We start from the raw sequence: 57,671 nt of genomic DNA, 5'->3' as shown, positions 1-57,671 counted from the left end.
ATGAAGAACATGGTGATGTGGTGCTGCAAACCCTGGATCTGGCGGATGGGCGTATTCCCGTGATTGCCGGCACCGGCGCCAATGCGACAGCGGAAGGCATCTCGCTGACCAAACGATTTGAAAATTCAGGCGTTGTTGGCTGCCTGACGGTCACACCTTACTATAATCGTCCTACCCAGGAAGGCTTATACCAGCACTTTAAAGCGATTGCCGAGAGCACCAGCCTGCCGCAGATGCTGTATAACGTCCCTTCCCGTACCGGTTGTGATATGTTGCCGGAAACCGTTGCCCGCCTCGCTGAAATCAAAAATATTATCGGAATCAAAGAGGCAACCGGGAACTTATCGCGTGTCAGCCAGATCCAAGAGCTGGTTGATGATGCGTTCATCCTGGTGAGTGGCGACGACGCCAGCGCACTGGACTTTATGCAACTGGGCGGTAACGGCGTCATTTCGGTGACGGCAAACGTAGCAGCACGCGAAATGGCCGAACTGTGCAAACTGGCACAGCAGGGCAATTTCGTTGAAGCTCGCCGTCTGAATCAGCGTCTGATGCACCTGCATCAGACGCTTTTCTGTGAACCTAATCCAATCCCGGTTAAATGGGCGGCAAAACAGCTAGGATTAATCGCTAATGACACGCTGCGCCTGCCAATGACGCCACTGACGGCGGTTGCACAGCCAAAAGTGGAGCAGGCGCTGGTGAAAGCGGGTTTGCGATAATTTAGGGAGTGTGAATGAATTACTCAGTAAAGCGGTCAACGATTGCAACGGTGGTGGGGCTTTCCACCCTGATGCTGTTGTCGGCCTGTTCGAACGATCAGCGTTATAAGCGCCAGGTCAGCGGTGATGAATCTTACCTGCAGGCCAGCGGGCTGCGTGAGTTAAAAGCGCCGCCGGGCATGATTCTGCCTGTTCAGAACGGCGAATACGATATCCCACCGTCAACCAGTCAGGCACCGGTTGGCAAGCAGCTGGATATCCGTCCACCGGCGCAGCCGCTGGCCTTGATGAACGGCTCACGCGCGCAGTTCAGCAATAACACCGGCGCACTGATTTTCGACAACAACCGTGGATCAATTTGGTCGCAGGTTGTGGGCGTTGTGCAGGCGAAAAACTTCCCGATTGCGTCGCGCAATGACGCCGGACAGCAGCTGACCACCGACTGGGTGCAGTGGAACCGCGCAGATGAAGACAAGCAATATCGCGGGCGTTACCAGATCAGTGTGAAATCACAGAGCTATCAGCAGGTGCTGACCGTGCGTCTGCTGGAACTGCAGCAGGAAGGCACTAACATCACCTCGCCAGAGCAGATCCAACGCTATACCGCGCAGATGCTGAATGAGATTGCGGCGGGCATGGACAAGGTTGCCACGGCGAATGAAAACGCCGCAGCGGGCCGCGTGAACGGTGCGATTGATGTGCAGAGTGCAGCGGATGATACCGGCCTGCCTATGCTGGTGTTACGTACGCCGTTCAACGTCGCCTGGCAGCGCCTGCCTGCGGCAATGAAACGCGTCGGCATGGACGTCACGGACACGACCCGTTCAACCGGCAGCATGAAAGTGGCCTACAAAGCGCCGGGCAGCAGCACCTGGGACAGCCTTGGCGCCAAAGATCCTGAACTGCCAAACGGCGATTACAAGGTTCAGGTTGGCGATCTCGATAACCGAACCAGTCTGCAATTCATTGATCCTAAAGGCCATGTGCTGACGCAGGCGCAAAATGATGCGCTGGTGTCGGTGTTCCAGGCCGCAATGAACAAATAAAATTACCCCAGGCCGGAGATTCTCCGGCCTTTTTATTTTGTTTTTTGGCATAATAGCGCACGTCGAGGTAATCGATTGCGTCACGGCAATCGACCTGAATATGTTGCCTCAGAACCGGATCTTTCATGTTTGGAGTTAATAAGATGCAAAAGCGAGCTGAGTTGTATCGCGGTAAAGCGAAAACCGTATACAGCACCGATAACCCGGATCTGCTGATACTTGAGTTCCGCAACGATACATCAGCAGGCGATGGTGCCCGCATCGAGCAGTTTGATCGCAAAGGCATGGTCAATAATAAGTTCAACCATTTCATCATGACGAAGCTGCAGGAAGCGGGCATTCCGACGCAGATGGAAGCCCTGCTGTCGGATAACGAAGCGCTGGTGAAAAAGCTTGAGATGGTACCGGTAGAATGCGTTGTTCGTAACCGCGCAGCGGGTTCGCTGGTTAAGCGCCTGGGCGTTGAAGAGGGCATGGTCCTGAATCCCCCGCTGTTCGACCTGTTCCTGAAGGATGACGAGAAGCATGACCCGATGGTCAACGAATCCTACTGCGAAACCTTTGGCTGGGTCAGTAAAGAAAACCTGGCGCGGATGCGAGAGCTGACGTACAAGGCGAACGACGTACTGAGCAAACTGTTTGATGATGCCGGGCTGATCCTGGTGGACTTCAAGCTGGAGTTTGGCCTGTTTAAAGGCGAGGTCGTGCTGGGTGATGAATTCTCCCCGGACGGTGCGCGCCTGTGGGACAAAGAAACGCTGGATAAAATGGACAAAGACCGCTTCCGTCAGAGCCTGGGTGGCCTGATTGAAGCTTACGAAGCGGTGGCCCGTCGCCTGGGCGTGAAGCTGGACTAAGTCTGCCCTTCGTCTGTCGGCAAAAGGAGAGCGCGGGCTCTCCTTTTTCATTTTGGTGGAAAGCTGGTGATTGCGGCCCCACACAACTAAAATCATGCCATCTGCATAACAGGCCACAGGGAGCAAAACATGCGCTGGCAAGGACGTCGCGAAAGCGACAATGTTGAAGACCGCCGTAATCAGTCATCAGGCATGGGAGGAGGACGCATTCCTCTGCCACGCGGTAAAGCGGGCATTATCATGCTGATTCTGGTCGCCGTCGCGGGGTATTACGGTTATGACCTGACGCCGTTGCTGACGGGCGGCGAGGTGACGCCGGGTAGCCAACAGCAACAGCGCAGCGCCGATCCCCATCAGGATGAAGCGGCCAAATTTACCTCGGTCATTCTGGCGACGACCGAAGATACCTGGGACAAGCTGTTCAGACAAATGCATAAGCAGTACACGCCACCCAAACTGGTAATGTATCGCGGTGCCACGCGCACCGGCTGCGGGACCGGGCAGTCGGTTATGGGACCGTTTTATTGCCCGGCAGACCAGACCGTCTACATCGATCTTTCGTTCTATGACGAAATGAAACACAAACTGGGCGCAGGCGGTGATTTTGCGCAGGGTTATGTGATTGCACACGAAGTCGGCCACCATGTGCAGAAGCTGCTGGGCATTGAGCCCCGTGTACGCCAGATGCAGCAGGGCGCCAGTCAAAGCCAGATCAATCAGCTGTCCGTTAAAATGGAACTTCAGGCCGACTGCTTTGCCGGCGTCTGGGGCCACTATATGGAACAGGAGAAGATCCTTGAGGTGGGCGATTTGCAGGAAGCCCTTAATGCCGCCGAAGCTATTGGCGACGATCGCCTGCAGCAGAAAAGTCAGGGGCGCGTGGTGCCCGACAGCTTTACCCATGGTACATCGCAACAGCGTTATACCTGGTTTAAGCGTGGCTTTGACACCGGCAATCCTGGCCAGTGCGATACCTTCGCCGGTAAAGGATGACGCTGGCGGCCGCCAGCCGCGCGATGGCGTCGGCGGGCATACGGCGCGTAGCCGTTATCAGTGGTGATGCTGACTACAGCCTGACGATGGCTGCGCGCTGGTTCGACGCACTGGCGGGCGACTGGCTGTGTCTGAGTGACGCCCCTCTCGGCCCCGGCCCGCATTGTGTGCCAGCGGCGTTCCGTACCTTACTGGGGCGTGAGTTTCATCATGCCGTTTTCGATGCCCGATCGGGCTTTCATGCCGAGGCATTCGCCGCGCTGGCGGGCACGCTGACGGCTGGCAGCTGGCTGCTGCTGTTAGTGCCGCCGTGGCGACAGTGGCCACAGCAACCCGACGCGGACAGCCTGCGTTGGGCCGACGTCAGCGAACCCATTGCCACACCTCACTTTATCCGCCATCTGCAACACCTGATCGAACAGGATGCGCAGGGACTCTTACTGCGGCAGCCGTCGCCACTTAACGTGCCCGACTGGCCAGCCTTACCGGAATGGCACAGCCAGGCAACCGTCCAGCAGCAGACAATCTTATGTCAGCTGAACGGCCTTTCTGCAGGCGTGGCGGTCCTGACCGCTGCACGCGGCAGAGGCAAATCGGCTCTGGCCGGGATGCTCGCCCGCCAGAACACACGTTGCCTTATTACCGCCCCGGCAAAAGTGGCTACGGGCGTCCTGTCTGCCTTCGCGGGTGAGCACTACCGCTTTATGGCGCCCGATGCCATTCTGGCTCTGGAAACCGTGCCAGACGTTGACTGGCTTATTGTCGATGAGGCGGCGGCGATTCCCGCACCGCTGCTGCATGCGCTGGTAGCGCGTTTTCGTCGCGTGTTGCTGGTAACGACCATTCAGGGTTATGAAGGCAGCGGACGTGGTTTTATGCTGAAGTTTTGTGCGGAGCTGGAGCAGGTGCGCCATTTTACGCTGGATGAACCGCTGCGCTGGGCGCGCAACGATCCGCTGGAAAACTGGCTGAATCAGGCGCTACTGTTTGAAGAAACGCCCGATATGCCCCCTGCGAGAGTGGGTGGTCCGCGTCGGGCGGAACGCACGGATATGCCCGCCTTACGGGCGGCTTATCAGCTGCTTACCAGCGCTCATTATCGCACCTCGCCGCTGGATTTACGCCGCCTGCTGGATGCACCAGGTATGCACCTGTGGCTGGCGGGCACTGTCCCGGCATTGCAGGGCGCGCTCTGGCTGGTGGAAGAGGGCGGACTGAGCGAGGCGTTAGCTCAGGCAGTATGGGCGGGCCACAGACGGCCGCGCGGCAATCTGGTGGCGCAGTCACTGGCGGCCCATGCCGGTTTCACCGACGCCGCCACGCTGCGGGCTTTACGTATCAGCCGGATTGCCGTGGCACCCCGCGGACGCCGTCAGGGAACCGGCAGGCAACTGGTCGCGGCGGCCTGCGCGGCGGCGACCGGATACGACTATATCTCGGTGAGTTTCGGCTACACTGAAGCGTTATGGGCGTTTTGGCGCGCCTGTGGCTTTACGTTAGCGCGCATTGGCAGCCAGCGCGAAGCCAGCAGTGGTTGCTATGCCGCGATGGCGCTGCTGGGACTGACGTCGTCCGGCAGGCAGTTGCAGCAGAAAGCGGCGCAGCAGCTGGCGCGGGACTGGTCATTTCTCAGCGCACATATACCACTGGCATTGCCCTTGTCCGCAGCCGATGACTGCGCGTTTACCCCGTTTGATGCCCGGCTCGCAGCCGGGTTCGCCTGGGCACAACGCCCGTTTGAAGCAAGCCTGGCGGTGCTCCAGCGTCTGGTCATTGTCAGCCAGGCTCCGTTACGCCTTCTCAGGCAGGCCGTCAGGGCCGACACCAATCTGTCCCGGCTGGCGCAGACCGCGCAGCTAAACGGACGCAAGGCGTTAATCACCGCACTGCGCGCGGAAGCCGCAGAAGCACTTCTGGCGTTGCAAAACATTGATGGCGAAGGGTTTCGTCAGCAATTGCAATAAATCCACCAACTCGTTCAAATATTCCCAATATGATCCTGCGCCAGGGCGCGTAGAGTAGTAGCAGGAGGTCGAGATGACACTGAGATATGTAATTGTTCAGCAACCCCCGAAAGTTGCCCAGCTGTTTTTGCTTTACCATGCCGTGGGTGATAACCCTGACGCCATGGGGGAAATTGGCAGCTGGTTTGCGAAAACCTTCCCTGCGGCGCTGGTCGTGTCGGTGGGATCGCCAGGGCCTGGCGGTCAATGGTTTAGTGAGGCCGGACTTCATGATAAAAGCGAGCAGCAGTGCGTTAACGCCAGTATGCCGCAGTTTGTTGAGTCCGTTCGTCACTGGCAGCAGCAGAGCGGCATAAGTCCGGAAGCCACGGCGCTGGTCGGGTTTTCACAGGGCGGAAGCATGGTGCTGGAGGGCATCAAAGCGCACAACGATCTGGCGGGACGCGCAGTGGTGTTCAGCGGACGTTTTATTACCCTGCCGGAGAGCGCCAGCACCCGCACGACGGTGCATCTGATTCATGGCGATTATGATGACCGCGTGCCACTGGCACATGCTCATCAGGCCGAACAGCGTTTAACCGCACTCGGCGGTGACGTCACGCTGAATGTTGTGGACGATCTGGCCCACGCCATCGACCACCGCAGCATGAATTTTGCCCTGCATCATCTGCAGTACACGGTGCCGAAACGCTACTTTGACGAGGCGTTGGGCGGGGCTAAACCCGGCGATGATGATGTGATTATGACAATGTAACCGGGCACGCCCTCGCGACCGCGAGGGCGCAAACGCGTTATTTCTTCTTCGGCCAGTCTTCGTCGTCATCCCATTTGTCGTTGAAATCACGATGAGGCGGGAGATCGGGCTTGTTATCCATAAACTTTTTGTGATCGATGCGTTTCAAATCCTTATACACATTCATCAGCACACCGACCATCAGCAGGACCACCAGGATCCACCAGTAATCTTTAATAAACTCCACAGGCCCGCTCCTTTCCTCGCTGTCAGGCGATCAATTGTTCCATGATGCGTTGATACATCCGGCTCAGCATCTGCAAATCGGATGCTTTCACGCACTCGTTGATTTTGTGAATCGTGGCATTCACAGGCCCCAGTTCGACCACCTGCGACCCCAGGCGGGCAATAAAACGCCCATCAGAGGTGCCACCAGACGTCTGCAACTGCGGCTTGATTTCATTATAGTGCGTAACGGCGTTGACTACGGCATCCACCAGTTTACCGCGTGACGTCAGGAAGGGCTGACCGGAGAGCTTCCATTCAATGGTGTAGCGCAACTGATGGCGATCCAGCAGTTCTGCCACACGTTGCTGGATCAGGCTGTCGGTGAGTTCGGTACTGAAGCGGAAATTAAACTGCACGAACAGTTCACCGGGGATCACGTTATTGCTGCCGGTGCCTGCCTGGATATTGGCGATCTGCATACTGGTGGCCGGGAAGAACGCGTTGCCCTGATCCCATTCGGTCGCCACCAGTTCATTCAGCGCGGGCATCGCGCGGTGTACCGGATTATCGGCAAGCTGTGGGTAGGCCACATGGCCCTGTACCCCATGTACCGTCAGGTTAGCCGTAATCGAGCCACGGCGGCCGTTTTTCACGACGTCGCCCACGATTTCGCTGCTGGAGGGTTCGCCGACCAGGCAATAATCCAGACGTTCGTTACGCGCCATCAGCCGCTCGACCACTTTGACCGTGCCGTTGGTGCCGCTGGCTTCTTCGTCAGAAGTAATCAGAAACGCCAGCCGCCCTTTATGGTGAGGATTGACTGCGACAAAACGTTCTGCGGCAACCACCATGGCGGCCAGCGAGCCTTTCATGTCGGCAGCACCACGACCAAACAACATGCCGTCGCGAATGGTCGGCTCAAATGGCGGATTGATCCAGCGGCTGGCGTCACCCGGTGGCACCACATCGGTATGACCAGCAAAGGCCAGGGTTTCTCCTTCACCGCGCGTAGCCCAGAAGTTCAGCGTGTCGTCGATGTTCATGGTTTCGATGTGGAAGCCGATTGCCTGCAGGCGGGCAATCAGCAGCGCCTGGCATCCGGCGTCATCGGGGCTGAGAGAGGGACGACGAATAAGCTGCTGCGTCAGCTCGATGACCGGACAAAACATATTATGACTTCTCCTGAAGAAGATTCTGGTAAAGGGTTTCACTGAAACCCAGCAGCAAGGTGCCATCGGCGGTGCGCAGCACAGGGCGCTTAATGATCGCGGGCTGCGCCAGCATCAACGCTTTGGCGCTGGCGGCATCCGTAATGCTGTCACGCTCGGATTCGGGCAGCTTGCGCCAGGTGGTACCGCGCGTATTCAGCAGGTCCTGATAACCGAGGGCATCGATAAACTGCTGGAGCTGTTCGTCGGTCAGGCCGTCAGCCCGGTAATCATGAAAGCGATAATCCACCCCGGCCGCCTCTAAAAAACGCCGTGCTTTTTTGATTGTGTCGCAATTTTTAATGCCAAACATGACCCATTGCCCGCTCATCGCCTACTCCTGTCCCGTAAAAATGCGCTGAGCAGTTTACCATAGTGTGATCTTATGCAGCATCCGCCAGCGGCGCTCCGCATCGAATAAAATACGTAAACAGACAGCCCTGAGGTGTACGTAAACGGTTTCAGTTTGAGCGCTAATGATTTCCTGGTTTATCACTTCTCCTTTAAGAATTTCCTTAAATGCCATTTTTAGGCTACGTCCTGGTTAAGCACCCCGCGAAACCTGTCAGGCTAAGGCTTTGCTGAAATGTGCGTCAGCCAGCAAATCAGAAAAGACTCAGCTTTTTTGCGTCTTTGCCGATAGTACTAACAGGTGTAAACGTATTCACCAGGCGAAAAAAAAGGCGTAATATTGCCACTACAATAAGAGAGGGTTCTATGATTGACACCGAAATGGGGAACTGGAAAGAATTTATCGAAGCGATGTTACGTAACAAGTAACACGTGACGAGAAAAGCAGGGCACTTTCCCCTCTGCTGTAGTTCTTACCACACACAGAAATAAAACGGCCGCTGTTTCCAGAGGCCGTTTTTTTTGCCTGTCTGGTTCGCCAGACAGGCGGGCAGGTTAGTCGGGATGTTTCTCTTTCAGCGGGAAACGACGACGCACCAGCACAAAGAACAGCGGTACAAACAGGATGGCTAACAGCGTGGCGGAAATCATTCCCCCCATCACGCCGGTGCCCACAGAGTGCTGACTGCCTGATCCTGCGCCGCTACTGATCGCCATTGGCAGGACGCCGAAGATAAAGGCCAGTGAAGTCATCAGGATCGGGCGCAGACGCTGGCGTGAAGCCGCAAGCGTGGATTCAATCAGCTCGCCGCCCTTGCTGTTAAGCTCGTTGGCGAACTCGACAATCAGGATGGCGTTCTTCGCCGAAAGCCCGACAACGGTCAGCAGGCCGACCTGGAAATAGACGTCGTTTTCCAGCCCGCGCGTCCAGGTGGCGATCAGGGCGCCGACCACACCGAGCGGCACAACCAGCATCACAGAGAATGGAATCGACCAGCTCTCATACAGGGCCGCCAGACAGAGGAACACGACCAGCAGCGAAACGGCGTACAGCGCCGGAGCCTGAGAGCCGGACAACCGCTCCTGATACGACGCACCCGTCCACTGGAAGCCCACACCGAGCGGCAGGGATTCAACCAGCTTCTCCATTTCGTTCATCGCGGTACCGCTACTCACGCCCTCTGCGGCTTCTCCCACGATCTCCAGTGAGGAGTAGCCGTTATAGCGTTCCAGACGCGGCGAGCCCGTTTCCCAGCGGCTGGTGGCAAAGGCGGAGAAGGGCACCATGGTGCCACTGCTGTTACGCACGTACCATTTGTCGATATCATCGGGCAGCATGCGATAGGGCGCATCAGCCTGCACATACACTTTTTTTACCCGCCCCCGATCCAGAAAGTCGTTCACGTAGCTTGAGCCCCAGGCGGTGGCGAGCGTGTCGTTAATGGTATCCAGCGACACGCCCAGCGCCTGCGCTTTACGCTCATCAATATCAATTTGCAACTGTGGGCTGTCATCAAGGCCGTTATGACGGACACGGGACAGAAGCGTATCTTTGCTGGCTTTGTCCAGTAGCATGTCGCGCATGGCCATGAGCTTGTCATGCCCGATGCCGCCATGATCCTGTATCTCCAGGTCGAAGCCCGATGAACTACCCAACCCGGTAATGGCCGGCGGGCTGCTCGCAATGACCATGGCCTCATTGATGTGTTTAAAGGCTTTACCCGCGCGCTTAATGATGGCGAACGAGGTACGATCGGCACCCGGTCTGTCACCCCAGTCTTTCAAACGGATAAACAGACGCGCGACGTTTTGTCCATTCCCGCCGGGACCTGAACCGATCGTTGAGAAGACCGACAGCACGTTATCTTTCTCTTTCGTCAGGTAGTATTTTTCCACTTTGGCCACCACCGCCGAGGTCTGATCCATGCTGGAACCGGCGGGCAACTGGACCTGCGTCAAAATCATGCCGCGATCTTCCTGTGGCAAAAACGACGAAGGCAGGTGAAGAAACAGAAACGCCATGACGCCAATTATCCCCACATAAAGCAGCAGCCAGCGGCCGCCTGTGTGCAGGATGCGGGCAACGCCACGCTCATAGCGATCGGCATTGCGGTTGAAATGATAGTTAAACCAGCGGAAGAAGCCGCGCTCGCCGTGGTGTTCACCTTTGGCGATGGGTTTGAGCAGCGTGGCACACAGGGCTGGCGTCAGGATCATTGCGACCAGCACGGACAGGATCATGGCGGAGACAATCGTCACCGAAAACTGGCGGTAGATGGCGCCGACGGTGCCGCCAAAAAAGGCCATGGGAATAAAGACGGCGGACAGCACCAGCGCAATCCCCACCAGCGCGCCCTGAATTTGTCCCATTGATTTTCGGGTGGCTGCGCGCGGCGAGATCCCTTCCTCGCTCATGATACGTTCGACGTTTTCGACGACCACAATGGCATCGTCCACCAGCAGGCCTATCGCCAGCACCATGGCGAACATGGTCAGGGTGTTGATGCTGTAGCCGAAGGCAAAGATCACACAGAAAGTGCCAAGCAGCACCACCGGCACGGCGATGGTAGGGATTAACGTGGCCCGGAAGTTCTGCATAAACAGATACATCACGCCAAATACCAGCAGAATGGCTTCCAGCAGGGTTTTGACCACATCGGTGATTGAGGCTTTGACAAACGGCGTGGTTTCATAAGCGATCTTCGCTTCCAGCCCATGCGGAAAATAGTGTGATAACTCATCCAGACGTGCCCGCACCAGCTTATCCGTATTCATCTCGTTGGCACCGGAGGCCAGTTTGATACCCAGTCCGGAGGCGGCCTGGCCATTGTAGCGGCTGAGGGAATCGTATTTTTCAGCGCCGAGTGCCACCGTTGCGACATCGCCCAGCGTGACGACGGAGCCATCGGGATTATTCTTCAGGGTAATCGCTTTAAACTGGTCGGGCGTTTGCAGCATCGACTGCGCGTTCACCGTAGCGTTCAGCGCCTGATTATTGACTGCCGGCAAACCGCCCACCTGGCCGACGGCCACCTGAGTGTTCTGGGATTTGATGGCATTCACCACATCATCGGTGGTCAGGGCATACGCGGTCAGCTTGTAGGGATCGAGCCAGATGCGCATGGCATATTGGGTGCCGTAGGCATCCACTTCACCGACACCATCAATTCGGCTTATGGGATCCTGAATATTACTGGCGACATAATCAGCAATATCTTGTTTGTTCATGCTGCCGTCAGTGGAGACAAATGCCACCATCAAAATATTGCTGTCACCGGTTTTATTGACGGTCACACCTTGTGACTGCACCGGTTGAGGTAACTGACGCAGGGCTGCCTGTAACTGATTCTGGACCTGCTGACGGGCTTCGTCGGGATTGGTGCCGGCAGTAAAGGTGAGGGTGATTTGCGCCTGGCCGGTATTGCTGCTGTTCGAGGACATATACATCAGATTATCGATACCGGTCATATTCTGTTCGATAACCTGGGTAACGGTATTTTCCAGCGTTTGCGCCGAGGCACCAGGATAGGTCGCGGTTATACGCACGTTGGGCGGCGCTAAGTCGGGATATTGCTCAACGGGAAGCGAAATAATGGCGAGCGTGCCGCAAAGACACAATAAAATTGCCAAAACCCAGGCAAAAATAGGGCGGTCGATAAAGAAATTCGACATGGAATCGGCACTCCTCACTGCTTTTATTATTAATATGACCGATGCAGCGCGTAACGTACGAAAGTATTCCATGACATCACGCACGACCAGGCGACTACTTTACGTGCGGGCAGGGTTTGAAAAGTGGAGAAATTATAAAGAATGTGTAAATTGGCGCGCTTTTTCTCAACGATGTCGACGTTCAAGCCACAGGATGGTCGCCGCAACGCGTGAGCGAACCTCAAGTTTGCGCAGGATATTACGAAGATGTACCTTCACCGTCTCTTCTGAAATTTGCAAGGTATCAGCAACGGCTTTGTTGGACAGGCCTCGCGCCACCTCCTGAAGCACGTCGCGTTCGCGTTCGGTCAGCAAACGGAACGGATCGTCGCTGTTGTGACGCGTCGCAAGCGAATGCCGGACCGCCTCGCTAAAGACATTTTCGCCCTGTGTGGCCTGTACGATCTGGTTTAGCAGGATTTCCGGTTCACTGTCTTTCAGCAAATACCCATCAGCTCCCGCATCCACCATGGCGAAGATATCACTGCGCGCATCCGACACCGTCAGCACCAGAATCCGCGAGTGGATGCCTTCATGACGAAGCGCTTTCAGCGTGTCCAGGCCCGACATCCCTTTCATATTCAGGTCGAGCAGGATGACGTCCGGTGTCAGGCGACGGGCCTCAGCCAGTGCTTCGGTGCCGTTGCTGGCTTCCGCGACGACCTGAAGCGTCGGGTCAAGCGCCAGTAACTGCCGAATACCGCGACGCATAAGCGGATGGTCGTCCACAATCATGATTGTTAAAGTCGGTTGTTCCATGTTTTCTCCCTGTCACCTGACGCTGCAGGTTGTCGCATGGGCAATGCGGTTCGTCAAGCGGCGGCTGCAGCGACCCTCTGTGGTGCTGTCATTGTAATGATTAACCCGATGGCCTGCCGTTGATCTGCCACATGCCTGTGATGCGAGATGCAATAAAAGTAAAGCCGTGTTACGTGCGGCTAGTCAATCTCTGATGCCGGACGCGGTGGAAAGCGCAACACAATCTGTGTTCCACACGGCTGCGAACGAATGTCTAACTGGCCAGACAAGCATGCTGCGCGCTCGGTCATGGTGATGAAACCATAATGCCCCGGGGGTTCTTCTGTGCTGATCATGCCCGTGCCGTCATCAGTGATTGTCAGTGAATGCTCACCTGTATCCGTGATCTGGTAGTCGACGGTAATCAAACGGGCATTCGCATGGCGAATGGCATTCAGGACGGCTTCCCGGGCAATTTGCAGGACGTGGACCTGTTGCCGGGCATCCAGTTGCTGCAGGCCTGGCTGGCAGGTCAACCGGATATCAGCGACAGTCTGAGACTGAAGCGGCGCAATCATCACGTGCAGAGCAGCCTCCAGATCGGCCTTTTCGATCGTCAGACGAAAGGTCGCCAGCAGTTCGCGTAGCTGGCGGTAAGCCTCTGCCAGTTCGCGATCAAAATCTGCAATGATCGCCTGTGCCGACTGATCGGAGGCGGACAGGCTGCGCCGAAGCTGCATCAGCTGTATCCGCAGGTAAGTCAGTGACTGCGCCAGCGAGTCGTGCAGTTCACGTGCAATCGTGGCGCGCTCCTCAATCAGCAGCATTTGCTGGTACTGCTTCTGGGTTTGCCAGATCCAGATCGACCGTCCCAGCATCGCGGCCAGGCTGCCCATTAACGCGGCGGAAGGGGCCGTGCCGCCGGTTTGCCAGCGCAACGTGCCAACACGTTGATCGTCCTGTTTCAGCGGTAAATGCTGCCAGGCCAGCGCGGGATCGTGCTGGCCCGCCTCACAGGTAAACTGCTCGCCCTGAAGCTGAATGAAGGCAATATTCTCTTTGCCGACGATGCGGTTCAGCACATCATCGAAAAGCGCCGGTTGCAGCGAACGGCTGGTCAGGATTTGTGAGCTTTCATAAAGTAAGGAGAGCGTATGATTCGCCTGGGTTAAGTCCCGGGTTTTGTCGCGGACCCGTTGTTCCAGTTGCTGATAATGGCACTGTAATTGTGCAGCCATGCTGCTGAAAGTCTGTGACAGGACTTTCAGCTCGTTCTGCTGCTGCACATGCAGGGGCGGAAAGGCAAAATTGCCGCTTTCCACATAGCGGCTGGCTCTGACCAGTGCATTGAGGGGTTTAACGACCTGCTGGCGGGTAAAGCGGATCGTCATCAGAGCGAGCGCAACAATGGCGATCACGCCCGTCAGGCTGCTGATGGCCACGACGCGCATTTTCAGTTCGGCGTAGCGCTGTAGCGCCAGTACGAAGCGGTTAATTTCGTCAACGTAGTTGGGCATTTGTTGCCGCCAGGCATCTGACGCGTTCGCCTGCAGATGCTGTGCCAGACCGGGCCAGCCTTCGCGTAAACGCTGATAGTGATTAATAACCTTGCGCGGCACCCAGGGGCGATCGAGTTCCTGTAACACGGCGGCATCGAGCGTTTGTTGATACTGCGCCAGGTGCGCCGTCAGCAGATGCGGATCTGCTCTGGCATCCCAGGCCAGGCGGTAACTTTGCATCCGCAGCGATCCGGCCAGATTAATGGCTTCCGCATCGCGCAGGCTACTGGAAAGCGTCAGCAGCGCCAGGCCGGTCGTCAGTAACGCCAGCAAGACAATCCACGTTAACGACAGCGCGATACTTCTGGTAACAGAGCGTTTAACAATCACGACAATAACACCTTTACTGACAGGGAATCATAAGAGCGGTGCCAGAGACACCCGACGACTTATTACAAAATGCCCGAAAACAGCGGCGCTGTGTACGCAAACTCACCCCCGTTGACGTTTCCCAGGAATGTCCACTTACGAATGAACATTGCTGCCATAGCTTTACACCTTGCCCATGTTGGCTTTCATTGCCTCGCTAATACTCAACACCATGTTTTACTCAGTGACCCACGCAAGTTCAGGAGGAAGTATGAAACGATTACCTGTGTACCTTAGCGCTGCTCTGTTGGCCACTGCTTCATTCTCTACTCTTGCTGCCACGGCAGTGGACCGGCAGGAAGCCCAGGGGCTGCAACGTATCGGCAGCGTCTCGGTGACAAATGTGAACGGCTCTCTGGATGATGTCACCCGCCAGCTTTCGCAGGAGGCCAAATCAGAAGGTGCCCGCCATTTCCGTGTCATCGGGGTTGATAACCCCGGCGACTCCAGCCTGTGGACCGGCACTGCCGAAATTTACCGCTAAACCCCTCTGTTACCTTCCCTGTAGCCCTTACCGGTCGCCTGTCGGCCGGTTTTTTTGTGATCTCAGAAAAGTTTTTTACAAATCGTCCGGCTTATCTCCTCGGTATATTTTGCTTCGATGTTGCATAACGGTTAGGATTCATCGCCGTAAATTCCCGCGCTGCTTTTCGTTAACTCACAGGCAAACGCACAGAGGAAGAAAACCCATTTCGCACTGCTAAACGCAATCGTTTGGATGCGCGATGACTTATGGTCAGGACAAACAGGAAGGCTATGAAATCTACGAAGAAAACCGCAGCAGACATGCGCGCTGCGAAACGACGCTGGCTCAATTCCCACGACTCCGGCTATAAGAAAGCCATGGGTAATCGTCACGTACAGATGATTGCTATCGGTGGCGCAATTGGTACAGGTCTGTTCCTGGGCGCAGGTGCCCGCTTACAGGCTGCGGGTCCCGCTCTGGCGGTAATCTATCTGGTCTGTGGCATTTTCTCCTTCTTCATTCTGCGCGCGCTGGGCGAACTGGTTTTACACCGTCCCAGCAGTGGAAGCTTTGTTTCCTATGCACGCGAGTTTATGGGTGAAAAAGCCTCCTATGTGGCAGGCTGGATGTATTTTGTTAACTGGGCCATGACCGGAATTGTCGATATCACCGCCGTGGCACTGTATATGCACTACTGGGGCGCGTTTGGCGATGTCCCACAATGGGTGTTTGCCCTGGGCGCGCTGGCGATTGTGGGTACCATGAACATGATCGGCGTAAAGTGGTTTGCCGAAATGGAGTTCTGGTTCGCGTTAGTCAAGGTGCTGGCGATAGTGATATTTCTGGTGGTCGGCGTGGTGTTCCTGGGCAGCGGTAAACCGCTGGACGGCAATGCAACAGGTTTCCACCTGGTCACGGATAACGGCGGCCTGTTCCCGCACGGCCTGTTACCGGCGCTGGTGCTGGTGCAGGGGGTGGTCTTTGCCTTCGCTTCGATCGAACTGGTGGGCACGGCCGCAGGTGAGTGTAAAGATCCGGAAACCATGCTGCCGAAAGCGATCAACAGCGTAATCTGGCGTATCGGTTTGTTCTATGTCGGTTCCGTGGTGCTGCTGGTGCTGTTACTGCCGTGGAATGCCTATCAGGCCGGGCAAAGTCCGTTTGTGACCTTCTTCTCTAAACTGGGCGTGCCGTATATCGGCAGCATCATGAATATCGTGGTCCTCAGCGCCGCGCTGTCCAGTCTGAACTCCGGTCTGTACTCGACAGGCCGTATTCTGCGCTCCATGTCGATGGGCGGCTCAGCACCGAAATTCATGTCAAAAATGAGCAGCCAGCAGGTGCCTTATGCCGGGATTCTGGTTACCGTTTGCGTCTATGTTGTCGGCGTAATACTCAACTACTATGTGCCGTCACAGGTATTCGAGATTGTCCTGAACGTCGCGTCACTGGGGATCATTTCGTCCTGGGGCTTTATCGTGCTGTGCCAGCTGCGTCTGCGCAAAGCTATTAAAGAAGGCAAGGCCGACGACGTCAGCTTTAAGCTGCCGGGCGCGCCTTTCACTTCCTGGCTGACGCTGCTGTTCCTGTTCAGCGTGCTGGTCTTAATGGCGTTTGACTATCCAAACGGCACGTACACTATTGCCTCTATTCCGCTGATTGCGGTGATTCTGGTTCTGGGCTGGTTTGGTGTGCGTAAGCGCGTTAACGAAATTGCCGCCACGGAGCACGAGCATCACGAGCACGATGGCAAATCATCCTGACGGTGATCTTGCCTGAGATATCAATGCCAGCCTGCGTGCTGGCATTTTTTTTCGGTGTTTTTGGCGGTCTTGATGATTGCGTGCGCAGACACGTAATTCAGATAGTTTTCTTGCATCCCACGACCTATCATCATTGGCTCCCTTCTCACTTGCGGAGCGCCTATGTCGTCCAGAATCACTATCATCAAAGATAAGCTGCTGTCTGAGAACTGGTTTGTGTTGCGTAACATCACCTATGAGCTAACCGACAGCCATGGCGACGTCGTGCGTCACAAACGCGAGGTGTACGATCGCGGCAACGGTGCGACAATTCTGCTCTATAACCGTGAAAAAAACAGTGTGGTGCTGACGCGCCAGTTTCGCGTGGCGACCTACGTGAACGGTAATGAAGACGGAATGTTAATTGAGGCCTGCGCGGGCTTACTGGATGACGACTCGCCAGAGGATTGCATCCGTAAAGAGGCCATTGAAGAGACCGGCTATGCGGTAGGCGAGGTCGAAAAACTGTATTCGGTCTACATGTCACCGGGCGGCGTCACTGAACTGATTCACTTCTTTGCGGCGGAATATCACGAATCACTGCGCGAGAACGCTGGTGGCGGTGTTGAAGATGAGGCCATTGATGTGCTGGAAATGCCTTTTCCTCAGGCCATGGCGTGGGTGAAAGACGGACGCATTCGTGATGGTAAAACCATCATGTTATTGCAGCACGCCCTGATCGCAGGCTGGCTAACGCTGTAATCCTGCACGAAGCCGATGCGCAAACCATCGCATCGGCTTTCCGCTTTATACGCACGTCATCACGCGGTCGGCGACGCACTCCGGGTGCGCCTGCAGACGCGCCAGTGCCTCGGCATACGAAGGCATCGAATGGGCCGCACCCGGTCGCTCCACACATAATGAGGCAAACGCGGCCGCATACAGCGCCGCCTGATCCAGCGCAACGCCCGCCGCGAGCCTGGCCGCCAGCGCGCCGTTAAACGCATCGCCCGCGCCGGTCGTATCCAGCGGGGTGGCAGGAAACACGGGAATATGCCGTTGCTGCTGGCCGTCAGACAGTAACGCACCCGCCGTCCCCAGTGTAATAATGATCTGGCGCGCCCCTTTGCGATGCAGAATTTCTGCCGCCTGCCGGGCACTGCGGATATCGTTGACGTTGATGTCGGTCAGCAGCCTCGCTTCCGTACTGTTCGGGGTCAGCAGATCGACTTTTGCCAGCAACGTATCGCTGATTTTTTGAAACGGCGCGGGATTAAGAATCACAAAGGTATTGGCGGCCCGCGCATTATCAATCATGCGCTGTATCGCGCTCAGGTTGTTCTCGAGCTGGACCAGCAGAATGTCCGCCGCCGCGACGGTGGGTTTGCAGCGCGTGACTTCCGCCGCCGTCACGGTAAGGTTGGCGCCCGGATAGACGGAAATCATGTTTTCGGCGTCGTTTCCGGCAACGTAGATCAACGCATTGCCGGTGGGTTTCTCCTTACAGGTGAACAGTGTAATCGCATCAAACCCGGTTTTTTCCAGATGGCGGCGGGCAAACACACCAAAGTCGTCCTTGCCCACTTTGCCAATATAGTGCACCCGGGCGCCCGCGCGCAGTGCGGCGGTGGCCTGATTCGCACCTTTACCGCCCGGTCCCATCATGCTGTGCTGAGCAATCAGCGATTCGCCCGGCAGGGGAAAGCGGCGCATACCGGCGACAATATCCAGATTGAATGAACCAAACACACAGACTTTGCCTTTCATTTTCGCTCCCCAAAGTGGCGTTCGGCAGCCAGGCAGGCACCACGGCAGCCCGTGTAATCGGTGGCATGACTGAACACGATACGTAAACCGTGGCGCGTGACGGGCGGCCGCAAACTGCGCTGAATGTGGTGTTGTAACTGCGCCAGCGGAAAACCGGCCATCGCCAGCACGCCACCGCCCAGAATCAGGTATTCCGGATCGAGGATGTTCATTTCACTGGCGATCAGGTGCGCCAGCCGCTGGACGAAGGCCTGCAGATCGGGATGATCCCCGTGTCGCGTAAATAGTTGTGACAGGGCGGTGTCCGGCTGATGCATCGCCGCCCACTGGCTCAGCCAGTGACCGGAGATCAGCGTTTCCGCACAGCCGCGATTGCCGCACGGGCAGGGCAGGTCATTGCCGGGCAGGGGAATATGCCCCAGTTCACCCGCGCCGCCATGATGACCATGATAAAAGCGGCCTTCCAGCCACAGGCTGTTGCCTAAACCGGTGCCGGGATACAATCCCACCGCGTTGTCGGGCAGGGCATCAAGCTGTAGCAGATCCCATAACATCAGGTGGTTGACGTCTTTATCCATGGCGACCGGCACGCCCAGTCGCTTGCTCAACTGGGCTGCCACAGGTTGCCCATCCAGCGCCTGAATAAAGGGTAACGAGATAACCTGCTGACGATCGCGGCTGAGTATACCGGGGAGCCCGAGCATTACGCCGCTAATCGCTTGTGATGCCAGCGTGTCAATAATCACATCGCCCAGGGCGTGGAGCGCATCCGTTTGCTGTGCCCAACTGGCGGTCGCTATTTTACGGAATCCGCACCAGTGCTGGCCGTCTTCCATCAGTTGCAGTCGGGTGCTGGTGCCACCGATATCCATTCCAAGCCAGCGTTGTTTCATGCAGACTCCTGTGCCAGTCCCTGTGCGGCATCAATGCTGCTGCGCATCATGTCCCAGGCAGTGCTGAGATCGTCATGCACGTTGAACAGGCCTGAGGTGCCGACAATCAGCACGTCTGCGCCGGCCTCCAGTAGCGTGCGGTAGGTTCGTTGATTACAGGAGCCGTCAATTTCGATGAGGAAGTCATAGCCCTGTGCCTGTTTCAGGGCCTTAAGCTGCTGGATCTTCTGCACCATCTCGGGAATAAATGGCTGCCCGGCATAACCCGGATCGACCGTCATTACGGTGATCTTCTCCAGCAGATGAATATAGTGATGAATAAACGACACGGGCGTAGCGGGATTTAAAACCACGCCCGGCTTTTTCCCCAGACTGCGGATCAGGTTGATCACCCGGAAGGCATCGCGGTTGATGGTCTCCGCATGCGGACAGATATAGTCTGCTCCCGCTTTCGCGACGGCCTCAATAAAATCGGTCGGCTGTTCCACCATCAGGTGAACGTCTATCGCTACGGGCGTATGCGGACGAATTTGCTCAATAAAGAACGGCGACAGCGTGATGTTTTTGACGTAATGCCCGTCCATGATATCAACGTGCAGGAAATCAGCGCGGGTGTTCAGGACCGCCAGCTGCTGTTTAATCTCCATCAGATTCATGCACATTAATGACGGCGAGATTTGAATACGCATTATACTTCCTTTTTCTTAGTCAAGGGATTCAGGGCCGCGCTTAAACGTTTGCTGCGCGTTACGGCCCGGCTTTCATTCAGTCGGGCTTTGCCCTGTTTAACGGCCAGCACCACAATCAATACCGCGCCCCACATTGCCAGGCTGACGTGCGGACTGATGTTCATCAGATTGAACCCGGTGGAAAGAATTTGTAGCGCGATCAGCGCCAGCACGACGCCGGTGACCCGGCCAAAGCCGCCATTGGGATCGGTGCCGCCAAGGATGATGGCCAGCACGGTGAGTAAGAGATAGGCATCGCCATAACCCATGCGGGCGGAGTTAAAGCGCGCCATCATCACCAGCCCCGCCAGTACGCACAACAGGCTGGAAAGGATATATACCAGCATCACCATGCGGTGCGTGTTGATGCCGCTAAACCAGGTCGCGTTGATGTTGCTGCCGCCCATATAGATGCACTTACCGGCGCGGGTTTTGCCCAGAAACAGGGCCAGCAGGGCGGCCGCCAGCAGAAAGAGCCACAGGGGCAACGGCACGCCCAGTAAGGTATCGGCACCCAGAGCCCTTACAACGGGAGGCATACCGCTTACCGCCGCGCCTTTGGTCAGCCAGATACCGATGCCGTTAATCGTGATCATGGTTGCCAGCGTCACCAGGATGGGATGTGCGCCAATGCGCGTTACCATGACGCCGGTAATCAGGCCAATGAGTGCAGCAATCAGCATCGCACCCAGTACTGCCAGCAGTAACCACATGAGTTGCTGAGCGGTTCCGGCCCCGTCCGGCACCCTGTTTAGTAAGACCCAGGCGATAAACAGGCTGGTCAGATTGGCTGTGGTGATAATCGCCAGATTGAGTCCGCCACTCAGGATGGCAATAAACATTGCCAGGGTGAGTAAGCCCAGTTCCGGCAGTTGGAACGCCATGCTGAGGAAAGTGGCGTCGGTAAAAAAGCGGCCGGGTAACAGAATGCCGAACAGCGCCAGCGAGAAGGCAATCAGAAGCAGCAGGCCAACATTGGTGCCATCCGGTTTTAACGCAGCGAATCTTTTCATCTCTGTTTCTCTCCTCAGACAAAGCTGACGTCAGTTTCTTTGCGCTTCTTAAAGTGGGTGACAGCAATGGCGGCCATGATGACGGTACCGACCACGATGTTCATGAAGTAGTTGGATACGCCGATCAGGTTGAGTCCGTTCTTCAGAACCGCGATCAGGAAAACCCCCATCAAGGTGCCACTGACGGTGCCCTTGCCGCCCATCAGACTGGCTCCGCCCAGTACGGTTGCCGCCAGCACATCCAGCTCACCGCCCACCAGGGCGTTGGGGACGACTTCACCCATGCGGTAGACCTGAACCAGTCCGCCAATCGCGGCCATGGCCCCCAGCCAGCCATAGGCAAAGAGGGAGATCAGGCCAACGCGAATCCCGATACGCCGTGCGGATTCCGCATCGCCGCCCACGGCATAGAGTTGACGACCTAAATGTGTTTTGTTGAGGAGCACCGCTGTCAGCGCCGCAATGAGCAACAGGATGAGCAGCGGCAGGCCGAGCTGAAAGACTTGTCCCTGCCATTCGAACGGCAGCACGTTACGCAGCGTGATCCACCAGTCCGGAAGCTGATACAGGCTGCGTCCACCGGTCACCCACATCAGCAGGCCAAACAGCAGCGACTGCATACTAATGGTGATGATGATGGAGACGACCCGGAGCCAGGTGATCAGCCAGGCGTTAATGACACCAAACAGCGTGCCGCAGGCTATCGCCAGTGCAATACTCAGCGGCGCGTTAGCAAACTGGTAATGCACAAACAGCGAGGCGATCAGGTACTGCACCACAGAGGCGACGGCCGCAAAGGAAATATCAATGCCGCCGGTCACCAGCACGACAAACAGTCCGAGGGCGAAAATGCCGGTAACCGCGTAACTCTCGGCCAGATCCAGCAGGTTTTGCACGGTCAGAAACTGGTCGCTGGCGAAGGAGAAAATCACAATGAACAGCAACAATACCCACGTCAGCCAGCCCTGACTGGAATGAGGACGTAAACGGGAAAAATCAGGCATTGATCACCTCCGCCAGTTGCTGTTGCGCTATGCGGTCTGGTTGATATTCGGCCTGGATGGTGCCCTCGCGGAAATGCAAAATGCGGTCGCAGTTGTACCAGACCTCGGGGACTTCATCGGAAATCAAAATGATCGACAGGCCTTCGCGTGCCAGTTCGTGAATAAGTTGATAGATACTCGCTTTTGCCCCCACATCCACGCCGACAGTGGGCGAATCGAGGATGAGCAGGCGCGGCTGCGTCAGGACCCATTTCGCCAGCACAATCTTTTGCTGATTGCCGCCGGACAGCGTTGAGATGGCTAACTGTGGATCGGCAACGCGCACGCCCAGTTGCTGAATCCACTGAAGAATCAGCTTGTTCTTGCGGTATTCATCAATCAGGTGGAAGCGGTTTTGCAGCTGGTTAAGAATGGGCAGCACCATATTGTCGGCCACCGATTGTTGCTGAATCAGCCCCAGCGTCAGGCGATCCTCAGATACATAGCCAATCCCGGCTTTGATGGCATCTTCATGACTGCGAAAGCGCACGGGTTTACTGTCCAGCCAGATCCTGCCGCGGTCAGGCCGGGTCATGCCGAACAGGGAAAGAGCCAGCTCAGTACGTCCCGATCCCAGCAGACCACACAGCCCCAGCACCTCACCTTCGTACAGCCGAAAATTAACATCGTGGTACTGACCTGCACGGTGCAGGTTTTCCACTTCCAGAATGACCCGATCACCGTTGCGCGTAGGGGTTTTTAACTGATAATCAAGTTCTTGCCCGGTCATCAGCTCGGTGAGATGGTGCGGTGTCATAGCCTGCGCCGGCCAGCAGCCAACCTTGCGGCCATCGCGAATGACGGTTACGCGATCTGATATTTCCAGCACCTCGTCCAGGCGATGGCTGACAAAGACCACACAAATCTTTTTCTGTTTGAGATAGCGTACCGTGCGCAGCAGTTGATTGACTTCGGTACGGGTGAGGGAAGCGGTGGGCTCATCCATGATCACCAGCCGCGCATCCGCCACCAGCGCGCGGCAAATGGCGACCTGTTGTCGCTGAGCGATGGAAAGGTGCGCGACACTGTCGTCAAGATTGAGGTCAAACTGCAGTTCCTCAACAATACGCCGGGCACTGTCAACCAGGGTTTTGCGCTGATGCCAGCCAAATAACCCGCGCAGATTGTGTTCAAATGCGATGTTTTCGGCCACGCTCAGGTTCGGGAACAGGGACAGATCCTGATAGATGACCTGAATACCAAAGTCTCTGGCCTGCTGAGTCGAGAGACGGGGCAAGCAGTCTCCGTCACCTAAACGAATTTCGCTGCCACGATCCGGCGCATGTACGCCGGATATCACTTTAATGAGCGTACTTTTGCCACAACCATTGGTACCGGCAAGGCAGTGCACTTCGCCCGCCAGCAAGGTCAGCGAGATATCGCTCAGAGCACGATTCCCCCCAAAGGTTTTCGACAGTTTTTCCAGGGTGATAAGCCTTTGCGGCGCGACCGATTGCATCATTACAGCCCCAGCTTGATCAGGTTAGGCAGGTTAGCTTTATCCAGACTTTCCGTGTTGTTGCCCAGAATGGTGTGCGTTGTCTGATCCACTTTCACCTTGCCCAGGCCGTCAATTGTCATACCGTCCGTAATCGGTTCGTTCTTCTCCACCTTCTCGGCAATACGGATAAACACTTCACCGGCGGTATGTGGATTCCAGATATAGCCGCCCTTGATCGCCCCGCGGTTAACCAGTTGCGCGCCCTGACCCGGACTGAACGCCCCAATGACACAGACCTGATTGGTTTTATTGCGGTTCATAACGGCGCGACCGGCACCAATAGGGCCCTGCGAACCGAAGGCTAAAATGCCTTTCAGATCGGGATACTTAGACATCAGTTCATTGGTGGTACGGATGGACTCGTCCAGGGATTCGCCTACGCCAAATTTGTCCGTAACCAACTGCATGTTGGGATAGTGCTGCTTTTGATAATCCAGCGCGGCATCGGTCCACTGCTGATGAAGCGGCACCGTCAGGCTCCCCACGTATATGGCGTATTTCCCTTCGTCATGCATACATTGCGCCAGCGCTTTCATATGATTGATGCCGTGCGTTGCGGCATCCACTAATTCAAAATCCCAGTTTGCAAACTTCTGGCCTGGCGATTCGTGGGTAATGACTTTGATGCCGGCTTCACGGGCGCGCTGCAAGACGGGCTCAAGCACTTTGGGGTCGTTGGGGACGACGCCGATAATGTCCACTTTCTGGGCAATCAAATCTTCAATGGCACGCACCTGCAGGGCAGGATCGGCTGCGGTCGGCCCCACCATCCAGGCGTCAATGCCGCGTTTGGCCGCTTCGCTTTTAATTCCGGCTTCCATAGCGTTGAACCACGGAATACCACCGATTTTCACCACGATGCCCATGCGTATTTTGTCCGCCGCATGGGACTGAAAAGCCAGTAATGCGAACAACGAACAGGCGATAAGCTGTTTTTTCATAAAGGCTCCATTTAATTATTTATAAGCTGCACAGACTGGGGGCGCTGCGAGCAGTCAATAATATTGACGCCGTTCCAGGCCAGTTCCTGTTCCAGCTCTTTATCTTTCAACTGGTCAGTAATGAGAAAATCCACATCACGGTAATGGCAAATACGCGCGAATGAGGGCCGAAGAAACTTAGAGCTATCCAGTAATAAATGTTTTCGTTCTGCTGCCAGAATCAGCTGTTGTTTTAAATGTGCATGACGTTCATTTCCTTCGCGTAAATAACCGTCATTGCCCAGACTGCTGCATGAAAAAAAGATCTTATTTATTTGAAACTCTTTTAACGGCTGCTCGGTAACAATGCCGTGAAAATCTTCATAACGATCTGAATATTCTCCGCCCAGACAAATGGTGCGAATACTGCCGCGTGCTGCCAGCGTCTGGACAATGCGTAACGAATTGGTTAATACCGTTAATTCAATATCCGGTAATTGCCGTGCCAGATAAAAACACGTGGTACTACTGTCGAGTAATAAGCAGTCGCCCACACTAATAAAATCCAGCGCGCGTTTCGCGATTGTCATTTTGGCATCAACATGTTCGTTTACGCGTTGACGAAAAGACGATTCAGATTCATTAATCTCGCGATTATTAACCTGTAGCGTTGCACTGTGTCGTTTAGCCGGAACCGCACCACCATGGCTTCGCTGTAAAATACCTTTCTTTTCCAGTTGTGCTAAATCGCGGCGAATCGTTTCCTGAGAAACCCGACATAACGCGGTGAGTTCAGCGACAATAACCCGTCCGTTACACATTAATTCATCGATAATTCTCTGCTGGCGTTCAATCGGCAACATAATGGCCTCCGATGGCTATAAAGTACTGGAAGGCACGCGGCAAAAATGTGGCCTGAGCGTGGGTACGCAGGACCTGTTTTTGCAACGCGCATAAAGAGATCAGTGTTGGGTTTTAATGAAACGAAATGAAAGAAATAATATTGTTTAGTGATTTTTCTCACTAAATAAGGGTTATTTAGCGGTCTCAGGATCCGCTGTGAACATTTTATCCTGCATTCTGCAGCGACTCTATCATGCCCGCTTTTGCCCGTTTATGTGTATTTGACCGCTTTGCCTGTCCGGATAGTCCGACGAATCCGATTGAGAGAACGCTGACGAATACGCATGATGACCGCATTGCGCACGACAGGGCGCTACGGCTGTTGCAAAATGGATGTTTTTTAGGCAGTTAGCTGCGCTTGCTGGGCACTTCACAGAATGCGAACGTCGTGACGTGCGCGATTGCGCTATCATCTTCCACTCAGAGAAGTTGGGGCTCGATTTTCTTAATGTGGTACAGGATGAAATCGCTGTTTGCGTTGCCTTTATTCATGGTCGCCGCCGTCCAGGCTGATCCGGTGCAGAAACTGTTTTCTGACTGGCAGTTAACCTGCAATAACGCGGCCTTTTGCGTTGCGCGCAGCACGCAGGGTGACCGTGGTTTGGTGATGACCCTGTCGCGACATGCCGGGGCGGATGACCAGCCCCTGTTACGTATTGATTACGGCAGTGCCTATAGTGGTGCGCTGCCGGGGCCGGCGCTCAAAGATAATCTGCTGGTGGATCAGCGTCGTCTTCGTCCTGATTTCAAGCACTGGGACGTAGAGCCGCATCATCTTGCGACCCGCAACCCGATTGCCATTAACGAATTTCTTGAACTCACCATGGATGCAAAAAATCTGCAGCTGACGTTCAGCGCCAGCCCACAGGTTTCATTGCGTGGCATGAAAGCGGCCCTGTTGTATATGGACGACGTGCAGGGGCGGGTGAATAGCATGAGCGCCTGGGTTCGACGGGGCGAACGCAACGGCGTGCCTGCTGCTCCGGCGATTCCGCAACTGCCACCTCCCATGGCCGCGCCTGTACCGCTGACGCGGGAAGAAACCAGTGGCCTGATCGATTACGGCACCTGGCGGGTTAATTCAGACACCTGTTCGCTCGATCCATTGCGACGCGAAGTCAGCGTCTCGCCGCTGACGGACAAAAAAGCCTTGCTGCTGGTGAGCTGTGAGATGGGGGCGTATAACGTGATCGATCGGGCGTTTGAAGTGACGCGCGCGCCGCCCTATGTGGCACGCGGTGTCAGCCTGACTTTACCCTTTACGCCGCCCGAGGGAGGAGAGCGCCAGCTGGAGCTGATTAATGCGGATTACGATGCGGCAACCGGCCAGCTTTACACCTTTGGTAAAGGGCGGGGACTGGGCGACTGCGGTACAGCGTCCCGCTGGCAGTTTAACGGTGAGCACTTTGTGTTAGCGGAATATGCCGAAGAATCAACCTGCGATGCCTGGCACAGCAGCGATGACTGGCCCACGCTCTGGGTAAGCCAGTCAGCCTCTGCGGATGGCAGCCGTTAAGGAATCGCCTGCACCATCATGGGGGAACCGGTCTGATTGCCCACCAACTCCGCCAGCAGGTTATTTACACCGTCACTCATTGGCGTGAAGCGGGTCAGGGGAGATCGGGTCACCACCACAAAAACGCCCACATTATTCTGCGGCACCATCGCTATATAGGTGATGAAACCCCCGCCACCGCCGGTTTTCTGAATGATGCCCGGACGCCCCTTTGACGGTCCCATATAAACCCAACCCATGCCGAGAGCGTCGGCTTTACCTGGCACGTCCATTCCATCCACTTTGTGAAGCTGATCGCGACGGTAGATTAATGTCTGCAGGCGGTCGATCTGTGGCGTGCGGCGATTCACGGAGGAGTTCAGAAACTGCTGCATCCAGCGTCCCATATCATCCGGCGTTGAATAGACGCCACCGCTGCCGATAGCCGCCAGCGTGTTATTACACGGACTGGCTCCTTTTTCCGCCACCATTAAACGGGCGCACTGTTCGGGTGACGGGGTAAACGTGGTGTCCTTCATGCCCAGCGGGCGGGTGATCAGCTGCTGAAACAGGGCCGGATAGGGTTTACCCGCCGCACGTGACAGCGCATCACCCAACAGATCGTAACCCAGGTTGGAATAGGCCGCATTGGTGCCGGGGGCCGCTTTCAGGCTGGCGGTGTTCAGCCAGTTCCAGCGCTCACTTTGCGTAGGCCAGACAAAAACCGGACGATGCGGCTTACCGCCGGGCTGCTCGCGCGGCAGGCCACTGGTGTGAGTGGCGAGGTTAATCAACCGAATCGGTTGACCGTCGAAACCAGGGACCCGTTTTCCCGGAGGCGCATACTTACTCAGCGGATCGTCCAGACGAATCTCGCCGCGCTCGGCCATTTTTACCATCACCTCACTGGTCATTAATTTACTGAGCGAGGCAATACGAATTAACGAATCCTTTTGCGGACGAATATTGTTGCCGGGCCGGGTATCACCAAAGCTGGTAAAGACGCGCTGATTACCGTCTATTGCCACCAGGGCCATGCCGGTGGCACCACTGGCATAAAAGATATGCTCTGCATAGCGATCGACAATCTGGGAGGCCAGTAAGGGATCGGGCGCAACCTGCGCCGTGCTTTTAAGGGGAAGCAAAGAAACCAGTAAAGCCAGTAAATAAGGAGTGCGCATTTTCAACGGAGAGGGCTTCGCTATAGGAGTCGGGTGAAAACCTATAGTAATCAGTTTAAGGATGACGGGAAGAGCAAAGCACAGTTTTTTTTATTTCAGATTACAGTCAGCTGGTGATGGCGGCCATGGACATCAGCGGGCGGGGGATATGTTTTGCCCCGCAGAGGCCGCCGGACCGAGCCGCTGCACTGGCGGCGTGGCGCGCCGCAGTTCATGGCCGTTTGTACATGCGCCTGGGATGGCCCACTTTGCCATACAGCATTTCTACCGTCAGAAAGCCGGTTTCCACGCAGTGCTCCAGATAGCGACGGGCGGTTGTTTTACTGAGCCCGGTTTCGGTCATCACCTCATCAACCGAAAAAAGCCGCGTGGTGGCTGGCGTAAAAAGTGTCTGGACCCGCGCGAGAGTCGTTTCCTCAATACCTTTGCTGCCGTTATCGTGCGGGTAGTTCTTCGCCTGTAGCTGATAAAGGACATCGACATTTTTCTGATCGACAATCTTCCATGTGCGCTGCTGGTCTGCGAAAGCGATAAAGTTGGCAAGCGAGCGGTTAAGCCGTTTCCAGGACACAGGTTTAAGGACGTAATCGAAGGCGCCGTTGCGGATGGCCTGGCTACAGGTATCCATATCACTGGCCGCCGTAATAAAAATAATGGAACAGTTTGCGTGGGCCAGCAACGGATCGCCAATCAGGGTGATGCCTTTGCCATCGGGCAGATAATTATCCAGCAATAGCAGCTGTGGCGCACTGATGGCAAGCTGCTGTCTGGCTTCTGCCAGTGACCCGGCGATACCGATCAGCCTGAGTTCAGGGTGTTTACCAATCAGTTCGGCATGAAGCTGAGCCAGTTCAGGCTCATCTTCCACAATCAGGACAGTCACAGGCTCATGTTGCATCGCGGACCTTCTCCGTTTCCGTTACGGGACAGCGGTGGGTTTGCGCGCAGGGGATAAACAGCGAGAAAATGGCGCCACGTGGCACATTGTCGCTGACCTCAATGGTGCCCCCTGCGCGGGTAATATAGCTTTCTGTTAAATACAGCCCGATGCCGTGATCGCCCCGGGTTTTCGTGGTGACGCCACGTTCAAACATGTGTTCGCGGATGGCAGGTGCAATGCCCACGCCGTGATCCGCCACTTCGATGATCAGCTCACGGGCGCTGAGCTTAATCAGCACTTCAACAGGTTCATGAGGCATCGGGGCGCGTTGCGTGGCTTCAATCGCGTTGTCCAGCAAATTGCCAATGACCGAGATCAGTTCAGCCTCTGACAGTGGGGGAAAGGGTTTGTCCATCAGACATGCGGGATCAAAGTGGAGGATAACGCCTTTTTCTCTGGCGCGTGCCGCTTTGCCCAGTAACAAGCCGCACAGCAGTGGCGAGCTGAAGCGTGCGGAGACAAAGTCCAGCCACTCCTGCTCGTGTTCTGACTGCGCCTCAATGTAGTCAATCGCGTCTTCAAAACGCCCCATGTGCAACAGCCCGGAAAGCGTGTTCATTCGGTTAAGCTGCTCATGCCGCATAATGCGCAGATTATCGACATAACGTTTCACCTGGCTGAGCTGGGCGCTAAGGGAGTCGATGTCGTTAAAATCGCGGAAGGAGATGACCCAGCCCATCAGCGCGTCCTCCAGCATGATACGTACCCGGCTGGCGATGACGGTGAGCGCGTTAAACTGGCTAATCTCATCGTGGGTATCTTTCTCCAGCATCACGGGCTGCGATAAAAAGGGGACGGGCGAAATGATCTGGCTGACAGACTGCCCTCGCAGCGCCTCGGCGGACTGTGAAAGGCCTAACAGCTTTCGGGCGGCCTGGTTGATCACTTCGATCTGCAGGTGTTCATTGATGACAATCACGCCTTCATAGATCGATTCCATCATGGCGTTTTGCTGACGGACCATCAGGCCGATCTCGCGCGGTTCCAGCGAGAAAATCTGTTTTTTAATATTGCAGGTGAAAAACCAGGAGAAAATAAACAGGGCGATAAGCACCAGGGCCGCCACGATCAGCAGGTTGATCATGTTGCTGAACGTGATGGCATCCAGATAGCGGGCGAGATAACCAACGGACACGATACCGACCACCTGCCCGCGATCGTTCAGGATAGGCGATTTGCTGCGCAGGGAGATTCCCAGTCCGCCTGTCCGGATGGTGGTGATACTTTTCCCTGCCAGCACTGCCGCGTTGTCTCCGCCGACCAGGGGTTTGCCAACCCGGTCCGCCGTCACCGAGTGAAAAAGGTGCAGGCCACGGTTATCGCCAATCACCATAAAACTGGCATCGCTTTTCCGGGCAATAGCCCTCATCAGCATATTAATGGCCGGGATATCCCGATCCGCCACCGCTTTTCTCAGTTCCGGAATCAGCGCGATTTCATCAGCCTGAACTTTGGCGCGCATGCTCATCGCCTGATAAAGCTGCCGGGTGATGCTGACGTAGTAATAGCTTCCCAGTAACACGAACAGGACAGACGAAAAAACAACGAGCGAAAGAAACAGCTTCGTTTGAAATGACAATTTCATGACTGTCACGCGCATTTTGGAATAATAACTTCAATGTATCATCTTTTTAACAATAGACACTACATGCGTTTATCTGTTTGATATTAATGGGATTAAATCGTTTTCAGAGGGCAGGGAAGCGTCAGCAAAGGACAAACAACGGCTGCGGGGAATAAAAACCATAAACACCACGACGATTACCAGGATGCGGATCACGATCTGGAAATAACACCATTAAAACTTTATGCCAGATACCTTCTCCTTCACGTAATTCCGCTTTTTTTCACGGCATTCTGAAAAAAAACGATGATGCAAAGAGGTTAATAATGCGCTCACCTGATAATTCTTTTCTGTCTGATACGCTGGCCCGTTCACCGCGCAGGAAAACCCTGAAGGAGCAGTGGTGGCATATTATGGATAACTGGAAAGTCGGGATTATCCCTCTTCCTCTGTTTGTGCTGGCCGGTGTGCTCATTGCACTGGACTGCCTGAGCGGGAAACTGGCCAGCGATATCGTCGTCATGGTCGCCACGCTGGCCTTTTTTGGTTTTGCCTGCGGTGAATTTGGCAAACGTCTGCCGGTGGTGGGCCGTCTGGGCGCCGCAGCTATCTGCGCAACCTTTATTCCCTCTGCGCTGGTCTATTACGGGTTACTTCCCGATATCGTGGTGACCTCAACAACGCAGTTCTATAAATCGACCAATATTCTCTATCTCTATATTTGCTGCATCATCGTCGGCAGCATCATGAGCATGAACCGTACGGTGCTGATTCAGGGCTTTCTGCGCATCTTTTTTCCCATGCTGTGCGGTGAAATCGTGGGCATGATTGTCGGCATGGGCGTCGGATTAGCGTTGGGGCTGGAGCCGTTCCAGATTTTCTTTTTTATCATTCTGCCCATTATGGCGGGTGGCGTCGGCGAAGGGGCCATTCCGCTCTCCATCGGCTATGCGGCGTTGCTCCATATGGATCAGGGCGTAGCGCTGGGCCGTATCCTGCCGATGGTGATGCTGGGTGGCGTGACCGCCATTATTATTTCCGGCTGCCTGAACCAACTGGGTAAACGTTATCCGCACCTCACCGGGGAAGGCCAGCTGATGCCGAATGTCACGAACGTTGAGCCCGAGCCGCTGCAGTCCGTTTTTTCCGGTAAAGTTGACGTAACGGCCATTGCCTCCGGGGCGCTGCTTGCGGTGCTGCTCTATATGGTGGGGATGCTGGGGCAGAAGCTGACAGGGTTGCCTGCGCCGGTAGGGATGTTGTTCCTGGCCGTGCTGGTGAAACTGGTCAATGGCGTTTCGCCCCGTATTCTGGCCGGTTCGCAGGTGGTCTATCGCTTTTTCCGCACCGCCGTGACCTATCCCGTCCTGTTCGCTGTCGGTGTGGCCATTACGCCGTGGCACGTGCTGGTCACCGCGTTTACGCTCACCAATCTGCTGGTCATTATCAGCACGGTCAGTGCGCTGGTCGCAACGGGCTTCTTCGTCGGGAAAAAGATTGGCATGCATCCCATTGATGTCGCCATTGTTTCCTGCTGCCAGAGTGGGCAGGGCGGGACGGGCGATGTAGCCATTCTCACCGCCGGTAACCGCATGGGCCTGATGCCGTTTGCTCAGATCGCGACGCGTATCGGCGGAGCCATCAACGTTTCGCTCTCTTTGCTGCTGCTGAGCCACTTTTTAAAGTAACGGTTGTTAAGGTCAGCAAGGCGGCAGGATTAACCACAGCATGCAGGGACACGGCGAAAAACGTGGTTACCGAAGAAGGTGGGTTTTCAGAGAGCAGCACGCCAGCGTCAGGCTGGCGTGCTGAGAGCAAAACCGCGATCCGGCTGAGGAAGCCGGATCGCGTGAGTGCGAGGATTATGCCGGTTTCAGCAGGGCTTCGGCATGGCTGACGATGTTTTCGATCGTGAAGCCAAACTCCGCGAACAGCTTTTCTGCTGGCGCAGATTCACCGAACGTAGTCATCCCGACAATGGCACCGTCCAGCCCGACATATTTATACCAGTAATCTGCAATGCCTGCTTCCACGGCCACGCGTGCTTTCACAGCGGAAGGCAGCACGGATTCGCGATAAGCCGCATCCTGCGCGTCGAACAGATCCGTTGAAGGCAGTGAAACGACCCGCACCTTGTGGCCGCCGGTCGTCAGCTTCGTTGCTGCACCCAGCGTGATCTCCACTTCAGAGCCGGTGGCAATCAGAATGACGTCTGGCGTGCCCTCACAGTCTTTCAGGACGTAACCGCCGCGTTTGATATTCGCCACCTGTTCCGCCGTACGCTCTGGCTGTGCCAGATTCTGACGCGACAGGATCAGGGCGGTAGGTCCATGATGACGCTCAATCGCAGCCTGCCAGGCCACAGCGGTTTCCACCTGGTCGCACGGACGCCAGACGCTCATATTCGGCGTAACGCGCAGGCTGGCAATCTGCTCTACCGGCTGGTGGGTTGGACCATCTTCACCCAGACCGATTGAGTCATGGGTATAAACCAGAATCTGGCGGGCCTTCATCAGGGCCGCCATGCGCGCGGCATTACGGGCGTACTCGACGAACATCAGGAAGGTCGCGGTATAGGGCACAAAACCACCGTGGTGGGCAATACCGTTACCAATGGCTGTCATACCAAATTCACGCACACCGTAGTGGATATAGTTCCCGGCCGGATCCTCTTTGATGGATTTCGAACCTGACCAGATGGTGAGGTTACTGGGGGCGAGGTCGGCAGAGCCGCCCAGGAATTCAGGCAGCATTTTGCCGTAGGCTTCCAGTGAATTTTGCGAGGCCTTGCGGCTGGCGATTTTTTGCGGATTCGCCTGCAGATCGGCAATGAATCGGGCAGTTTCCGCTTCCCAGTTTGCGGGCATTTCGCCGTTCATACGCCGCGTATATTCTGCGGCCAGTTTAGGATAAGCCTGCTGATACGCGGCAAACTTATCGTTCCAGGCTTTTTCGCGCGCCGCGCCAGCTTCTTTGGCATCCCACTGCTGGTAAATCTCTTGAGGAATCTCAAACGCCGGATAATTCCAGCCCAGTTGCTTGCGCGTCAGGGCGACTTCTTCTTCACCCAGCGCGGCCCCGTGTGCCTCTTCTTTACCGGCTTTATTCGGTGAACCAAAGCCAATAACCGTGCGGCAGATAATCAGTGACGGCTTATCGGTGACGCTTTGCGCTTCTTTAATTGCGGCTTTAACGGCTTCGGCATCGTGACCATCAATTTCACCGACCACGTGCCAGTTATAGGCTTCGAAACGTTTGTGCGTGTCATCCGTAAACCAGCCTTCGGTCTCTCCGTCGATGGAAATGCCGTTGTGGTCATAGAAGCCGATCAGTTTGCCCAGACCAAGTGTTCCGGCCAGTGAGCAGACTTCGTGGGAAATCCCCTCCATCAGACAGCCGTCGCCCATAAACACATAGGTGAAGTGGTCAACGATATCGTGTTGTGGACGGTTAAACTGCGCAGCCAGCGTCCGTTCCGCAATGGCCAGACCCACGGCGTTTGCCAGACCCTGACCCAGCGGACCGGTCGTGGTTTCCACGCCCGGCGTGTAGCCAATTTCCGGGTGGCCCGGTGTTTTGGAGTGCAGCTGGCGGAAGTTTTTCAGCTCTTCAATCGGTAAATCGTACCCGGTCAGGTGCAGCAAACTGTAAAGCAGCATTGAGCCGTGACCGTTAGACAGGATAAAGCGGTCACGATCCAGCCAGGCGGGGTTGGTCGGATTATGCTTGAGGAAATCGCGCCACAGCACTTCGGCGATATCTGCCATGCCCATTGGCGCACCAGGATGACCGGATTTTGCTTTTTGTACCGCATCCATACTTAATGCGCGAATCGCATTCGCCAACTCTCTGCGTGAGGACATAAAGGGTCTCCCTTGTTAAGCATCAGGGCGGGAGTGAGCCCGCCCGGTAAAAGAGGGGAAAAACTACAGGCGCGCCGCCAGCACATCTTCCAGTTTTTGCTGGTCAACGGCGAACTGGCGAATACCGTCTGCCAGTTTTTCGACCGCCATAGGGTCCTGATTATGTTCCCAGCGGAACTCCGCTTCGGACAGCGGCGACGGCTGATGGAAACATTCAGTGGAAGGCTCAAGCTTACGCTCTACGGGCGCCTCGCTGTTCTGTAACTCTTCCAGCAGGTTAGGTGACAGCGTCAGCCGATCACACCCGGCCAGCGCCAGTACCTGTTCGACCTTACGGAAGCTGGCACCCATGATGATGGTGTCATAGCGATGCTTCTTATAATAATCGTAAATACGGCGCACCGATTTCACGCCCGGATCTTCGTCGACGTTATACGGGTCCATGGGCTTGCGGCTGTTGTACCAGTCATAGATACGGCCGACAAACGGCGAAATCAGATAAACCCCGGCTTCGGCGCAGGCGCGCGCCTGGGCAAAGGAGAACAGCAGCGTCAGGTTGCACTGGATACCATTCTTTTCCAGCTCTTCTGCGGCTTTAATGCCTTCCCATGTGGAGGCCAGTTTGATCAGGATGCGAGAGCGATCAATGCCGTGCTCTTCATACATGCGGACCAGCTTTTCTGCTTTCGTGACGCACATGCCACGATCGAAGGAGAGGCGCGCATCCACTTCGGTCGAAACACGGCCTGGTATGCTTTTCAGAATTTCCATACCGAGGTTAATGGCCACTTTATCGCTGGCGTTAATAATCTGCGTTTCTTTGCTGCCACCCTGTTTTTTCGCGTAGTCGATGGCGTCATCAATCAGATGTTTGTAAGGCTGGAGAGCAGATGCTTTCAGAATAAGCGAAGGGTTAGTCGTCGCATCTTGTGGGTGATAATTACGGATGGACTCAATATCGCCACTGTCAGCCACCACGGTCGTGAACTGTTTAAGGGCTTCAAGCTGGTTCATTTCTACACTCCTTGAAAAATACGTTGTAACAAAAGGGAACACCTCTGGCCTCGTGCCCTAATCAGTGCAGACATTACCCGTCGTAGTAACGCCGACTCACCACATTGCAACAGACCGGGTGCAGTGAAAATGCGTTTTCTCTGAATGTTGTGCGATGAGGGTTGCGCGCAACCACCCGAGATGACATTTCTGCGGATAACGACTGTCCAGCCATTAAGGATAGCAGCCATGAAAAATGACGCAGGGTAGACTGTGGCAATCTGTGCGTTAAGAAAGAAGGTTCTTTGAACCGCCTCACCGCTTTGTGATGGTGTGCTTTCTATACTGAACATCCACTTACCTGGCGAAGAAGGATGTCTAATGGATGACCAACTGAAGCAAAGTGCGCTTGATTTTCATCAGTATCCCACACCCGGAAAAATTCAGGTTTCCCCCACCAAACCCCTTGCCACCCAGCGGGATTTGGCGCTGGCCTATTCTCCTGGCGTGGCGGCGCCCTGTTTAGAAATCGCCGCCGATCCGCTGGCGGCGCACAAGTACACCGCGCGCGGCAATCTGGTGGCGGTGATTTCAAACGGTACGGCGGTACTGGGGCTGGGGAACATCGGCGCACTGGCCGGGAAACCGGTGATGGAAGGCAAGGGCGTTCTGTTTAAGAAATTTGCGGGCATTGACGTTTTTGATATTGAGGTCGACGAACAGGATCCCGATAAGCTGATCGAGGTGATTGCCGCGCTGGAACCCACGTTTGGCGGAATCAATCTTGAAGATATCAAAGCGCCCGAGTGTTTTTATATCGAACAGCAACTGCGGCAGCGCATGAAAATTCCGGTGTTTCATGATGACCAGCATGGCACGGCCATCATCTGTACGGCGGCGGTGCTGAACGGACTACGCATCGTCAACAAGGCTATCGCTGATGTACGGCTGGTGGTGTCAGGCGCGGGCGCATCGGCCATTGCCTGTATGAATCTGCTGGTCGCGCTGGGCTTGCAGAAAGACCATATTCAGGTGTGCGATTCGAAAGGGCTGATTTACCGTGACCGCGAACCCAATATGGCGGCCACCAAAGCCGATTATGCCGTGGAGGATCACGGCAAGCGCACGCTGGCCGACGTGATCGAGGGCGCAGATATTTTCCTGGGCTGTTCCGGACCGGATGTCCTGACGCAGGATATGGTGAAAAGCATGGCGAAAGATCCGCTGATTCTGGCGCTGGCAAATCCCCATCCCGAAATTCTGCCGCCGTTGGCGAAAGCCGTACGGCCGGATGCGATTATCTGCACCGGACGTTCTGATTTTCCTAATCAGGTGAACAACGTGCTCTGCTTCCCGTTTATCTTTCGTGGCGCGCTGGATGTGGGGGCCACCGCCATCAATGAAGAGATGAAGCTGGCGGCCGTACACGCCATTGCCGAACTGGCACAGGCGGAACAAAGCGACGTAGTGGCTTCGGCCTATAGCGATCAGGACCTGCGCTTCGGACCGGACTATCTGATTCCCAAACCCTTTGATCCACGTTTAATCGTGCAGATAGCCCCTGCCGTGGCGAAAGCGGCGATGGCGTCCGGCGTGGCAACCCGGCCTGTGGCTGACTTTGATGCCTACCGGGAGCAACTCACAGAGTTTGTGTATAAGACCAACCTGTTTATGAAGCCGATCTTTTCCCAGGCGCGTAAAGCCCCGAAACGGGTGGTGATGGCGGAGGGCGAAGAGGTGCGGGTGCTGCATGCTACGCAGGAGCTGGTCTCGCTGGGGCTGGCGAAACCCATCCTGATAGGTCGCCCCAACGTGATCGCCATGCGGTTAGAAAAACAGGGGCTCAAAATTGAGGCCGGAAAGGATTTTGAAATCGTGAATAACGAATCCGATCCCCGCTTTAAAGCGTACTGGAATGAGTATTACCAGATGATGAAGCGGCGCGGTGTCACCCCCGAGCAGGCGCAGCGCGCCGTTATTGGCAATCCGACCCTCATCGGTGCCATCATGGTCTACCGTGGTGAGGCCGATGCGCTGATCTGCGGCACCATCGGCGATTATAACGAGCACTACGAAATTGTGGAGCGCGTGCTGGGCCTGCGGAGTGATGTGAAGGTGGCCGGAGCCATGAATGCGCTGTTACTGCCGAATGGCAACACGTTTATTGCGGATACTTACGTCAACGCCGATCCTACACCGGAACAGCTGGCGGATATTACGTTGATGGCGGCGGAAACCGTCCGTCGCTTTGGGATTGAGCCGCGCGTGGCGTTGCTGTCGCACTCCAGCTTTGGCACCTCCAGTGCGCCTGGTGCGCAGAAAATGCGCGATGTGCTGGCGCTGGTGCAACAGCGCGCGCCTGAGCTGGAAATCGACGGGGAGATGCACGGCGATGCGGCGCTGGTGGAAAGCATCCGGCGGGAAATCATGCCCGACAGCCCGCTGAAAGGCAGCGCAAACCTGCTGATCATGCCCAACGTGGAAGCGGCGCGCATCAGCTACAATCTGCTGCGCGTGTCCTGTTCGGAAGGCGTAACGGTCGGGCCGGTGCTGATGGGCATGACCCGGCCGGTGCACGTGCTGACGCGCATCGCGTCCGTGCGCCGGATCGTCAATATGGTGGCGCTGGCGGTGGTGGAAGCGCAGACGCAGCCGCTGTAATCAACCGGGGCGGCGACCCGGGTTGCCGCCCCGGCACGTTCCTGAGCCGGCAGCGTGGATTACTCAGGCAGGTTGAGCCAGTTTTTCACCGGCAGGAAGTCACGGTAGAGCGCGGCCTCGGGTGAGTCAGGTTCAGGATGATAGTTATATTCCCAGCGCACCATGGGCGGCAGGGACATCAAAATGGATTCCGTTCTGCCTCCGGTTTGCAGGCCAAACAGCGTGCCCCGATCCCACACCAGATTGAACTCTACATAGCGACCCCGGCGGTAAAGCTGGAACTGGCGCTCGCGGTCGCCATAAGGCATGTGCTTGCGGCGCGCCACAATCGGCTGGTAAGCGTCCAGAAAGCCCCGGCCGACGGCCTGAATAAGGGCAAAACTTTGTTCAAAGCCCGGCTCGTGGATATCGTCAAAAAACAGCCCACCAATACCGCGTTGCTCGTCGCGGTGTTTCAGATAGAAATAGTCGTCGCACCACTTTTTAAACCGGGGATAGACATCCTCGCCAAAAGGCTGGCAGATATCGAAGGCGGTCTGATGCCAGTGCAGCGCATCTTCTTCAAACCCGTAAAACGGCGTCATATCAAAGCCGCCGCCAAACCACCAGATCGGCTCGGCACCGGGTTTTTCGGCAATGAAAAAGCGCACATTCGCATGACTGGTCGGTACATACGGGTTGTTGGGATGGATAACCAGCGAAACGCCCATGGCTTCGAAACTGCATCCGGCCAGCTCAGGACGATGTGCCGTCGCGGAGGCGGGCATCTGGTCGCCATGAACGTGGGAGAAATTCACGCCAGCCTGTTCAAACACGGCACCATTACGCAGCACACGGCTTCGTCCACCGCCACCGCCGGGGCGTTCCCAGCGGTCTTCAGTGAACTGCGCGCCACCGTCTTCGGCAGTCAGCTTGCGACAAATCTCATCCTGCAAATCCAGCAGGAACGTTTTTACGCGGGAGATATCAGGCATGGGATAGGCTTCTCTTAGTAAAAATTGGCCGTGATTATAGCTGATCTACTATGACATTCGACGATCATACTCATCAAAGTAGTTAATGATACCTGTGGCGATAGCCGAGGCAATCTTCTGCCGAAAGGCGGTCGTGCCCAGCAACTGCTCTTCGCGCGGATTGGTAATAAAAGACGTTTCCACCAGCACCGAGGGAATGGACGGCGACTTCAGCACGGCAAAGGCGGCCTGTTCGGTATGCTGACTGTGAAGGTGATGCACCGGGCGAATCTGGTCCAGAACGTGTTTGCCCAGGGTCAGGCTGTTTCTGATGGTGTCCGTTTGCACCAGATCGAACAGAATCTGCTGTAAATACTGGTCCTGCTGTTCCACGTTGGCTCCGCCGACCTTGTCCGCGTCATTTTCACGTTTCGACAGGTAACGCGCCATGCTGCTGCTGGCACCCCGATTGGATAACGCGAACACAGAGGCACCGCTGGCATCCGGGCTGGTATAGCCATCCGCATGGATTGACATAAACAGGTTCGCACCGTGCTGATGCGCAATCTCCACCCGCTGGTAGAGCGGAATGAAATGGTCGCTGTCACGCGTCAGGCGGACCTCGATACGCGGATGTGACTGCAGCAGACTGCGCACATTACTGGCGATGTCTAAAACAATGTGTTTTTCTTCGGAACCCTCTTCGCCGACCGCACCCGAATCGATACCGCCGTGGCCCGGATCGAGCATCACGATGCGCTTGCCGTTGTTAACCCGCGGCCTGGGCGACGAGGGTCGGGTGGAGAGCGAAGCCTGCTGTTCCTTCGCCTGCACCGCGCGCGGGGACAATATGGCGAGCGCCAGCCCGGACAGCAGCAGCTGGCGACGATGAATTAAACGTTTGAGTAAGTGCATGTGCATGTCCCTGAGCAGTCATAATGCACCGTGTTATAGCGTAACATTCTGCCCGGTGCGATCTTTCAACCATTTCAGGTTATTACTTTGTTTTTCAGCCTGGTAACCGGCAATTTCTTTTTTTTTAACGTTGCCGTCAGCAGCCAGGGTTGCACCCGCCGAAGAAAGCGTGATAATCAGCAAATTGAGGTGAACTGCAGGTACAGAAGATGGAAATCCGCACCTTCCGCCAGGAAGATTTTGAAGAAGTGATCACGCTCTGGGAACGCTGCGATTTGTTACGGCCATGGAACGATCCGGAGCTGGACATCGAACGCAAAATGCATCATGACGCCGACCTGTTTCTGGTGGCGGAAGTTGGGGGCGAAGTCGTCGGTACCGTAATGGGCGGTTACGATGGTCACCGTGGCGCGGCTTACTATCTGGCGGTGCATCCGGATTATCAGGGCCGCGGCTTTGCCAATGCCCTGATGAATCGCCTGGAGAAAAAACTCATTGCGCGCGGTTGCCCTAAAATTCACCTGATGGTGCGGGAAGAGAACGACCAGGTCGTTGCCTTCTATGAAAAGCTGGATTATGAAACGGTCGATGTGGTGTTGCTGGGCAAACGTTTAATCGAAGATCGTGAATATTAATTCGGTCTGGCCGCCTGAGGAGTACGACGACAAAGGGCAACTGCGCCTGCCGTTTCTTTTCTGGCTGATTCTGCTATTGCAGTCGCGCACCTGGTGGCTCCTGGTGATGGCCGGCGCGTCACGCCAGCAGGGAAACGATCTTCTGGCCCTTTTCTATCCGGATCGCCAGGCGTTCTGGTCAGGACTGGTGTTGGGTCTGCCAGCGCTGTCGGGGCTGTTGCTCACGGGCTACCGGTCGCGTTTACCCCGAGTGTGGCGCAGTTGGCGCCTGGTGCTGGTGGTATCGTTAGGGGCGAATTTGCTCTGGCAGAGCGTACAACTCGTCCAGACCGATCTGCTCAGCTCACCGTTGCCGCTGCTGTTTACGCTGTTTGATCTGCTGGCACTGCTGTGGTTACTGATCAGTGTCCGGCTTCGCGCCTGCTTTTTGCCGCCACACGATCCCGAATAAACTTTTTGCCGCTTTGCGACTCCAATCCGTTTTGCCCAGGTCTATTTATTAACAGGAGTTTTCATGAAAGCTGTTCGTTACACGATACTGACGGTGGCCATGCTGGTCAGTGGGTGTGCCAGTTCCTCCGGCCCTGACGCCAACAGCAGCCAGCAGGTACGCTGGTGGAATCCATTGAGTTACCACTGGTCTTCTGCGCTGCCATGGAACTGGTTTGGTCCTTCACTGACGATCAGCGATCAGGGCGTTGGTGGGATCAACAGTGCCACGGCGATGAACGAATCGGCCATCAAAGACGGGCTTAAGGGCAACTACGATCTGCGTCAGGGCATGCGTGGCCAGAACGGTCAGGTGGTGTCCTTCTGGCAGGCGATGAAGGACGGTCAGGTTAAGCTGGTCATTTATGGTCAGTCACAGGTTGACCGCATTGAGGTGACGGACAACGACATTGCCAGTGCCGACGGCAGCAAAATTGGCGATGCGTTTAGCGCCAGATATGACAAAGCCTTTAATAACTGCATTGTGGCTGCCGGGTTAGACAATCATGACGTCGAATGCCGTGTGCCTGGCAGCCCGCATCTGCGCTACGTTTACAGCGGGACCTGGCACGGTCCGGAAGGATTACTGCCCGCCGATGACACGCTGAAAAGCTGGAAACTCAGCAAGTTCGTCTGGCAGCGTTAAGCCCCGTAATTTTTGCCTCCCGCAGGGCGTTCAGTGCGCCCTGCCAACCCAATTCTGTTTTTGCGCATTCTTTTCCCGCCGCCTTATGCCTTTTTCGACTTTGAAATCAACAAACGATATATAAAACCGTTACGGGTTTACGCTGAGTTATAAATAAACTGCTGTATCTGCGGATGAGATCTGCATCAAATTTCTTCAGGGTGAACCATGACCTTCAAAGCGATGAAAAAAATCGTGAGCGGAATCGCGCTGTCGCTGGGCCTTGCTGGCGCCGCGCACGCCACAGAGCTGTTAAACAGTTCTTATGACGTGGCACGTGAACTGTTCGTCGCCCTGAACGCGCCTTTTGTCAGCCAGTGGGATGCGCAACATCCGGACGATAAACTCACCATCAAAATGTCGCATGCGGGTTCTTCTAAACAGGCGCTGGCCATCCTGCAAGGGCTGCGTGCCGATGTGGTGACCTATAATCAGGTGACGGATGTACAGGTGCTGCATGACAAAGGCAAACTGATCCCGGCCGACTGGCAAACGCGCCTGCCGAATCACAGTTCACCGTTTTATTCCACCATGGCGTTTCTGGTTCGCAAGGGTAACCCTAAGCAGATTCATGACTGGTCCGATTTAACCCGTGACGACGTGAAGCTGATTTTCCCGAATCCGAAGACCTCGGGTAACGGGCGTTATACCTATCTTGCCGCCTGGGGTGCCGCAGAGAAAGCGGACGGCGGCGACCAGGCAAAAACGCGCGCCTGGATGACACAGTTTCTGAAAAACGTCGAGGTTTTCGACACAGGCGGACGCGGCGCCACCACCACCTTTGCTGAACGCGGTTTAGGGGATGTGCTGATCAGCTTCGAATCTGAGGTCAACACCATTCGTAATCAGTACGGCAAAGAGGATTACGAAGTCGTGGTGCCAAAAACCGATATCCTGGCGGAGTTCCCCGTCGCCTGGGTCGATAAAAACGTTGAACACAATAAAACAGCCGACGCGGCGAAGGCTTATCTGACCTGGCTGTATTCGCCCGAGGCACAGAAAATCATTACGGACTTTTATTATCGCGTGAACAATCCGCAGCTGATGGAGCAGCAAAAAGATCGCTTTCCAGCCACACAGCTGTTTCGGGTTGAAGACGTATTTGGTAGCTGGAATAACGTTATGAAAACCCATTTCGAAAGTGGCGGTGAACTGGATCAACTGTTAGCGGCGGGGCGTGGATAATGTTTGCAGCCAGCCAAAAACGTGTTTTGCCCGGTTTCGGCCTGAGCCTGGGCACCAGTCTGCTGTTTACCTGCCTGATTCTGCTGCTGCCCATCAGCGCCCTCATCATGCAGTTGTCGCAGATGACATTGCAGCAATACTGGGACGTGGTGACCAATCCCCAGCTGATTGCAGCCTATAAAGTGACGCTGCTGTCGGCCGGCGTTGCCTCATTGTTCAATGCCCTGTTTGGCATGCTGATGGCCTGGGTTTTAACGCGTTATCGCTTCCCGGGTCGCACGCTGCTGGATGGTTTAATGGATTTGCCCTTTGCATTGCCAACCGCCGTCGCAGGGTTAACCCTGGCCGGTCTGTTTTCGGTAAACGGCTGGTACGGTCAATGGTTTGCTCATTTCGACATTAAGATTTCCTACACCTGGATTGGTATCGCGCTGGCGATGGCCTTCACCAGTATCCCGTTTGTTGTCCGGACGGTGCAGCCGGTGCTGGAAGAGTTAGGTCCGGAATACGAAGAGGCGGCGCAGACACTGGGCGCAACGCCCTGGCAAAGTTTCCGTCGCGTTGTGCTGCCGGAAGTGGCTCCGGCGTTGCTGGCGGGCACTGCGCTGTCGTTTACCCGCAGCCTGGGCGAGTTTGGCGCGGTGATCTTTATCGCGGGCAATATTGCCTGGAAAACAGAAGTGACCTCACTGATGATTTTCGTCCGTCTGCAGGAGTTTGATTATCCGGCCGCCAGCGCCATCGCGTCGGTCATTCTGGCGGCGTCGTTGCTGCTGCTGTTTGCCATTAATACCTTACAGAGCCGCTTTGGCCGTCGTCTGGGAGGTCACTAATGGCCGATATTTCGCAACTCAATCATGCCGATCGCCAGCCCGTAAACTGGGGTAAATGGCTGCTTATCGGCACGGGTGTGCTGATCTCGGTGCTGCTGCTGGTGGTGCCGATGGTCTCCATCTTCTGGGAAGCGCTGCACAGCGGGCTTGGCCTGACTCTGCGTAACCTGACCGACAGCGATATGCTGCACGCGATTTGGCTGACCGTACTGGTGGCGCTGATTACCGTGCCGGTTAATCTGGTCTTCGGCACCTTGCTGGCCTGGCTGGTCACCCGCTTTACGTTTCCTGGTCGCCAGCTGTTGTTAACCCTGTTTGATATTCCGTTTGCGGTCTCGCCGGTTGTGGCTGGCCTGATGTACCTGCTGTTCTGGGGCATTAACGGTCCGGCAGGCGGCTGGCTGGATGCCCACAATATTCAGGTGATGTTCACCTGGCCGGGTATGGTGCTGGTCACCGTCTTCGTGACCTGTCCGTTCGTGGTTCGCGAACTGGTGCCGGTCATGCTGAGCCAGGGCAGTCATGAAGATGAGGCTGCGGTGCTGTTGGGCGCGTCGGGCTGGCAGATGTTTCGCCGTGTGACGTTACCGAATATTCGCTGGGCAATGCTGTACGGCGTGGTGCTGACCAATGCCCGCGCCATTGGCGAGTTCGGTGCGGTATCTGTGGTATCCGGCTCCATTCGCGGCGAAACCTACACTTTGCCGCTTCAGGTCGAATTACTGCATCAGGATTACAACACGGTGGGTGCCTTCACTGCCGCCGCGTTGCTGACCGTCATGGCCATCCTGACCCTGTTTTTGAAAAGCATTGTGCAGTGGCGCTTAGAGCAGCAGCACAAACGCCTGCAACTGGAGGAAAATCATGAGCATTGAGATTAAACAAATCAACAAATCCTTTGGTCGCACAGCGGTGCTGAACGATATTTCACTGGATATCCCGTCGGGCCAGATGGTGGCGTTGCTGGGGCCGTCCGGTTCCGGTAAAACGACCCTGCTGCGAATTATCGCCGGGCTGGAGCATCAGAACAGCGGCCAGATTCGTTTTCATGAGCATGACGTCAGTCGCCTGCATGCCCGCGATCGTAAAGTCGGGTTTGTTTTTCAACACTATGCGCTGTTCCGCCATATGACCGTGTTTGACAACATTGCCTTTGGCCTGACCGTGCTGCCGCGTCGTGAGCGGCCATCCAGTGCCGAAATCAAAAATCGTGTAACACGTCTGCTGGAGATGGTGCAGTTGTCGCATCTCGCAAACCGCTTTCCGGCTCAGCTCTCGGGTGGTCAGAAGCAGCGCGTGGCGCTGGCAAGAGCACTGGCCGTCGAGCCGCAAATTCTGCTGCTGGATGAGCCTTTCGGTGCGCTGGATGCCCAGGTGCGTAAAGAGCTGCGCCGCTGGTTACGCCAGCTTCATGAAGAATTAAAATTCACCAGCGTGTTTGTCACGCACGATCAGGAAGAGGCAATGGAAGTTGCCGACCGCGTCGTGGTGATGAGTCAGGGCAGCATCGAGCAGGTGGGCACGCCGGATGAGGTCTGGCGCGATCCGGCGACGCGCTTCGTGCTGGAATTCCTGGGCGAAGTTAACCGCTTTGACGGTGAGGTTCATGGTTCCCAGTTCCATGTCGGGGCGCATCACTGGCCGTTAGGCTATACCTCCGCCCATCAGGGCGCGGTTGATCTGTTCCTGCGTCCCTGGGAAATTGATGTTTCGCGTAAAAGCAGCCTGGAAACCCCTTTACCGGTACAGGTCCTTGAGGTGAGTCCGCGTGGCCATTTCTGGCAGTTGGTCGTTCAGCCTGCGGGATGGCAGAGCGAACCTTTCTCGCTGGTGTTCGACGGTGATCAGACCGCGCCACTGCGCGGCGAGCGCCTGTTTGTCGGGCTGCAACAGGCCAGGCTCTATCAGGGCGCCACGCCATTGCGGGCAGTTGCCTTTGCGCACAGCGCCTGATATTTTCTTTTTCACGCAGGGCGGGACAATGTCCCGCCCTTTTTTAATGTTTATACCGTCATACCTCAGGCTCTGGCCTGATTCGTAACGGTATCGTTTCGCCAGGATATGCACCGTGACCACTCTGGAACACACAATCGGTAATACACCGCTTATCAGGTTACAGCGCCTGACGCCTGACAATGGCAGTGAGATCTGGCTGAAACTGGAGGGCAACAACCCCGCAGGTTCCGTCAAAGATCGCGCAGCCTGGTCAATGATTCATCAGGCGGAACGGCGAGGCGAGATAACACCGGGCGATCAGCTGATTGAGGCCACCAGTGGCAACACCGGTATCGCGCTGGCGATGATCGCGGCGATGAAAGGCTACCGGTTGCGCTTACTGATGCCGGATAATATGAGCCAGGAGCGGCAGGATGCGATGCGTGCCTATGGGGCCGAGTTAGTCCTGATAGGTCGGGAGCAGGGCATGGAGGACGCGCGTGATTTAGCCCAGGCGATGGCGGCGCGCGGTGAGGGAACGGTGCTGGACCAGTTTAATAACCCGGACAATCCACTGGGCCACTACCAGACCACGGGACCGGAGCTGTGGGCCCAGTCGAATCAGCGCATGACGCACTTTGTCTCCAGTATGGGCACCACCGGCACGATTACCGGCGTAGGGCGGTTTTTAAAAGAACATAAGACGGGCGTGAAAGTGATTGGCCTGCAGCCTAAAGAAGGCAGTAGCATTCCTGGGATTCGCCGCTGGCCTCAGGCGTATTTGCCCGGCATTTACCGGCCCGAGTTGGTGGATGAGGTAATTGATATGGGGCAGCAGGAAGCCGAAGAGACCATGCGGGCGCTGGCCCGGCGTGAAGGTATTTTCTGCGGCGTCAGCTCAGGCGGATCGGTCGCGGGCGCACTGCGTATTGCCAGCGCCCATCCTGGAAGCGTCGTGGTGGCCATTGTTTGTGACCGTGGCGATCGCTATCTCTCTACCGGCGTTTATCAGTAACGTCACGCAGCCATTACGCCCTCTGAAGGCTTATGCTGCGCTGTCGGCTGCCTGAGTCTTGTTTATTTGGCTAAGCTTACTGGCATCTGTAAGGATCGCGTAAAACTGGCTGCGCGTTTCGCTGGCCCGGTTCAAAATAGCGCCAGTGACTTAAGAGAGATAACAATGAAAATCCTGCTGGTAGATGACGACGTAGAATTAGGCACGATGCTGAGCCAGTATCTGATCACGGAAGGCTTTGATACGCAACTGGTGTTAACCGGCACTGCCGGTGTGCAGGGGGCGCTGTCCGGTGAATACAGCGCCATGATTCTGGATATTATGCTGCCGGATATGAGCGGCACCGATGTCCTGCGCCAGGTGCGCCAGCAAAGCCGTCTGCCGGTGATTATGCTGACGGCCAAGGGCGACAATATTGATCGGGTTATCGGCCTGGAAATGGGGGCCGATGACTATATGCCCAAGCCGTGTTATCCCCGTGAGTTGGTGGCGCGCTTGCGTGCCGTTCTGCGTCGGATTGAGGAGCATGCGCCTCTGCAGGATAAAAAAGAGACGCTGCAATGGGGAGAGTTAACACTCAATGCGGCCAACCGCGTGACGGAATGGCAGGGGAAAGCCTTTGATCTGACCGCCTCTGAATTTAATCTGCTGGATTTGCTGCTGCGTTCACCGGACCGGGTGGTGACGAAAGACGAGCTGTCTGAGAAAGGCCTGGGACGACCGCGTGAAGCGTACGATCGCAGCGTGGATGTGCATATCAGTAATATCCGTCAGAAGCTCAGCGCGCTCACCGCCGACAGCATCACCATCGAAACCGTTCGCAGCATTGGTTATCGCATTCGATGAATCAAACTTACCGTGGGCGCATGTTCTGGAAGATCCTGCTGGGGTTCTGGCTGGTTTTCCTGATTATCAGTCAGCTGATCTGGCTGGGTTTCTCACTTTCCGGTACGCGGCATCATCCCCCTGAATATTTGGTCACCCAGCGGCTGGCTGACGCGCTGATGGCGTCAGCCGTGTCGGTGCTGGAGCGGGGCGGCCCGTCAGCGCTGGATGCGATGATGGCGGAGTGGGCCCCGGAAGATCGGGCGTTTTTGCATGTACGCGCACTGGATAATCTCCGCAACGCAGAGGCACCGCCGCTTGCGCCCGAAACGCCCGAAAAATCCTTTTTTCCCGACCATCTTATGCGCCAGGCACAGAGCCCGGACGGCAAGAGCTATGAGCTGCTGTACGATCTGAAAGGCATACGCACAATGAGCCGGGAGGGGAGGCCACATAATTTCCTGAATATTCCTGAGCCCATGTTCATTTTCGCCGGGTCTGTGGGGTTGCTGTTTAGCCTGCTGCTGGCATGGAACCTGACGCGCCCTATGCGACAACTGCGTGAAGGTTTTTCGCGAGTAGCCAATGGCGACTTAAGCATCAGGCTCTATCCTGCGCTGCGTAAGCGTCATGACGAGCTCTCCAGCGTGGCGCAGGCGTTCGATGCCATGGTTGAACGCCTGGACACGTTGGTGCGTGCCCGTGAAGCCCTGCTTCATGACATCTCTCATGAACTGCGCTCGCCGCTTGCCCGTCTGCAGCTGGCAACGGGCCTGACGCGACAGCGGCCAGAAAACGTGAATGACTCGCTGGATCGCATCGATGAAGAGGCACAGCGGCTGGATAAGATGATTGGTGAACTGTTAACCCTGGCGCGTGCCGAGCATGAAAGTGTGCCGGGCGAACACTATTTTGATTTGGCCGGCTTATTAGAGGCGGTGGTTACCGATCTCCGTTATGAAGCGCAGATCCCCGGCGTCGAGGTCGTGTTTAACGTTGATGAGCAGGCCGATCATACCGTACGCGGGAATGCTGAGTTATGCCGGCGAGGCATTGAGAACGTGCTGCGTAATGCTTTACGCTTTTCGCTGCCGGGTCAGCGCATTGAGGTCAGCCTGCAGGTTGAGCAACAGTGGCTGGCGATTCAGGTGCGGGATCAGGGGCCAGGCGTCGATGAGAATAAGCTGTCCAGCATCTTTGATCCCTTTGTCCGGGTCAATTCGCCGTTATTGGGTAAAGGCTACGGGCTGGGGCTGGCAATTGTGCGCAAAGTGGTACTGGCGCATCATGGCGAGGTCAGGGCGGTTAACCGGCCTGAAGGCGGACTGGAGCTGACACTGCGTTTGCCCCGCTGGCAGCCGCATTAAGCAGAGACGTGAAGCATAGAAGCATAAGAGAACGGCACCCTGAGGTGCCGTTTGTGTATTACTTTTTGATGCGAATCACCGGGGTTTCACCCACGACGACCTGACCAGACAGTTTTGTCAAATCCTTGATTTCATCCATATTGGAAATGACAACAGGGGTCAGTGTGGATTTTGCTTTCTCTTCCAGCAGCGGCAGATCGAATTCGATCACCACGTCGCCTTTTTTAACCTTCTGACCTTCTTCGGCGATGCGTTTGAAGCCTTCGCCTTTCAGTTCGACGGTATCGATGCCGAAATGCACGAACAGCTCAATGCCATTATCGGATTCGATTGAAAAGGCATGGTTGGTTTCGAAAATCTTGCCGATAGTCCCATCAACCGGCGCAACCATTTTGTTGCCGCTTGGTTTGATCGCAATACCGTCACCCACGATTTTTTCTGCAAACACCACATCTGGTACGTCTTCAATATTCACGATTTCGCCAGACAGAGGCGCCACGATATCAATTGTCCCAGCGCTATCTGTTTTTTCGCCAAAAAGTTTAGAAAACAAACCCATGATCTTCTCCTAAGCAGTAATTTGGGGCCAGCATCTCGTGGATCAGCAGAGCGTTTTTTCTTTAATGAACTTGTTCACCAGGTTCATCAAGTCTTCCGCCGTAGGTTGAGCCAGTGCCTGCTCTGCCAACGCCTTCGCATCTTCGAAATGTGTATTACGAATAATTTTCTTGATGCCAGGGATAGAAATGGCACTCATGCTGAATTCGTCCAGCCCCATTCCCAGTAACAGTAGTGTAGCACGTTCGTCACCTGCCAGCTCACCACACATGCCAGTCCATTTACCTTCAGCATGAGACGCATCAATGACTTGCTTGATGAGGTTCAGTACCGAAGGCGTCATCGGGTTATACAGGTGCGAAATCAAATCATTACCACGATCTACTGCAAGAGTATACTGCGTCAAATCGTTTGTCCCAATGCTAAAGAAGTCGACTTCTTTCGCCAGGTGACGTGCAATCACGGCAGAGGCAGGCGTTTCCACCATAATGCCCACTTCGATTGACTCGTCAAACGCTTTACCTTCTTCGCGTAACTGCGCTTTCAGCAGCTCCAGTTCCGCTTTCAGCGTACGCACTTCTTCAACCGAAATGATCATCGGGAACATGATGCGCAGCTTACCGAAAGAAGAGGCACGTAAGATAGCACGCAGCTGTGCATGCAGAATTTCCTTACGATCCATCGCAATACGGATGGCGCGCCAGCCCAGGAACGGGTTTTCTTCTTTAGGCAGGTTCATGTAAGGCAGGTCTTTATCACCGCCAATATCCATGGTACGGACGATCACGGCCTGCGATCCCATGGCTTCTGCGACCGCTTTATACGCCTGGAACTGCTCTTCTTCGGTCGGCAGTGAGTCGCGATCCATAAACAGGAACTCAGTGCGGTACAGGCCAACACCTTCTGCGCCGTTGCGCTCGGCACCGGCGATATCGCGTACCGTACCGATGTTGGCGCAGACTTCAACCTGATGGCCATCCAGCGTAACAGCCGGCAGATCTTTCAGCTTCGCCAGCTCGTGTTTTTCAGACAGATACTGATTCTGAACCGCTTTCAGCTCTTCCTGAACCGCCTCAGACGGATTAACGTGAATCGCATTGTTCACCCCGTCCAGGATGATGAAATCGCCGTTTTTAATGGTGGCGGTCACGTTACCGGTGCCGACAATCGCCGGGATTTCTAACGAGCGTGCCATGATTGAGGTGTGCGAGGTACGGCCACCCAAATCGGTAATAAAGCCCAGCACCTTTTTCAGATTCAGCTGTGCGGTTTCGGATGGCGTTAAATCTTTCGCCACCAGAATAGATTCTTCCTGGATTGCGCTCAGGTCGACAATGTGCAGACCTAAAATGTTTTGCAGCAGACGCTTACCGATGTCACGCACGTCTGCCGCACGCTCTTTCAGGTATTCGTCGTCCAGCTCCTCCAGGGCTTTTGCCTGGGCGTCGATGACGGAGTTCACAGCAGCATCAGCAGTGGCGTGATCTTTTTTGATCAGGTCGATGATTTCCTGCTCCAGCTCTTCGTCTTCCAGCAACATAATGTGGCCTTCGAAGATGGCTGCTTTTTCTTCACCCAGGGATTCGCTGGCTTTGATACGAATGGCTTCAAGTTGCTCAGCCGCTTTGCTACGTCCTTGCAGAAAGCGCTGAACCTCCTGCTCAACCTGGTCATCTGAAATTTTTTTACGGTTGATGACGATCTCGTCTTCTTTCAGCAGCAGAGCTTTGCCGAAAGCGATACCTGGTGATGCTAAAATGCCTGAAATCATAACCCTACCTTTTTATCACGATGGCTGACTGGACTCGTTGCGTTGCCATAGTCGTGTGACACGTACTCTACGAAAGCAATAACGCGGACAGGTTGTCCGCGATCAAGATGTTGCACACAATGGCGCAGAAGAGTCGTTTTAAGCGGAGCAGAAAGGAGATTACTCCAGTTCCGCCATCAGCTTAACCAGATGCTCTACGGCTTTTTGCTCATCTTCACCTTCCGCAGAAAGTGTGACAACGGTGCCCTGAGTCAGACCCAGAGTCTGCAGCTTAAACAGGCTTTTGGCGCTGGCCGATTTGCCGTTGGAGGTCACGGTGATTTCTGACTGGAAGGCTTTAGCTTCTTTGACAAATTGCGCAGCAGGGCGAGTATGTAGTCCGTTTGGTGCGGTAATGGTAACTTCTTGCTGGAACATTCTATTTCCCCAACGTTTTCAGGATGAGTGTTATGGATCTAAAGTCTAGCCTGGAGCCGTAACTTTAGCCTGTGTAGGTGCGCGGGTATACAACTTACAATCGAACAAATGCGCTTGAATGAGTGTTTCATTCCCGCTGCGTGTCAAAACACGAGTTGAGCACGTCACCGGGTAATTATGCCGTGATTCGCCCTTTCACTAAATCTGAAACTTGATTCAGCTTGATCCACTTCAAAGGAGGATTAATTTCAGGCATCGAAATAATTGGCAGTCTAAATACCAGAGCCACACGACTGAAATCAATTGGCTGCATGGTAAAAGTGAGATCTGCGCCACAAAAAAGCACCCGTCAGGGTGCTTTTTAAGCGTTTGTCCAGGGCGAACTTCGGGCTATTGTAGCTCTTTTTCCGTGAAAAGATCGGCAAACAGCGCGGTGCTGAGATAGCGCTCACCGGAAGAAGGAAGAATGACAACGATGTTTTTGTTGGCGTAGGCTTCATCTTCCTGCAACTTCAGCGCGGCGGCAACGGCGGCACCCGAAGAGATACCGGCCAGAATGCCTTCTTCTTCCATCAGGCGACGGGCCGTGGCGATCGCTTCATCATTAGTGATGCCGACAGCTAAATCGATCAGCGCCAAATCCAGGTTACCCGGAATAAAGCCCGCGCCAATCCCCTGAATCTTATGCGGGCCGGGTTTGAGCTCTTCGCCCGCCATCGCCTGCGCAATCACCGGTGAGTCAGTGGGTTCTACGGCCACGGTGATCAAGGATTTCTTACCCTGGGTGTTTTTGATGTAACGGCTTACGCCTGTCAGCGTGCCGCCGGTCCCCACACCGGCAATGAACACATCCACTTCACCATCCGTGTCTTCCCAGATTTCGGGACCGGTGGTTTTCTCGTGAATTTCCGGGTTGGCCGGGTTACTGAACTGCTGCAGCAGTAAATATTTGTCGGGATCGCTGGCCACGATCTCTTCGGCTTTGGCGATCGCGCCTTTCATGCCTTTTGCGCCTTCGGTCAGGACCAGATTCGCGCCCAGGGCTTTAAGCAACTTACGGCGCTCAACAGACATAGTGTCCGGCATGGTCAGCGTCAGTTTGTAACCGCGCGCGGCGGCCACGTAGGCTAATGCAATACCGGTGTTACCGCTGGTCGGTTCAACCAGTTCAATACCTTGCTTAAGAATACCGCGTTTTTCTGCGTCCCAAATCATGTTGGCACCGATACGGCATTTCACACTGAAGCTCGGGTTACGGGACTCAACCTTCGCAAGGATGCGGCCGTTACCGATGCGGTTCAGTCGAACCAGCGGCGTATGACCAATTGTCAAAGAGTTGTCTTCATAGATCTTACTCATAGCCTGTCCTTAACTGTATGAATTATTGGGAACCCTCTGAGCATACCTGTTCTGCCCCGTGGCGGAAGGAAAGAAATCATATATCTATATGTCTCATGGCGATAAGACCTGCCGAAAATTGCATAAGGATAGTTGATATGTTCAGCGCAGGCTTTCACGAGCTAGGTTCGCCCGGTAGCGATCAACCCACATCGCGGTGGCCCCACACACGGCGACCGGCATAATGGCCAGGTTCACCACGGGAATCATTGTAAAGAGGCTCACCAGCGCGCCAAACTGCATATTGGCTGTCTTGTGCTGGCGTAAGGCATGACGCATCTGCTGAAAACTGACTTTATGGTTATCGAAAGGATAGTCGCAATACTGAACAGACAACATCCAGGCGCTGAACATAAACCACAGCACGGGCGCCACCGTCTGCCCAAAACCCGGGACCAGATAAAGTAATAACAGGCCCAGTGCGCGGGGCAGGTAGTAGCCCAGCTTTTGTAATTCGCGTTTCATGATGCGCGGCACGTCTTTAACCATGCCCAGCCAGCCGCTGTCAGGCAGTGGTTTACCCGTCAGCCGCCCCTCAAGTTGTTCCGCCAGCAGGCCGCAAAACGGCGCGGCAATCAGGTTGGCTATCGTTGAAAAGAAATAGCTAAACACCAGCACCACCGAAATCACCGACAGCGGCCACAGCACATAGCTGAGCCATTGCAGCCAGTCCGGCACATGCGACATCAGTTTGGGGATCCACTCATCAAGACGGAAAAATAACCAGACAAAGGCGCCGCCTAGCAGCAGGATGTTGACCAGCAAGGGGATGATGACGAAGCGCCGTATGCCCGGTAACCTGATTAGCTTCCAGCCCTGGCTAAAATAGTGCATGCCATTAAAAGAGGAAACGGAATTATTCACAGCCATCGAGCCAGTTCTCCTGAAGATGTTAAGGCGCGCCTACTATAACCTGGCTTTTTCTGCTGACCAGGTGCCGTTTGGGTAAAAAAACAACGAAAAAGTGGCGGTAAGCAATCTTATTTGTGAGAAAATACTGCACAGACTTGCACTTATCTGGCAGGGCAAATACAGTTAGAGAATAAAGTTTGCCGCGGTGGCAAGGTATTGGAACAACAGAGAATACAATGATGCAGGATTTGCGTCTGATATTAATCGTTGTTGGCGCGATCGCCATTATAGCGCTTCTTATTCACGGACTGTGGACCAGCCGTAAAGAACGCTCTTCAGTCTTCCGCGATCGCCCGCACAAACGTTTGAAACAACGTGATGAACATGATGATGAGACGCTGACCGACGACGTTGATGACGGCGTCGGTGAAGTGCGTGTGCGTAATACGCGCGGGCACCAGGAGCCTCATTTTGACGACATCCGCGAGCCACAGCCTGAAGTGCGGCGTGAGCCTGTTAAGGAGCGCCCGCGTCAGCCTTCTGCGCCGCAGCCTGAAAGCGATCCTCTTTTTGACCCGGCACCGCAACCGGAACGTGCGCCACAACGGCCTGCACCGACTCGCCAGCCACCAGCCTTCACCGCACCGCCGGTTCAGGCCGATCCGTTGCTGGATAGCGATCCGCTGGACAGCGTTCAGCCTAATCCTGTTTATCAGGCCGAACCTGAGCCTGACTATGAGCCTGAACCTGAGGTGGTCAGTCCGCCGCCGCAGCCGAAACAACCTGAACCTCGTCCGCAGACCAGCAGTAAGCCCAAAGAAGCGGTGCTTGTGCTGCATGTCGCGGCGCACTCAGGCGGTCATCTGAATGGTGAAGCCTTGCTACAGGGCATTTTGCAGGCCGGTTTTCAGTTTGGTGAAATGAACATTTTCCATCGTCATCTCAGTCCGGCAGGCAGCGGTCCTGTGCTGTTTAGTCTGGCTAACATGGTGAAACCCGGTTCCTTCAATCCTGACGAAATGACCGACTTCACCACGCCTGGCGTCTCCATTTTCATGATGGTGCCGTCGTATGGCGATGCGAATCAGAACTTTAAGCTGATGCTACAGTCCGCGCAGCGTATCGCGGACGATGTGGGCGGTGTGGTACTGGATGACGAACGCCGGATGATGACGCCGCAAAAGCTGGAAACCTACAAAGCGCGTATCCGCGATGTGGTCGAATCCCGCGAGTAATCCACACTTTTTCAAATTATTATGATGAACCCCCGCCTGTCGGGGGTTTTTTATCTGATGGGGTTATATGAAATCCGTCCAGGAACACATCACTGAACTGCGCACCACGTTGCGCCATCACGAATATCTGTATCACGTTATGGACGCGCCGGAAGTGCCGGATGCGGAATACGATCGCCTCATGCGGGAACTGCGGGATCTGGAAGCACAGCATCCTGATCTGATCACGCCTGATTCCCCCACGCAGCGCGTAGGGGCCGCCCCGTTGATGGTATTTGAGCAGGTACGCCATGAAGTGCCGATGCTGTCACTGGATAACGCGTTCGATGAAGCCAGTTTCAGGGCCTTCAATAAGCGCGTCCAGGATCGTCTGAAAAGCACCGACGATCTCACCTATTGCTGTGAACTCAAACTGGATGGCCTGGCGGTCAGCCTGTTGTATGAAGATGGCTTATTAACGCGCGCGGCGACGCGCGGCGATGGCACAACAGGCGAAAATATCACGACGAATGTGCGGACGATTCGTGCCATTCCGCTGCGCCTCAAAGGGGACAATATTCCCGCCAGAGTAGAAGTGCGTGGAGAAGTGTTTATGACGCAAAGCGGCTTTGAAAAACTCAATGCCGAGGCGCGCCGTACAGAGGGCAAAGTCTTTGCTAATCCACGCAATGCGGCAGCGGGCTCGTTGCGCCAGCTGGATCCCCGTATCACCGCGAAACGACCGCTAACGTTCTTCTGCTATGGACTGGGCCTGCTGGAAGGGGGCGAGATGCCCCGCAGCCACATGGCGCGACTGCAACAGTTCAAAGCCTGGGGCCTGCCGGTCAGCGACCGTATTCGTCTGGTGCGGAACGCCGATGAAGCGCTGGCGTTTTATCACGAGGTTGAATCAGAGCGCGCCACGCTGGGTTTTGATATCGACGGCGTGGTGATTAAAGTCGATTCGCAGGAATTGCAGGAAAAGCTGGGCTTTGTCGCGCGCGCGCCGCGCTGGGCCGTGGCGTTCAAGTTTCCTGCGCAGGAGCAGATGACGATTGTGCGTGACGTCGAGTTCCAGGTGGGGCGGACGGGCGCTATTACACCTGTTGCCCGACTGGAACCCGTTCAGGTGGCAGGCGTGATGGTCAGCAATGCCACATTGCATAATGCCGATGAAATTGAACGCCTTGGCCTGCGCATTGGCGACAAAGTCGTGATTCGTCGTGCCGGCGATGTGATTCCTCAGGTGGTCAACGTTGTAACCAGCGAACGGCCTGACAATGCCCGTGAGATCGTGTTTCCTTCTCAGTGCCCGGTGTGCGGTTCCGATGTTGAACGCGTTGAGGGCGAGGCGGTCACGCGGTGTACCGGTGGCTTAATCTGTGGTGCACAGCGCAAAGAAGCGCTGAAGCATTTTGTGTCGCGGCGCGCCATGGACGTTGACGGCATGGGTGACAAGATTATCGATCAACTGGTCGAGAAAGAGTACGTCAAAACCCCGGCCGATCTGTTCCGGCTCAGCCGTGAAACCCTGACCGGGTTAGATCGTATGGGCGCGAAGTCGGCGCAGAATGTGGTCGACGCGCTGGAAAAAGCCAAATCCACTACGCTGGCGCGTTTCCTCTATGCGCTGGGTATTCGCGAAGTCGGCGAAGCCACGGCGGCAAACCTGGCCAGTCATTTTGGCGATCTGCAAAAGGTCATGGATGCCGATCTGGACGCGCTGATTGCGGTTCAGGATGTGGGCACGGTCGTCGCGAAGCACGTACGTCACTTCATGGAAGAAGAGAGCAACCGCGAGGTGATCCGGCAGCTGGTTGAAGATATTGGTATCCACTGGCCCCAGGTGGTGGCGGTGAACCCCGGCGAGATCGACAGCCCGTTTGCAGGCAAGACCGTAGTGTTAACGGGCTCACTCTCGCAGATGAACCGGGACGATGCCAAAGCGCGACTCATCGAACTCGGTGCCAAAGTCAGCGGCAGCGTATCGAAGAAAACCGATTTGCTGATCGCAGGAGAAGCTGCGGGTTCGAAGCTGGCAAAAGCGCAGGAGCTGGGCATCGAGATCATTGATGAAGCCGAAATGATCCGGCGACTCGGTGCCTGAGATGGATAAGCAGGCGCTGGTCGAGATTGCGAATACGGCCATGCCGTTTGGCAAATATAAAGGCCGGATGCTGATTGATTTGCCAGAGCCCTATCTGCTCTGGTTCGCCCGCAGCGGCGAGTTTCCGGCTGGTCGTTTGGGGGAGCTGATGCAGCTTACCCTGGCGATAAAAATTGAAGGGCTGGAAGGGTTAGTTAAACCTTTAAAGCGCGGTGACTGAGTTCGCGGCCTCGCATGAGGCCGCGTGTCTGAACGTGTTTCCGTTATTTCTGCGATTCCACGACAGCCGCTTTGCTTTTCTCCGCCTGCAACGCATTGGTTCGCTTGTAGCGTCCGGCAATAAACGAGCACACCATCAACTGAAC

The 57,671-nt window shown here is 55.4% G+C and carries 53 protein-coding genes (2 of these 53 cut by a window edge); 26 read left to right on the top strand and 27 right to left on the bottom strand.

Going from position 1 to position 57,671, the window contains the following annotated elements; genetic code table 11:
- From dapA to ypfH, 6 genes are all read left to right on the top strand, one after another.
- Positions 1 to 722: the 3' portion of a 4-hydroxy-tetrahydrodipicolinate synthase gene (dapA, locus tag G5574_RS07600; RefSeq protein ID WP_033740842.1), read on the top strand. 157 nt of this gene lie to the left of the window's left edge; only the last 722 of its 879 coding nucleotides appear in the window; its start codon lies off the left edge, out of view; its stop codon occupies positions 720 to 722.
- Between the two features lie 14 nt (positions 723 to 736).
- Positions 737 to 1,768: an outer membrane protein assembly factor BamC gene (gene bamC, locus G5574_RS07595; RefSeq protein WP_164482400.1), complete on the top strand. Its 1,032-nt coding sequence runs from the start codon at positions 737 to 739 to the stop codon at positions 1,766 to 1,768.
- A 143-nt stretch (positions 1,769 to 1,911) separates the two neighbouring features.
- Entirely contained in the window at positions 1,912 to 2,625 is a 714-nt protein-coding gene (gene purC / locus G5574_RS07590) for a phosphoribosylaminoimidazolesuccinocarboxamide synthase (protein ID WP_033740988.1), read from the top strand.
- Positions 2,626 to 2,754: 129 nt separating this feature from the next.
- Complete coding sequence (gene ypfJ, locus G5574_RS07585) at positions 2,755 to 3,618, top strand: KPN_02809 family neutral zinc metallopeptidase (protein ID WP_164482399.1); 864 nt, start codon at positions 2,755 to 2,757, stop codon at positions 3,616 to 3,618.
- Positions 3,615 to 5,582: a tRNA(Met) cytidine acetyltransferase TmcA gene (locus G5574_RS07580; RefSeq protein ID WP_164482398.1), complete on the top strand. Its 1,968-nt coding sequence runs from the start codon at positions 3,615 to 3,617 to the stop codon at positions 5,580 to 5,582. The genes ypfJ and G5574_RS07580 overlap by 4 nt, the downstream gene beginning before the upstream one ends.
- Positions 5,583 to 5,655: 73 nt before the next feature.
- A complete protein-coding gene (ypfH, locus tag G5574_RS07575; protein ID WP_006120422.1) occupies positions 5,656 to 6,336 on the top strand; it encodes an esterase in 681 nt (226 codons plus the stop codon).
- A gap of 37 nt (positions 6,337 to 6,373) precedes the next feature.
- Here ypfH and G5574_RS07570 read toward each other — a convergent pair whose 3' ends face one another.
- The 3 genes from G5574_RS07570 to G5574_RS07560 are packed head-to-tail and all read right to left on the bottom strand — an operon-like array spanning position 6,374 to position 8,082.
- Positions 6,374 to 6,562 carry a YpfN family protein gene (locus G5574_RS07570; protein ID WP_006120420.1) on the bottom strand — a complete coding sequence of 63 codons (189 nt, stop codon included), beginning with the start codon at positions 6,560 to 6,562 and terminating at the stop codon, positions 6,374 to 6,376.
- A gap of 22 nt (positions 6,563 to 6,584) precedes the next feature.
- On the bottom strand, positions 6,585 to 7,712 hold the full coding sequence (gene dapE, locus G5574_RS07565) for a succinyl-diaminopimelate desuccinylase (RefSeq protein WP_164482397.1): 1,128 nt from the start codon (positions 7,710 to 7,712) through the stop codon (positions 6,585 to 6,587).
- Between the two features lies 1 nt (position 7,713).
- Positions 7,714 to 8,082 carry an ArsC family reductase gene (locus tag G5574_RS07560; RefSeq protein ID WP_006120416.1) on the bottom strand — a complete coding sequence of 123 codons (369 nt, stop codon included), beginning with the start codon at positions 8,080 to 8,082 and terminating at the stop codon, positions 7,714 to 7,716.
- Between the two features lie 386 nt (positions 8,083 to 8,468).
- Here G5574_RS07560 and ypfM point away from each other — a divergent pair, with 386 nt between their 5' ends.
- Entirely contained in the window at positions 8,469 to 8,531 is a 63-nt protein-coding gene (gene ypfM / locus G5574_RS23990; protein WP_139015967.1) for a protein YpfM, read from the top strand.
- 126 nt (positions 8,532 to 8,657) lie between these two features.
- On the opposite strand, the gene acrD is transcribed toward ypfM, so the two are convergent.
- The 3 genes from acrD to narQ form a co-directional block, all read right to left on the bottom strand.
- Entirely contained in the window at positions 8,658 to 11,774 is a 3,117-nt protein-coding gene (gene acrD, locus G5574_RS07550; RefSeq protein ID WP_033740838.1) for a multidrug efflux RND transporter permease AcrD, read from the bottom strand.
- 165 nt (positions 11,775 to 11,939) lie between these two features.
- Positions 11,940 to 12,572, bottom strand: a complete 633-nt coding sequence (locus G5574_RS07545; RefSeq protein WP_164482396.1) for a response regulator — start codon at positions 12,570 to 12,572, stop codon at positions 11,940 to 11,942.
- A 179-nt stretch (positions 12,573 to 12,751) separates the two neighbouring features.
- On the bottom strand, positions 12,752 to 14,440 hold the full coding sequence (gene narQ, locus G5574_RS07540; RefSeq protein ID WP_164482395.1) for a nitrate/nitrite two-component system sensor histidine kinase NarQ: 1,689 nt from the start codon (positions 14,438 to 14,440) through the stop codon (positions 12,752 to 12,754).
- Between the two features lie 250 nt (positions 14,441 to 14,690).
- Here narQ and G5574_RS07535 point away from each other — a divergent pair, with 250 nt between their 5' ends.
- The 3 genes from G5574_RS07535 (at position 14,691) to nudK (ending at position 17,449) form a co-directional block, all read left to right on the top strand.
- A complete protein-coding gene (locus tag G5574_RS07535; RefSeq protein ID WP_006118378.1) occupies positions 14,691 to 14,963 on the top strand; it encodes a YdgH/BhsA/McbA family protein in 273 nt (90 codons plus the stop codon).
- A 272-nt stretch (positions 14,964 to 15,235) separates the two neighbouring features.
- Complete coding sequence (ansP, locus tag G5574_RS07530; RefSeq protein WP_033740834.1) at positions 15,236 to 16,708, top strand: L-asparagine permease; 1,473 nt, start codon at positions 15,236 to 15,238, stop codon at positions 16,706 to 16,708.
- A 162-nt stretch (positions 16,709 to 16,870) separates the two neighbouring features.
- A complete protein-coding gene (gene nudK / locus G5574_RS07525) occupies positions 16,871 to 17,449 on the top strand; it encodes a GDP-mannose pyrophosphatase NudK (protein ID WP_033740833.1) in 579 nt (192 codons plus the stop codon).
- A 45-nt stretch (positions 17,450 to 17,494) separates the two neighbouring features.
- On the opposite strand, the gene G5574_RS07520 is transcribed toward nudK, so the two are convergent.
- The 8 genes from G5574_RS07520 to G5574_RS07485 are packed head-to-tail and all read right to left on the bottom strand — an operon-like array spanning position 17,495 to position 25,415.
- Positions 17,495 to 18,454 carry a ribokinase gene (locus tag G5574_RS07520; RefSeq protein ID WP_164482394.1) on the bottom strand — a complete coding sequence of 320 codons (960 nt, stop codon included), beginning with the start codon at positions 18,452 to 18,454 and terminating at the stop codon, positions 17,495 to 17,497.
- Complete coding sequence (gene alsK, locus G5574_RS07515; RefSeq protein WP_164482393.1) at positions 18,451 to 19,347, bottom strand: allose kinase; 897 nt, start codon at positions 19,345 to 19,347, stop codon at positions 18,451 to 18,453. The genes G5574_RS07520 and alsK overlap by 4 nt, the downstream gene beginning before the upstream one ends.
- Positions 19,344 to 20,036, bottom strand: coding sequence for a D-allulose 6-phosphate 3-epimerase (gene alsE, locus G5574_RS07510; RefSeq protein ID WP_006118382.1), 693 nt, complete (start codon positions 20,034 to 20,036; stop codon positions 19,344 to 19,346). Before alsE ends, alsK begins: the two co-directional genes overlap by 4 nt.
- On the bottom strand, positions 20,036 to 21,088 hold the full coding sequence (locus tag G5574_RS07505) for an ABC transporter permease (protein ID WP_164482392.1): 1,053 nt from the start codon (positions 21,086 to 21,088) through the stop codon (positions 20,036 to 20,038). Before G5574_RS07505 ends, alsE begins: the two co-directional genes overlap by 1 nt.
- Before the next feature lie 14 nt (positions 21,089 to 21,102).
- Positions 21,103 to 22,092, bottom strand: coding sequence for an ABC transporter permease (locus G5574_RS07500; RefSeq protein ID WP_164482391.1), 990 nt, complete (start codon positions 22,090 to 22,092; stop codon positions 21,103 to 21,105).
- Complete coding sequence (locus G5574_RS07495; protein ID WP_164483214.1) at positions 22,085 to 23,590, bottom strand: sugar ABC transporter ATP-binding protein; 1,506 nt, start codon at positions 23,588 to 23,590, stop codon at positions 22,085 to 22,087. The genes G5574_RS07500 and G5574_RS07495 overlap by 8 nt, the downstream gene beginning before the upstream one ends.
- Before the next feature lie 2 nt (positions 23,591 to 23,592).
- Positions 23,593 to 24,573 carry a substrate-binding domain-containing protein gene (locus G5574_RS07490; protein ID WP_054633363.1) on the bottom strand — a complete coding sequence of 327 codons (981 nt, stop codon included), beginning with the start codon at positions 24,571 to 24,573 and terminating at the stop codon, positions 23,593 to 23,595.
- An 11-nt stretch (positions 24,574 to 24,584) separates the two neighbouring features.
- Positions 24,585 to 25,415, bottom strand: coding sequence for a DeoR/GlpR family DNA-binding transcription regulator (locus G5574_RS07485; RefSeq protein WP_039339891.1), 831 nt, complete (start codon positions 25,413 to 25,415; stop codon positions 24,585 to 24,587).
- A gap of 488 nt (positions 25,416 to 25,903) precedes the next feature.
- Here G5574_RS07485 and G5574_RS07480 point away from each other — a divergent pair, with 488 nt between their 5' ends.
- Positions 25,904 to 26,971: a DUF1176 domain-containing protein gene (locus tag G5574_RS07480; RefSeq protein ID WP_006118388.1), complete on the top strand. Its 1,068-nt coding sequence runs from the start codon at positions 25,904 to 25,906 to the stop codon at positions 26,969 to 26,971.
- On the opposite strand, the gene ampH is transcribed toward G5574_RS07480, so the two are convergent.
- The 3 genes from ampH to G5574_RS07465 form a co-directional block, all read right to left on the bottom strand.
- Entirely contained in the window at positions 26,968 to 28,131 is a 1,164-nt protein-coding gene (gene ampH, locus G5574_RS07475; protein WP_170317965.1) for a D-alanyl-D-alanine-carboxypeptidase/endopeptidase AmpH, read from the bottom strand. The two genes, G5574_RS07480 and ampH, sit on opposite strands and share 4 nt — an antisense overlap.
- A 211-nt stretch (positions 28,132 to 28,342) precedes the next feature.
- The gene (locus G5574_RS07470; RefSeq protein WP_033740823.1) at positions 28,343 to 29,029 is read right to left on the bottom strand and encodes a response regulator; all 687 of its coding nucleotides are present in this window, start codon (positions 29,027 to 29,029) and stop codon (positions 28,343 to 28,345) included.
- Complete coding sequence (locus G5574_RS07465; protein ID WP_110268323.1) at positions 29,019 to 30,656, bottom strand: ATP-binding protein; 1,638 nt, start codon at positions 30,654 to 30,656, stop codon at positions 29,019 to 29,021. Before G5574_RS07465 ends, G5574_RS07470 begins: the two co-directional genes overlap by 11 nt.
- A 305-nt stretch (positions 30,657 to 30,961) precedes the next feature.
- Between G5574_RS07465 and G5574_RS07460 the strand changes: the two genes are divergently transcribed.
- Positions 30,962 to 32,323, top strand: a complete 1,362-nt coding sequence (locus G5574_RS07460; RefSeq protein ID WP_033740821.1) for a 2-hydroxycarboxylate transporter family protein — start codon at positions 30,962 to 30,964, stop codon at positions 32,321 to 32,323.
- A gap of 174 nt (positions 32,324 to 32,497) precedes the next feature.
- On the opposite strand, the gene tkt is transcribed toward G5574_RS07460, so the two are convergent.
- Together tkt and tal are read right to left on the bottom strand one after the other, a co-directional pair.
- The gene (tkt, locus tag G5574_RS07455; protein WP_164482390.1) at positions 32,498 to 34,498 is read right to left on the bottom strand and encodes a transketolase; all 2,001 of its coding nucleotides are present in this window, start codon (positions 34,496 to 34,498) and stop codon (positions 32,498 to 32,500) included.
- 63 nt (positions 34,499 to 34,561) lie between these two features.
- A complete protein-coding gene (gene tal, locus G5574_RS07450) occupies positions 34,562 to 35,512 on the bottom strand; it encodes a transaldolase (RefSeq protein ID WP_033740815.1) in 951 nt (316 codons plus the stop codon).
- 360 nt (positions 35,513 to 35,872) lie between these two features.
- On the opposite strand from tal, the gene maeB reads away from it, so the two are divergent.
- On the top strand, positions 35,873 to 38,152 hold the full coding sequence (maeB, locus tag G5574_RS07445; protein WP_033740813.1) for an NADP-dependent oxaloacetate-decarboxylating malate dehydrogenase: 2,280 nt from the start codon (positions 35,873 to 35,875) through the stop codon (positions 38,150 to 38,152).
- Positions 38,153 to 38,211: 59 nt separating this feature from the next.
- Here the strand turns inward: maeB and hemF are convergent, their stop codons facing one another.
- Entirely contained in the window at positions 38,212 to 39,126 is a 915-nt protein-coding gene (gene hemF, locus G5574_RS07440) for an oxygen-dependent coproporphyrinogen oxidase (RefSeq protein ID WP_033740812.1), read from the bottom strand.
- Between the two features lie 48 nt (positions 39,127 to 39,174).
- Positions 39,175 to 40,020 (bottom strand): N-acetylmuramoyl-L-alanine amidase AmiA, encoded by an 846-nt coding sequence (amiA, locus tag G5574_RS07435; protein ID WP_033740810.1) that lies wholly within the window; start codon positions 40,018 to 40,020, stop codon positions 39,175 to 39,177.
- A 209-nt stretch (positions 40,021 to 40,229) separates the two neighbouring features.
- Here amiA and G5574_RS07430 point away from each other — a divergent pair, with 209 nt between their 5' ends.
- From G5574_RS07430 to G5574_RS07385, 10 genes are all read left to right on the top strand, one after another.
- Positions 40,230 to 40,655 carry a GNAT family acetyltransferase gene (locus G5574_RS07430; protein WP_006117810.1) on the top strand — a complete coding sequence of 142 codons (426 nt, stop codon included), beginning with the start codon at positions 40,230 to 40,232 and terminating at the stop codon, positions 40,653 to 40,655.
- Positions 40,645 to 41,106 carry a DUF2919 domain-containing protein gene (locus tag G5574_RS07425; protein ID WP_033740808.1) on the top strand — a complete coding sequence of 154 codons (462 nt, stop codon included), beginning with the start codon at positions 40,645 to 40,647 and terminating at the stop codon, positions 41,104 to 41,106. The genes G5574_RS07430 and G5574_RS07425 overlap by 11 nt, the downstream gene beginning before the upstream one ends.
- A gap of 63 nt (positions 41,107 to 41,169) precedes the next feature.
- A complete protein-coding gene (locus G5574_RS07420; protein WP_033740806.1) occupies positions 41,170 to 41,790 on the top strand; it encodes an RpoE-regulated lipoprotein in 621 nt (206 codons plus the stop codon).
- Positions 41,791 to 41,997: 207 nt separating this feature from the next.
- The gene (locus tag G5574_RS07415; RefSeq protein ID WP_164482389.1) at positions 41,998 to 43,014 is read left to right on the top strand and encodes a sulfate ABC transporter substrate-binding protein; all 1,017 of its coding nucleotides are present in this window, start codon (positions 41,998 to 42,000) and stop codon (positions 43,012 to 43,014) included.
- Positions 43,014 to 43,847 carry a sulfate/thiosulfate ABC transporter permease CysT gene (cysT, locus tag G5574_RS07410; RefSeq protein ID WP_006117806.1) on the top strand — a complete coding sequence of 278 codons (834 nt, stop codon included), beginning with the start codon at positions 43,014 to 43,016 and terminating at the stop codon, positions 43,845 to 43,847. The genes G5574_RS07415 and cysT overlap by 1 nt, the downstream gene beginning before the upstream one ends.
- Positions 43,847 to 44,722, top strand: a complete 876-nt coding sequence (gene cysW / locus G5574_RS07405; RefSeq protein WP_006117805.1) for a sulfate/thiosulfate ABC transporter permease CysW — start codon at positions 43,847 to 43,849, stop codon at positions 44,720 to 44,722. Before cysT ends, cysW begins: the two co-directional genes overlap by 1 nt.
- Positions 44,712 to 45,800, top strand: coding sequence for a sulfate/thiosulfate ABC transporter ATP-binding protein CysA (cysA, locus tag G5574_RS07400; protein ID WP_006117804.1), 1,089 nt, complete (start codon positions 44,712 to 44,714; stop codon positions 45,798 to 45,800). Before cysW ends, cysA begins: the two co-directional genes overlap by 11 nt.
- 115 nt (positions 45,801 to 45,915) lie before the next feature.
- Positions 45,916 to 46,797, top strand: a complete 882-nt coding sequence (gene cysM / locus G5574_RS07395; protein ID WP_164482388.1) for a cysteine synthase CysM — start codon at positions 45,916 to 45,918, stop codon at positions 46,795 to 46,797.
- Between the two features lie 165 nt (positions 46,798 to 46,962).
- Positions 46,963 to 47,643, top strand: a complete 681-nt coding sequence (locus G5574_RS07390; RefSeq protein WP_006117802.1) for a response regulator transcription factor — start codon at positions 46,963 to 46,965, stop codon at positions 47,641 to 47,643.
- Positions 47,640 to 48,989: an ATP-binding protein gene (locus G5574_RS07385; RefSeq protein ID WP_164482387.1), complete on the top strand. Its 1,350-nt coding sequence runs from the start codon at positions 47,640 to 47,642 to the stop codon at positions 48,987 to 48,989. The genes G5574_RS07390 and G5574_RS07385 overlap by 4 nt, the downstream gene beginning before the upstream one ends.
- Positions 48,990 to 49,047: 58 nt before the next feature.
- Here the strand turns inward: G5574_RS07385 and crr are convergent, their stop codons facing one another.
- The 5 genes from crr to cysZ all read right to left on the bottom strand — a co-directional run bounded on the left by crr (position 49,048) and on the right by cysZ (position 54,003).
- Positions 49,048 to 49,548, bottom strand: coding sequence for a PTS glucose transporter subunit IIA (gene crr / locus G5574_RS07380; RefSeq protein ID WP_006117800.1), 501 nt, complete (start codon positions 49,546 to 49,548; stop codon positions 49,048 to 49,050).
- A 42-nt stretch (positions 49,549 to 49,590) separates the two neighbouring features.
- Entirely contained in the window at positions 49,591 to 51,318 is a 1,728-nt protein-coding gene (gene ptsI, locus G5574_RS07375) for a phosphoenolpyruvate-protein phosphotransferase PtsI (protein WP_006117799.1), read from the bottom strand.
- A 159-nt stretch (positions 51,319 to 51,477) separates the two neighbouring features.
- On the bottom strand, positions 51,478 to 51,735 hold the full coding sequence (ptsH, locus tag G5574_RS07370; protein WP_003848868.1) for a phosphocarrier protein Hpr: 258 nt from the start codon (positions 51,733 to 51,735) through the stop codon (positions 51,478 to 51,480).
- 390 nt (positions 51,736 to 52,125) lie between these two features.
- Positions 52,126 to 53,094 (bottom strand): cysteine synthase A, encoded by a 969-nt coding sequence (gene cysK, locus G5574_RS07365; RefSeq protein ID WP_033740801.1) that lies wholly within the window; start codon positions 53,092 to 53,094, stop codon positions 52,126 to 52,128.
- Positions 53,095 to 53,235: 141 nt separating this feature from the next.
- The gene (gene cysZ / locus G5574_RS07360; RefSeq protein ID WP_164482386.1) at positions 53,236 to 54,003 is read right to left on the bottom strand and encodes a sulfate transporter CysZ; all 768 of its coding nucleotides are present in this window, start codon (positions 54,001 to 54,003) and stop codon (positions 53,236 to 53,238) included.
- 218 nt (positions 54,004 to 54,221) lie between these two features.
- Between cysZ and zipA the strand changes: the two genes are divergently transcribed.
- The 3 genes from zipA to G5574_RS07345 all read left to right on the top strand — a co-directional run bounded on the left by zipA (position 54,222) and on the right by G5574_RS07345 (position 57,526).
- Positions 54,222 to 55,220, top strand: coding sequence for a cell division protein ZipA (gene zipA, locus G5574_RS07355; RefSeq protein ID WP_164482385.1), 999 nt, complete (start codon positions 54,222 to 54,224; stop codon positions 55,218 to 55,220).
- Positions 55,221 to 55,287: 67 nt separating this feature from the next.
- Positions 55,288 to 57,306 (top strand): NAD-dependent DNA ligase LigA, encoded by a 2,019-nt coding sequence (ligA, locus tag G5574_RS07350; RefSeq protein ID WP_058707732.1) that lies wholly within the window; start codon positions 55,288 to 55,290, stop codon positions 57,304 to 57,306.
- A 1-nt stretch (position 57,307) separates the two neighbouring features.
- Positions 57,308 to 57,526 (top strand): DUF3820 family protein, encoded by a 219-nt coding sequence (locus G5574_RS07345; RefSeq protein WP_006117794.1) that lies wholly within the window; start codon positions 57,308 to 57,310, stop codon positions 57,524 to 57,526.
- Between the two features lie 43 nt (positions 57,527 to 57,569).
- Here G5574_RS07345 and G5574_RS07340 read toward each other — a convergent pair whose 3' ends face one another.
- Positions 57,570 to 57,671, bottom strand: the end of a protein-coding gene (locus G5574_RS07340; protein WP_006117793.1) for a bile acid:sodium symporter family protein. The gene runs 906 nt beyond the window's last position; the window shows 102 of its 1,008 coding nt (coding positions 907-1,008); the start codon falls outside the window, past its right edge; its stop codon occupies positions 57,570 to 57,572.

It is taken from the genome of Pantoea stewartii (assembly GCF_011044475.1).
Lineage (GTDB): Bacteria > Pseudomonadota > Gammaproteobacteria > Enterobacterales > Enterobacteriaceae > Pantoea > Pantoea stewartii.
This window is presented reverse-complemented; position numbering and strand designations above follow the sequence as displayed.

Excerpts from the sequence above, each read along its gene's own strand:
- ptsH (WP_003848868.1), bottom strand. The coding sequence starts at position 51,735 with ATGTTCCAGCAAGAAGTTACCATTACCGCACCAAACGGACTACATACT.
- G5574_RS07470 (WP_033740823.1), bottom strand. The coding sequence starts at position 29,029 with ATGCAACATGAGCCTGTGACTGTCCTGATTGTGGAAGATGAGCCTGAA.
- purC (WP_033740988.1), top strand. The coding sequence starts at position 1,912 with ATGCAAAAGCGAGCTGAGTTGTATCGCGGTAAAGCGAAAACCGTATAC.
- ampH (WP_170317965.1), bottom strand. The coding sequence starts at position 28,131 with ATGCGCACTCCTTATTTACTGGCTTTACTGGTTTCTTTGCTTCCCCTT.
- cysZ (WP_164482386.1), bottom strand. The coding sequence starts at position 54,003 with ATGGCTGTGAATAATTCCGTTTCCTCTTTTAATGGCATGCACTATTTT.
- cysA (WP_006117804.1), top strand. The coding sequence starts at position 44,712 with ATGAGCATTGAGATTAAACAAATCAACAAATCCTTTGGTCGCACAGCG.
- G5574_RS07520 (WP_164482394.1), bottom strand. The coding sequence starts at position 18,454 with ATGAAAGGCAAAGTCTGTGTGTTTGGTTCATTCAATCTGGATATTGTC.
- ypfH (WP_006120422.1), top strand. The coding sequence starts at position 5,656 with ATGACACTGAGATATGTAATTGTTCAGCAACCCCCGAAAGTTGCCCAG.
- alsE (WP_006118382.1), bottom strand. The coding sequence starts at position 20,036 with ATGCGTATTCAAATCTCGCCGTCATTAATGTGCATGAATCTGATGGAG.
- G5574_RS07460 (WP_033740821.1), top strand. The coding sequence starts at position 30,962 with ATGCGCTCACCTGATAATTCTTTTCTGTCTGATACGCTGGCCCGTTCA.
- amiA (WP_033740810.1), bottom strand. The coding sequence starts at position 40,020 with ATGCACTTACTCAAACGTTTAATTCATCGTCGCCAGCTGCTGCTGTCC.
- G5574_RS07430 (WP_006117810.1), top strand. The coding sequence starts at position 40,230 with ATGGAAATCCGCACCTTCCGCCAGGAAGATTTTGAAGAAGTGATCACG.
- G5574_RS07465 (WP_110268323.1), bottom strand. The coding sequence starts at position 30,656 with ATGAAATTGTCATTTCAAACGAAGCTGTTTCTTTCGCTCGTTGTTTTT.
- acrD (WP_033740838.1), bottom strand. The coding sequence starts at position 11,774 with ATGTCGAATTTCTTTATCGACCGCCCTATTTTTGCCTGGGTTTTGGCA.
- G5574_RS07505 (WP_164482392.1), bottom strand. The coding sequence starts at position 21,088 with ATGAAAAGATTCGCTGCGTTAAAACCGGATGGCACCAATGTTGGCCTG.
- bamC (WP_164482400.1), top strand. The coding sequence starts at position 737 with ATGAATTACTCAGTAAAGCGGTCAACGATTGCAACGGTGGTGGGGCTT.
- nudK (WP_033740833.1), top strand. The coding sequence starts at position 16,871 with ATGTCGTCCAGAATCACTATCATCAAAGATAAGCTGCTGTCTGAGAAC.
- tal (WP_033740815.1), bottom strand. The coding sequence starts at position 35,512 with ATGAACCAGCTTGAAGCCCTTAAACAGTTCACGACCGTGGTGGCTGAC.
- G5574_RS07385 (WP_164482387.1), top strand. The coding sequence starts at position 47,640 with ATGAATCAAACTTACCGTGGGCGCATGTTCTGGAAGATCCTGCTGGGG.
- G5574_RS07345 (WP_006117794.1), top strand. The coding sequence starts at position 57,308 with ATGGATAAGCAGGCGCTGGTCGAGATTGCGAATACGGCCATGCCGTTT.
- G5574_RS07545 (WP_164482396.1), bottom strand. The coding sequence starts at position 12,572 with ATGGAACAACCGACTTTAACAATCATGATTGTGGACGACCATCCGCTT.
- G5574_RS07535 (WP_006118378.1), top strand. The coding sequence starts at position 14,691 with ATGAAACGATTACCTGTGTACCTTAGCGCTGCTCTGTTGGCCACTGCT.
- ligA (WP_058707732.1), top strand. The coding sequence starts at position 55,288 with ATGAAATCCGTCCAGGAACACATCACTGAACTGCGCACCACGTTGCGC.
- G5574_RS07495 (WP_164483214.1), bottom strand. The coding sequence starts at position 23,590 with ATGCAATCGGTCGCGCCGCAAAGGCTTATCACCCTGGAAAAACTGTCG.
- tkt (WP_164482390.1), bottom strand. The coding sequence starts at position 34,498 with ATGTCCTCACGCAGAGAGTTGGCGAATGCGATTCGCGCATTAAGTATG.
- ypfJ (WP_164482399.1), top strand. The coding sequence starts at position 2,755 with ATGCGCTGGCAAGGACGTCGCGAAAGCGACAATGTTGAAGACCGCCGT.
- crr (WP_006117800.1), bottom strand. The coding sequence starts at position 49,548 with ATGGGTTTGTTTTCTAAACTTTTTGGCGAAAAAACAGATAGCGCTGGG.
- G5574_RS07485 (WP_039339891.1), bottom strand. The coding sequence starts at position 25,415 with ATGTTGCCGATTGAACGCCAGCAGAGAATTATCGATGAATTAATGTGT.
- G5574_RS07580 (WP_164482398.1), top strand. The coding sequence starts at position 3,615 with ATGACGCTGGCGGCCGCCAGCCGCGCGATGGCGTCGGCGGGCATACGG.
- cysW (WP_006117805.1), top strand. The coding sequence starts at position 43,847 with ATGGCCGATATTTCGCAACTCAATCATGCCGATCGCCAGCCCGTAAAC.
- alsK (WP_164482393.1), bottom strand. The coding sequence starts at position 19,347 with ATGAAACAACGCTGGCTTGGAATGGATATCGGTGGCACCAGCACCCGA.
- G5574_RS07415 (WP_164482389.1), top strand. The coding sequence starts at position 41,998 with ATGACCTTCAAAGCGATGAAAAAAATCGTGAGCGGAATCGCGCTGTCG.
- G5574_RS07500 (WP_164482391.1), bottom strand. The coding sequence starts at position 22,092 with ATGCCTGATTTTTCCCGTTTACGTCCTCATTCCAGTCAGGGCTGGCTG.
- dapE (WP_164482397.1), bottom strand. The coding sequence starts at position 7,712 with ATGTTTTGTCCGGTCATCGAGCTGACGCAGCAGCTTATTCGTCGTCCC.
- zipA (WP_164482385.1), top strand. The coding sequence starts at position 54,222 with ATGATGCAGGATTTGCGTCTGATATTAATCGTTGTTGGCGCGATCGCC.
- G5574_RS07420 (WP_033740806.1), top strand. The coding sequence starts at position 41,170 with ATGAAAGCTGTTCGTTACACGATACTGACGGTGGCCATGCTGGTCAGT.
- G5574_RS07480 (WP_006118388.1), top strand. The coding sequence starts at position 25,904 with ATGTGGTACAGGATGAAATCGCTGTTTGCGTTGCCTTTATTCATGGTC.
- cysT (WP_006117806.1), top strand. The coding sequence starts at position 43,014 with ATGTTTGCAGCCAGCCAAAAACGTGTTTTGCCCGGTTTCGGCCTGAGC.
- G5574_RS07490 (WP_054633363.1), bottom strand. The coding sequence starts at position 24,573 with ATGAAAAAACAGCTTATCGCCTGTTCGTTGTTCGCATTACTGGCTTTT.
- cysK (WP_033740801.1), bottom strand. The coding sequence starts at position 53,094 with ATGAGTAAGATCTATGAAGACAACTCTTTGACAATTGGTCATACGCCG.
- maeB (WP_033740813.1), top strand. The coding sequence starts at position 35,873 with ATGGATGACCAACTGAAGCAAAGTGCGCTTGATTTTCATCAGTATCCC.
- ansP (WP_033740834.1), top strand. The coding sequence starts at position 15,236 with ATGAAATCTACGAAGAAAACCGCAGCAGACATGCGCGCTGCGAAACGA.
- hemF (WP_033740812.1), bottom strand. The coding sequence starts at position 39,126 with ATGCCTGATATCTCCCGCGTAAAAACGTTCCTGCTGGATTTGCAGGAT.
- G5574_RS07390 (WP_006117802.1), top strand. The coding sequence starts at position 46,963 with ATGAAAATCCTGCTGGTAGATGACGACGTAGAATTAGGCACGATGCTG.
- G5574_RS07560 (WP_006120416.1), bottom strand. The coding sequence starts at position 8,082 with ATGAGCGGGCAATGGGTCATGTTTGGCATTAAAAATTGCGACACAATC.
- ptsI (WP_006117799.1), bottom strand. The coding sequence starts at position 51,318 with ATGATTTCAGGCATTTTAGCATCACCAGGTATCGCTTTCGGCAAAGCT.